Annotated in this window: 51 protein-coding genes (1 of these 51 running past the window's edge); 35 read left to right on the top strand and 16 right to left on the bottom strand. The window is 44.7% G+C overall.

Annotation, left to right across the window (positions count from 1 at the left end; genetic code table 11):
* A protein-coding gene (locus MHN02_RS07860) for a CusA/CzcA family heavy metal efflux RND transporter (protein WP_032096159.1) crosses the window boundary here: on the top strand, window positions 1–1340 show its 3' portion. It extends 1768 nt beyond the left edge of the window; the window shows 1340 of its 3108 coding nt (coding positions 1769–3108); its start codon lies off the left edge, out of view; the stop codon is at window positions 1338–1340.
* 495 nt (window positions 1341–1835) lie between these two features.
* Here the strand turns inward: MHN02_RS07860 and MHN02_RS07855 are convergent, their stop codons facing one another.
* From MHN02_RS07855 to MHN02_RS07840, 4 genes are all read right to left on the bottom strand, one after another.
* Entirely contained in the window at window positions 1836–2459 is a 624-nt protein-coding gene (locus MHN02_RS07855; protein WP_049587711.1) for a phosphatase PAP2 family protein, read from the bottom strand.
* 134 nt (window positions 2460–2593) lie between these two features.
* A complete protein-coding gene (locus MHN02_RS07850) occupies window positions 2594–3289 on the bottom strand; it encodes a calcium-binding protein (protein WP_187446644.1) in 696 nt (231 codons plus the stop codon).
* A 320-nt stretch (window positions 3290–3609) separates the two neighbouring features.
* Window positions 3610–4008, bottom strand: a complete 399-nt coding sequence (locus MHN02_RS07845) for a GFA family protein (protein ID WP_239245411.1) — start codon at window positions 4006–4008, stop codon at window positions 3610–3612.
* 47 nt (window positions 4009–4055) lie between these two features.
* Window positions 4056–5111 (bottom strand): SRPBCC family protein, encoded by a 1056-nt coding sequence (locus MHN02_RS07840; protein ID WP_239245409.1) that lies wholly within the window; start codon window positions 5109–5111, stop codon window positions 4056–4058.
* Between the two features lie 161 nt (window positions 5112–5272).
* Between MHN02_RS07840 and MHN02_RS07835 the strand changes: the two genes are divergently transcribed.
* Together MHN02_RS07835 and MHN02_RS07830 are read left to right on the top strand one after the other, a co-directional pair.
* Window positions 5273–6193: a cation diffusion facilitator family transporter gene (locus MHN02_RS07835; protein ID WP_014950013.1), complete on the top strand. Its 921-nt coding sequence runs from the start codon at window positions 5273–5275 to the stop codon at window positions 6191–6193.
* Between the two features lie 102 nt (window positions 6194–6295).
* The gene (locus MHN02_RS07830; RefSeq protein WP_131136647.1) at window positions 6296–6628 is read left to right on the top strand and encodes a hypothetical protein; all 333 of its coding nucleotides are present in this window, start codon (window positions 6296–6298) and stop codon (window positions 6626–6628) included.
* A gap of 157 nt (window positions 6629–6785) precedes the next feature.
* Here the strand turns inward: MHN02_RS07830 and MHN02_RS07825 are convergent, their stop codons facing one another.
* Window positions 6786–7025 carry a hypothetical protein gene (locus tag MHN02_RS07825; RefSeq protein WP_039236345.1) on the bottom strand — a complete coding sequence of 80 codons (240 nt, stop codon included), beginning with the start codon at window positions 7023–7025 and terminating at the stop codon, window positions 6786–6788.
* A gap of 252 nt (window positions 7026–7277) precedes the next feature.
* On the opposite strand from MHN02_RS07825, the gene MHN02_RS07820 reads away from it, so the two are divergent.
* The 11 genes from MHN02_RS07820 (at window position 7278) to MHN02_RS07770 (ending at window position 18007) form a co-directional block, all read left to right on the top strand.
* A complete protein-coding gene (locus MHN02_RS07820) occupies window positions 7278–9197 on the top strand; it encodes an ATP-dependent DNA helicase (RefSeq protein ID WP_239245407.1) in 1920 nt (639 codons plus the stop codon).
* A 78-nt stretch (window positions 9198–9275) separates the two neighbouring features.
* Window positions 9276–9992 (top strand): tRNA (adenosine(37)-N6)-threonylcarbamoyltransferase complex dimerization subunit type 1 TsaB, encoded by a 717-nt coding sequence (gene tsaB / locus MHN02_RS07815; RefSeq protein WP_239245404.1) that lies wholly within the window; start codon window positions 9276–9278, stop codon window positions 9990–9992.
* Between the two features lie 128 nt (window positions 9993–10120).
* Window positions 10121–10414 (top strand): hypothetical protein, encoded by a 294-nt coding sequence (locus tag MHN02_RS07810; RefSeq protein WP_239245401.1) that lies wholly within the window; start codon window positions 10121–10123, stop codon window positions 10412–10414.
* Window positions 10415–10755: 341 nt separating this feature from the next.
* Window positions 10756–11409 (top strand): Slp family lipoprotein, encoded by a 654-nt coding sequence (locus MHN02_RS07805; protein WP_014950007.1) that lies wholly within the window; start codon window positions 10756–10758, stop codon window positions 11407–11409.
* A 99-nt stretch (window positions 11410–11508) separates the two neighbouring features.
* Window positions 11509–12348: an alpha/beta hydrolase gene (locus MHN02_RS07800; protein WP_014976929.1), complete on the top strand. Its 840-nt coding sequence runs from the start codon at window positions 11509–11511 to the stop codon at window positions 12346–12348.
* Window positions 12349–12469: 121 nt separating this feature from the next.
* Entirely contained in the window at window positions 12470–14122 is a 1653-nt protein-coding gene (fadD, locus tag MHN02_RS07795; protein WP_014950005.1) for a long-chain-fatty-acid--CoA ligase FadD, read from the top strand.
* A gap of 62 nt (window positions 14123–14184) precedes the next feature.
* Complete coding sequence (rnd, locus tag MHN02_RS07790) at window positions 14185–15342, top strand: ribonuclease D (RefSeq protein ID WP_239245399.1); 1158 nt, start codon at window positions 14185–14187, stop codon at window positions 15340–15342.
* A gap of 120 nt (window positions 15343–15462) precedes the next feature.
* Window positions 15463–15759: a YcgL domain-containing protein gene (locus MHN02_RS07785; protein ID WP_014950003.1), complete on the top strand. Its 297-nt coding sequence runs from the start codon at window positions 15463–15465 to the stop codon at window positions 15757–15759.
* Window positions 15760–15765: 6 nt separating this feature from the next.
* A complete protein-coding gene (locus MHN02_RS07780; RefSeq protein WP_239245397.1) occupies window positions 15766–16848 on the top strand; it encodes a lytic murein transglycosylase in 1083 nt (360 codons plus the stop codon).
* Entirely contained in the window at window positions 16848–17516 is a 669-nt protein-coding gene (locus MHN02_RS07775) for a fumarylacetoacetate hydrolase family protein (RefSeq protein WP_014976926.1), read from the top strand. The genes MHN02_RS07780 and MHN02_RS07775 overlap by 1 nt, the downstream gene beginning before the upstream one ends.
* Window positions 17513–18007, top strand: a complete 495-nt coding sequence (locus tag MHN02_RS07770; protein ID WP_014950000.1) for a YcgN family cysteine cluster protein — start codon at window positions 17513–17515, stop codon at window positions 18005–18007. The genes MHN02_RS07775 and MHN02_RS07770 overlap by 4 nt, the downstream gene beginning before the upstream one ends.
* A 15-nt stretch (window positions 18008–18022) precedes the next feature.
* On the opposite strand, the gene MHN02_RS07765 is transcribed toward MHN02_RS07770, so the two are convergent.
* The 3 genes from MHN02_RS07765 to nhaB are packed head-to-tail and all read right to left on the bottom strand — an operon-like array spanning window position 18023 to window position 20679.
* On the bottom strand, window positions 18023–18577 hold the full coding sequence (locus tag MHN02_RS07765; protein WP_075177519.1) for a GNAT family N-acetyltransferase: 555 nt from the start codon (window positions 18575–18577) through the stop codon (window positions 18023–18025).
* Window positions 18574–19101, bottom strand: coding sequence for a disulfide bond formation protein DsbB (dsbB, locus tag MHN02_RS07760; RefSeq protein ID WP_014976923.1), 528 nt, complete (start codon window positions 19099–19101; stop codon window positions 18574–18576). The genes MHN02_RS07765 and dsbB overlap by 4 nt, the downstream gene beginning before the upstream one ends.
* A gap of 3 nt (window positions 19102–19104) precedes the next feature.
* Window positions 19105–20679 (bottom strand): sodium/proton antiporter NhaB, encoded by a 1575-nt coding sequence (gene nhaB, locus MHN02_RS07755; protein ID WP_014949997.1) that lies wholly within the window; start codon window positions 20677–20679, stop codon window positions 19105–19107.
* A gap of 430 nt (window positions 20680–21109) precedes the next feature.
* On the opposite strand from nhaB, the gene fadR reads away from it, so the two are divergent.
* The 4 genes from fadR (at window position 21110) to MHN02_RS07735 (ending at window position 25820) form a co-directional block, all read left to right on the top strand.
* The gene (fadR, locus tag MHN02_RS07750; RefSeq protein ID WP_014949996.1) at window positions 21110–21820 is read left to right on the top strand and encodes a fatty acid metabolism transcriptional regulator FadR; all 711 of its coding nucleotides are present in this window, start codon (window positions 21110–21112) and stop codon (window positions 21818–21820) included.
* A gap of 354 nt (window positions 21821–22174) precedes the next feature.
* Entirely contained in the window at window positions 22175–24352 is a 2178-nt protein-coding gene (locus tag MHN02_RS07745) for a S9 family peptidase (RefSeq protein WP_239245394.1), read from the top strand.
* 175 nt (window positions 24353–24527) lie between these two features.
* On the top strand, window positions 24528–24887 hold the full coding sequence (locus MHN02_RS07740) for a phasin family protein (RefSeq protein WP_014949994.1): 360 nt from the start codon (window positions 24528–24530) through the stop codon (window positions 24885–24887).
* Between the two features lie 183 nt (window positions 24888–25070).
* Entirely contained in the window at window positions 25071–25820 is a 750-nt protein-coding gene (locus MHN02_RS07735; RefSeq protein ID WP_239245391.1) for a hypothetical protein, read from the top strand.
* Between the two features lie 228 nt (window positions 25821–26048).
* On the opposite strand, the gene MHN02_RS07730 is transcribed toward MHN02_RS07735, so the two are convergent.
* Entirely contained in the window at window positions 26049–27482 is a 1434-nt protein-coding gene (locus MHN02_RS07730) for a hypothetical protein (protein WP_171337696.1), read from the bottom strand.
* A gap of 78 nt (window positions 27483–27560) precedes the next feature.
* Entirely contained in the window at window positions 27561–29021 is a 1461-nt protein-coding gene (locus tag MHN02_RS07725; protein WP_239245388.1) for a DUF3336 domain-containing protein, read from the bottom strand.
* Between the two features lie 414 nt (window positions 29022–29435).
* On the opposite strand from MHN02_RS07725, the gene MHN02_RS07720 reads away from it, so the two are divergent.
* Genes MHN02_RS07720 through MHN02_RS07710 form a run of 3 tightly spaced genes read left to right on the top strand, consistent with a single transcriptional unit; the run spans window position 29436 to window position 32817 of the window.
* Window positions 29436–30644: a DUF445 family protein gene (locus MHN02_RS07720; protein WP_014976916.1), complete on the top strand. Its 1209-nt coding sequence runs from the start codon at window positions 29436–29438 to the stop codon at window positions 30642–30644.
* Between the two features lie 57 nt (window positions 30645–30701).
* Window positions 30702–31367 (top strand): TetR/AcrR family transcriptional regulator, encoded by a 666-nt coding sequence (locus MHN02_RS07715; RefSeq protein ID WP_239245385.1) that lies wholly within the window; start codon window positions 30702–30704, stop codon window positions 31365–31367.
* 10 nt (window positions 31368–31377) lie between these two features.
* A complete protein-coding gene (locus MHN02_RS07710; protein ID WP_039225237.1) occupies window positions 31378–32817 on the top strand; it encodes a wax ester/triacylglycerol synthase domain-containing protein in 1440 nt (479 codons plus the stop codon).
* Between the two features lie 28 nt (window positions 32818–32845).
* On the opposite strand, the gene MHN02_RS07705 is transcribed toward MHN02_RS07710, so the two are convergent.
* On the bottom strand, window positions 32846–33571 hold the full coding sequence (locus tag MHN02_RS07705) for a DUF1439 domain-containing protein (protein WP_239245382.1): 726 nt from the start codon (window positions 33569–33571) through the stop codon (window positions 32846–32848).
* A gap of 214 nt (window positions 33572–33785) precedes the next feature.
* Here MHN02_RS07705 and MHN02_RS07700 point away from each other — a divergent pair, with 214 nt between their 5' ends.
* On the top strand, window positions 33786–35438 hold the full coding sequence (locus tag MHN02_RS07700) for a choline dehydrogenase (protein WP_239245380.1): 1653 nt from the start codon (window positions 33786–33788) through the stop codon (window positions 35436–35438).
* A gap of 43 nt (window positions 35439–35481) precedes the next feature.
* Here the strand turns inward: MHN02_RS07700 and MHN02_RS07695 are convergent, their stop codons facing one another.
* Window positions 35482–36102, bottom strand: coding sequence for a TetR/AcrR family transcriptional regulator (locus tag MHN02_RS07695; protein WP_014949985.1), 621 nt, complete (start codon window positions 36100–36102; stop codon window positions 35482–35484).
* Between the two features lie 138 nt (window positions 36103–36240).
* Here MHN02_RS07695 and MHN02_RS07690 point away from each other — a divergent pair, with 138 nt between their 5' ends.
* From MHN02_RS07690 to MHN02_RS07680, 3 genes are all read left to right on the top strand, one after another.
* Window positions 36241–37080 carry a crotonase/enoyl-CoA hydratase family protein gene (locus tag MHN02_RS07690; RefSeq protein WP_239245377.1) on the top strand — a complete coding sequence of 280 codons (840 nt, stop codon included), beginning with the start codon at window positions 36241–36243 and terminating at the stop codon, window positions 37078–37080.
* Window positions 37081–37198: 118 nt separating this feature from the next.
* A complete protein-coding gene (locus tag MHN02_RS07685; RefSeq protein ID WP_049587748.1) occupies window positions 37199–39241 on the top strand; it encodes an NADPH-dependent 2,4-dienoyl-CoA reductase in 2043 nt (680 codons plus the stop codon).
* 142 nt (window positions 39242–39383) lie between these two features.
* The gene (locus tag MHN02_RS07680) at window positions 39384–39743 is read left to right on the top strand and encodes a HopJ type III effector protein (protein ID WP_239245374.1); all 360 of its coding nucleotides are present in this window, start codon (window positions 39384–39386) and stop codon (window positions 39741–39743) included.
* A 63-nt stretch (window positions 39744–39806) separates the two neighbouring features.
* Here MHN02_RS07680 and MHN02_RS07675 read toward each other — a convergent pair whose 3' ends face one another.
* The 3 genes from MHN02_RS07675 to MHN02_RS07665 form a co-directional block, all read right to left on the bottom strand.
* Window positions 39807–41042, bottom strand: a complete 1236-nt coding sequence (locus tag MHN02_RS07675; RefSeq protein ID WP_239245371.1) for a retropepsin-like aspartic protease — start codon at window positions 41040–41042, stop codon at window positions 39807–39809.
* Window positions 41039–41488 carry a thioesterase family protein gene (locus MHN02_RS07670; protein ID WP_014976907.1) on the bottom strand — a complete coding sequence of 150 codons (450 nt, stop codon included), beginning with the start codon at window positions 41486–41488 and terminating at the stop codon, window positions 41039–41041. Before MHN02_RS07670 ends, MHN02_RS07675 begins: the two co-directional genes overlap by 4 nt.
* A gap of 64 nt (window positions 41489–41552) precedes the next feature.
* Complete coding sequence (locus tag MHN02_RS07665) at window positions 41553–42263, bottom strand: hypothetical protein (RefSeq protein ID WP_101565118.1); 711 nt, start codon at window positions 42261–42263, stop codon at window positions 41553–41555.
* 154 nt (window positions 42264–42417) lie between these two features.
* Between MHN02_RS07665 and MHN02_RS07660 the strand changes: the two genes are divergently transcribed.
* The 7 genes from MHN02_RS07660 (at window position 42418) to MHN02_RS07630 (ending at window position 54071) form a co-directional block, all read left to right on the top strand.
* A complete protein-coding gene (locus MHN02_RS07660; RefSeq protein ID WP_272492346.1) occupies window positions 42418–43140 on the top strand; it encodes an elongation factor P hydroxylase in 723 nt (240 codons plus the stop codon).
* Between the two features lie 13 nt (window positions 43141–43153).
* Window positions 43154–44317, top strand: coding sequence for an ATP-NAD kinase family protein (locus MHN02_RS07655; RefSeq protein ID WP_014949977.1), 1164 nt, complete (start codon window positions 43154–43156; stop codon window positions 44315–44317).
* Between the two features lie 96 nt (window positions 44318–44413).
* Window positions 44414–44707: a YfcL family protein gene (locus tag MHN02_RS07650; protein WP_014949976.1), complete on the top strand. Its 294-nt coding sequence runs from the start codon at window positions 44414–44416 to the stop codon at window positions 44705–44707.
* Window positions 44708–44911: 204 nt separating this feature from the next.
* Window positions 44912–47665 carry a pitrilysin family protein gene (locus MHN02_RS07645; protein ID WP_239245368.1) on the top strand — a complete coding sequence of 918 codons (2754 nt, stop codon included), beginning with the start codon at window positions 44912–44914 and terminating at the stop codon, window positions 47663–47665.
* 266 nt (window positions 47666–47931) lie between these two features.
* Window positions 47932–52053, top strand: a complete 4122-nt coding sequence (locus MHN02_RS07640; protein WP_239245366.1) for a hybrid sensor histidine kinase/response regulator — start codon at window positions 47932–47934, stop codon at window positions 52051–52053.
* 67 nt (window positions 52054–52120) lie between these two features.
* Complete coding sequence (locus tag MHN02_RS07635) at window positions 52121–53428, top strand: short-chain fatty acid transporter (RefSeq protein ID WP_239245364.1); 1308 nt, start codon at window positions 52121–52123, stop codon at window positions 53426–53428.
* Window positions 53429–53510: 82 nt separating this feature from the next.
* On the top strand, window positions 53511–54071 hold the full coding sequence (locus MHN02_RS07630) for an isochorismatase family protein (protein ID WP_239245362.1): 561 nt from the start codon (window positions 53511–53513) through the stop codon (window positions 54069–54071).
* Between the two features lie 32 nt (window positions 54072–54103).
* On the opposite strand, the gene MHN02_RS07625 is transcribed toward MHN02_RS07630, so the two are convergent.
* Window positions 54104–54628: a cysteine hydrolase family protein gene (locus tag MHN02_RS07625; protein ID WP_061486098.1), complete on the bottom strand. Its 525-nt coding sequence runs from the start codon at window positions 54626–54628 to the stop codon at window positions 54104–54106.
* Window positions 54629–54753: 125 nt separating this feature from the next.
* On the opposite strand from MHN02_RS07625, the gene MHN02_RS07620 reads away from it, so the two are divergent.
* The 3 genes from MHN02_RS07620 (at window position 54754) to MHN02_RS07610 (ending at window position 57592) form a co-directional block, all read left to right on the top strand.
* The gene (locus MHN02_RS07620) at window positions 54754–55710 is read left to right on the top strand and encodes a helix-turn-helix domain-containing protein (RefSeq protein WP_239245360.1); all 957 of its coding nucleotides are present in this window, start codon (window positions 54754–54756) and stop codon (window positions 55708–55710) included.
* An 81-nt stretch (window positions 55711–55791) separates the two neighbouring features.
* Window positions 55792–56994: a zinc metallochaperone GTPase ZigA gene (zigA, locus tag MHN02_RS07615; RefSeq protein WP_171337665.1), complete on the top strand. Its 1203-nt coding sequence runs from the start codon at window positions 55792–55794 to the stop codon at window positions 56992–56994.
* A 1-nt stretch (window position 56995) separates the two neighbouring features.
* Complete coding sequence (locus tag MHN02_RS07610) at window positions 56996–57592, top strand: DUF1826 domain-containing protein (RefSeq protein ID WP_239245358.1); 597 nt, start codon at window positions 56996–56998, stop codon at window positions 57590–57592.
* Window positions 57593–57671: the final 79 nt, after the last annotated feature.

The following is a 57671-nucleotide window of genomic DNA, read 5'->3' as shown; positions in this document are numbered from 1 at the left end:
AAAAACGGCTTGAACAGGTCATTATGCAATACCCACAGGTAAACACCGTATTTGCTAAAACGGGTACTGCTGAGGTGGCTACTGATGCTATGCCACCCAACGTCACTGACACTTTTGTAATGCTAAAACCAATTGATGAATGGCCAAACCCTGCATTATCGAAAACGGAATTTGTCGAGCAATTGGAGAGGGATCTTCAAAATGTACCCGGCAATAACTATGAGTTTACGCAACCTATACAGATGCGCTTTAACGAATTAATTAGTGGCGTTAGGGCAGATTTAGGGATCAAGATATATGGTGATGATCTGGATAAGCTGCGGGATTCAGCTGGTGATGTTTTATCCGTATTACAAGATATTCCGGGCGCTGCTGATGCACGAGTAGAACAAGTAGATGAGATCCCCATCTTCACGGTGAACCCGAAGCCTTATGCGCTGGCGCGTTACAACTTAGACGTAACTGACTTGCAAACGTGGTTAAGTGCATCAGTTGGCGGCAAAGAAGCTGGTTTGGTATTTGAAGGCGACAGACGCTTTGAGATTGTTGTTCGTTATCCTGAAGAGATTCGCAATGATTTAGAAGCGCTGGGAAATATACCCATCATGACCAATGATGGTGAGTATGTGCCAATCGCCGAGGTGGCTGAGCTTGAATATACCAATATACCCAGTCAAATAAGTCGAGAAAACGCAAAACGCCGTATCGTCGTCACAGCAAATGTGAGAGATCGTGATTTAGGCTCTTTTGTCAATGATGCTAAAGAGCAAATCGCAGCCAATGTGGCACTGCCGAGTGGTTATTGGATAAGTTATGGTGGAACGTTTGAGCAATTGGAAAGTGCAAGTCAACGACTGAGCTTGGTTGTGCCCGCAACGCTTTTCCTGATCCTTGCATTACTTGTGATTGCATTTGGCTCAGTCAAAGACGCCTTGATAATTTTCACAGGCGTCCCTTTGGCATTAACTGGCGGCATCTTTGCTCTTTGGATCAGAGATATGCCTCTTTCAATATCGGCAGGGATTGGTTTTATCGCGCTCTCTGGTATTGCTGTATTGAATGGTCTGGTAATGCTGTCTTTTATCAGGCAGAGGATGGAAGAGACTGGCGAGTTGGTAAACTCGATTATTGATGGTGCAATGACTCGCTTGCGGCCAGTGCTGATGACAGCGTTAGTGGCGAGTCTTGGTTTCGTGCCCATGGCGCTTAACGTAGGTACTGGCGCAGAGGTGCAGCGACCTCTGGCAACGGTGGTCATTGGTGGGATCATATCCTCTACCTTGTTAACTCTGGTTGTACTACCTGTACTCTATAGACTCGTTCACTATAAGGTGAATTAGCAGCACTGGGGCATTTGGGTTTATAAATCAATGCCCCGGATTTACTTACCCCCATGACGATCATTCGACTTCTTTTGACAAAATGGGGAGGTGGCTCGTAAATCGCTTTGTAATAAAAATTTGGAGTTGTAGGGTTGGTTATCAATTGTAATATTCAACATTCGGCTTTTGGAGGCGCATCCTGTGGACTATTGTGGTCTGAATAACTGCTTTATGCCACTGAAGAGTCAGTCAGAATAAAGCATATTAACTTCCGCTTATGGTAAATATCGGAATCAAGAGCAGAGAGCCCTGAACGTCTGCTGTTTGTCTGAAGCGGACCAGCGCATTTGCTGTGGTCAAGGTCCGCTTTACGCTCATAGCTGCCTGTTAGATTGAGTCTAAACCTATCCACCGAAACTGTGAGATCAGATATGAGCACTACATCTAATATAGGTGTGTCACTTCCCAAAAAAGAAAGGGGACACACCGTAGCTCGTATTTCCGTGATTAGCGTTATTTAAATCGATTCGGCAGATGAGAGCTTTGCTTAAGACCTTCAACTTCATCTTCAACAGGCTTTTCGAGCTTTGACACCGCGTAGGCCACGCCAAAGCCCAAACAACTTCCCACCAAAACATCTGATAAGTGATGCGCGTCGCGCTTAGTCCTCGACTTTCCTATGACTGCTGTAGCAGCTAGGCCTGCCGCCGACGCTAACAATAAAGGTCCAGAACTACGAGGTATTGAACCAGCCACTGCGGCTACTGCTGATGCATGTCCTGATGGCATAGAGTTAAATTTGTCTTTCAATGCGGGGCCTTTTATCTCAGGGCTGCTCTCTGCTCTTGGGCGCTTTCGTCCAATCAAACGTTTAAGCCCTGCGTTAAATAATCCCGCCACTGAAGCTGATAACGTCGACTTTAAAAGAAAGCGCTGCACCTTTGGTGCATGCGTCATCTTAGATAGCGCGTAAGCAGAACCCGTAATGGCGACGACAGATGGAGGTGTTGTCGCCTTGCTCAAAGTGCTTGATGTTATAAAGTTCTCTTTATTTTGCGTTGTATTAGCGCTGGGCTTGTTCATTTTTCGCAGTGCTCGATACGCAAGTAGGCCTTTAATTCCTGTGGAAGCTAACATAAAAATCCCTCTTAGATAAAGTGATGGACTATTGAGGAAAGTTCTTGCCGTGTACAACATTGAAGCCACGTGGCCAAAACATGCTGTAAACGTAGAAAAAGAGCCGCACGTGCGGCCCTAACATCACTTAGTCATTACTCTTCAGAACTATCACTTGAGTTACTTTCAAACTTACTCTGATAACGCTTAAATTCCGTACGCGTAATTAATTCATCGTCATTTGCGTCAATATTATCAAAATCACGTGTTACACCACTTCGCGAGGCTTCAGCTTTAGTAAGCTTACCGTCGCTGTTAGCGTCCATCATCTCAAATTTACTGCGCGCAATGACCGCTTCATCTGCGATAACCGTATTATCGTGAACAACAGTATCTTCAGCGACTTTGTCAACGTTTGTCTTTTCTAAGTTTCCGTTAGCCTTCAACTCAGTCTTAGCTCGTAGTTCGTGAGTCAGCCTTTTGTCTTTCGTCGCGGCAACCACTTCATCGACATCAGTATCAACTTTAACTTCCGTTTCCATTGTACCTTCTGTACCCATACTCTCTTTCATCGATTTTACCGTTGCAAGCACGTCGTCATCGAAATGTTGAGGGTGCTTCGTTACATGAGCATTGAACTCTTTAATTGAAAGCTGCATGTCTGAATTGGTATCAATTTTGGAAAAGTGCGCATAAATCTCATCGTCGTCAGCTTCTTCTCGTGAAATATAGCCGTTGTCATCGTTATCCAAATCGGCAAATGTGGTGTCTATTTTTTCGATACCATTGCCGGCAAACGCGGCAGTAGAAAGTGCGGCGCTGATTAGTGTAGCAATTGTTAATTTTTTCATATCTAACTCCTTGGTTTTTCGGCCTCCATACTGCTTAAAAACGGAGGAGAGTATTCACATGGAGTTATTCACAGCATATGCCATTTCAATAAAGTATCTTTAGATCATTGGTTTATGTTTTTTGAAAGGTTGGGTGACGACAGGCGGAATTGTGAGATCTATAGAATTTTCTGAAAAAGTTACTCGCTATTTTTGACAAAAACGGAACACGTTAAGCGGAGAATGTTTTAAATGCGAGCAACAATCGACCTGCCGTTATTCAAGCAGCGAACTTTGTTTAGTATAAAGCCATTAGGTTTCGAATGAGTATTCAATGTTTGTTACGGTAAACGTTCAAATTTTGTGATGGTTTCTAAGCTTTCTTCCCACGCAGTTTTGCTTACGCCGAAGATATGTGCAGTAGGTTTAATCAGTAGTTTTGTATCCAGACATCCAGCGGGTACGGCTAGAATGTCACCGAGTTGAGTACAAGGAAGGGCTGAACCGCAAATTTTACAGAAACTTTTGCTATGACGCGTGTTCTCTAGCGTGAAGTTGACTACAGCGTCAACACCCGATGCCCAAGTTAACATAGCCGAACTTGAAAACAGGTTGGCTGCGAAGGCCGAACCTGTATCCTTTTGACAGTGTTTACAGTGGCACAGATAAAAACTGTCAAAATCACCCTCAATTTTAAAAGTTACCGACCCGCACAAACAAGACCCTTTGTAATTGTTCATCAAAACTCCTTTTTTGTGAAATACCACTATTTAGAGCACTAAGACTGCTACTGTTTAGCAAGCCAATCGTAAAAGTGCGCCACGCCCGCTTCTAAAAACGGTTCTATAGGACCGTGTTCTTCTTCGCCTGATAAATAAAGTGCACGTCGACCTTTTTCTAGCAATAGGCAGGCTTCTTCATCTTCTACCGCTGTTTCCATATAGGCCGCTTTTTCCGCTGTAAAGTAGTCTGGCATATCTTTATAAAGTGCTTCGGGATAATAAAATTCAACGTGGTTTACACATGCGCCGGCGCCCTTGGGGTAAATCGTGCTGACGACAATAATATCTGGGTACCACTCAATCATAATATTAGGGTACAAAAAGCACCATATTGCGCCAAAGCGAGGAAGTGTTTGCCCAAATCGTGCCAATAATGCGTCTTGGAACTCTCTGTAACGCGGTGTTGTGCGCTTGGTAAGCTGGTCGCCTAGCCCAACTTTTTGAACTGAAAAATCATCGCCAAACGACCATTCTAAATCATCGGGTTTAACAAACTGGCGAAGCCCAGGGTGCATGGAGTACACGTGATAGTTCTCTAGATAGATTTCGATAAATGTCTTCCAGTTAAATTGATATTCCGACGTTTCAGAACCGGCGTAAAAGTAATCGGTAAAGTCGAGATAGTCCTCAAGCCCAAGGGCAGATAAGCCCATATTAGGAGAGCGCCCTCGAAATAGAAGACCGTTCCACACTGACAGTGATTCCTTTTTCAACTGACCGCTAGGGGCATCCTTAAAGTGGGGCGCACCTTTAAGCTGGCCTGTATTGTCATAGCCCCAGCAGTGGAGTTTACAAACTATGCTGCGTGCCCGGCCTTGCCCTTCAAGAAGTTGAGCTTGTCGATGTAAGCAAACATTGGATATAAGTTCATAATTCTCACCTTGATTAAACAACGCATAACGGTCGTTAAAGTGAGGCAGTACTTGATAGCTAAACTTCTCTGGCACCATTAGGGAATGGCCCGCATAAGCAAGCCCTCGAGAGAATGCCTGCTCGACTTCCTGCCGGCTTTCATCAGCATCAAAGTAACTTTTTATAGAAGGATGGGTAACGATTTTCATAGTTTAAAACGGGTGCTAAAAACGCAGTGCGTTGAGTCGAAATAATATAGGCGCTATGTATCACTGAATTGCTTAAAAAAATAGCAATATTTTATTTAAAGCACTATTTTTTTTAAAATATAGGAGTAGAATCCGCGCACCTTAATTTCGAAGTGATTTTCATGGACATTGGCTTCCATCACCTTGAAGAGAAGCGTCTATTAACGCTTTCTTTTTATATTGCCGGCGCATTTGTCATTATTGCGCTTGGTTTTGCCATTTTAACGAGCTCAGGCGCTATTTTATTTGATGCCGCGTACTCGTTAATCGCTTTTGTTATGTCAATGCTAACGCTTAAAGTGGCCAATTTGGTTCAACGTCCTGACGATGACCGGTTTCACTTTGGTTACACGGCAATTGAACCTACGCTAAACATGTTTAAGTCGCTTATTATTATTGCCACGTGTGTGTATGCCGTCGCGAGCTCTGTTCAGAGTTTATTAGCAGGTGGGCACGCAGCTGAGTATGGTATTGGTATGGTCTACGGTGTTGTGGCAACGGTTGGCTGTTTTAGTATCTCTCTGTACATGCGAGTAAAAGGTAAGCATTTACTGTCCGACTTAGTAAAAGTGGATTCTCACACTTGGATGATAGACGGCGTGCTAAGTGCATCCATCTTGTTCGCTTTTATTTTGGCCTACGCGTTAGAGTTGACGGAATATAGAACACTGTCGCCGTACGTTGATCCTGTTTTATTGATTATTCTTGGTTCGGCAATGTTGCCGGTGCCTTTTAAGATTTTGCGTGAAAGCCTTAATGAAGTAATTAACAAAGCGCCGCCTGAAGCTATCTCGGCGGTAATCGAGAAAAAATTCAAAAAAACGTTGGCTGACGTCCCATACGAACATGTGGAAGTGCGAATTAGTAAGCGGGGTAGGGATGTCTATCTGTTAGTCCACATTATCGTGGATGACGCATTCTCGATTGCAACGATCAGTGAGTTAGACGAAATTCGACTGAAATGCGAAGCAGAAATGCGCGAGTGGGATCCTGCAATCATCATGGATATCTTGTTCATAAAAGATCCTGAACTTGCAGAGTAATGATACGGGGGAGTGTGAAATTTCTCGCATTCTCCCCTTACTTGGCTGGCAAAATCCTCCAAACTTTCCGATAATCAACTCTTTAAGCTAATTGAAGATGTGATGGAAACGCGACTTCCGCTATATAAAAAGCTGTTGGTAATGTACCGCATAGAACCGGGATGTCTTGGGCCGCAAGGTGCTGACTACGTTGAGGAGTTTTGTGTATTTGCCAAAAAAAGGCTAAAAGACAACCATGGTCATTGTTTGCGATGGACCATTAAGCCCCGCTACGACAAGACACTGCCCGAGCTTGAATTCCAGATAAAAAATGTCGTACTTTCCCGTGACAATGCGGCTAAATATATGGATAGCTTTGGTATTGATATCGATGCTTTCGAAGAAGAGCTAGAGGAGTCGCTCGCCGATTTGGTTGATGCATTTTTTGAACGCTGATGCGTTTAACTAAAGCCACCGTTGCATGCATTGCTATATACAATGCTAGGGAACTCGAAAAGGCACTTCAAAAGCAGAGCACAAAAAAGCCCCGCCAATACTGGCGAGGCTTTATCATTCATTCAGTTAAAGTGAATCAGTAACTCACCTTAATAGATCAGTTTAAAGATTTCAGTTTCTGGTAACCTTCAGCTTCTAGCTCATCATTTACGCACTCTAATACAAATACGTCTTCCGACTTGCCTTTTGTACCTTCTTCTTCAGCGATTTCTTTACAGAACTGGGTTAATTCCGCTACCAGCTCTGCAGGTGCTTCTTCTGACGCAGCTGCAATTACAGAGAACGCCATTGCGCTTAAACCTACTAAGCCTAAACCTATAAAGCGTAAACCTTTCATAATTACCTCGTTGAATAGTTGAGTATAAACATTTACGAGCTGGATATTGCGCCTAAGTGTTAAGATTAAAAAGCTAATTTTTTTGTTCTAGAAGACAAATTCTTTTCATCAAAAATTTAACAATTGTTTTGACTCTAAAAGGCGTCAGGTAGCAAATGCTGACGCTAAAATGCAAACCTTTAATGGGCATTCCATAGGCTTTTTGGCATAATGCGCGGCCTAAAGTAGAAAAGTAATGACAGCGCTTAAACCATGCCCACAATAAATAACGTATTCTCTTCAGATGGCCTCCTTGCAGGTGCTATCAAGGGGTTTGTACCTCGCGAAGCTCAAACTGAAATGGCAAAGGCGGTTAAGCGCGCTATTGATACTACAGGTAGTTTAATAGTAGAGGCAGGTACGGGAACGGGAAAGACTTTCGCTTATCTCGCTCCGGCATTGTTGAGCGACGGAAAAGCCATTGTTTCTACAGGGACTAAAAACTTACAAGAGCAGCTATTTCACCGCGACTTACCGCTGGTAAAAAAGGCCTTAGGCAGCAAGCGAAAAACTGCACTGTTAAAAGGCCGTTCAAACTATCTTTGTCTACACCGTGTAGCGCAGCACAGCGGCAACTCTACGCTGGTTGAAAAAGAGGTATTGGGTCAGCTTTCAGAAGTGAAACGTTGGTCTAGTATTACGAAAACAGGTGATATGGGGGAGCTTAAAACTCTTCCCGAAGATGCCCGTGTTTTACCGCTGGTTACCTCTACAGTGGATAACTGCTTGGGCCGCGATTGCCCAGATTATGAAGATTGCTACTTGGTAAAAGCGCGCAGAAAGGCGCTGGATGCTGATATTATTGTGGTAAACCACCACCTTTTCTTTGCTGATATGGCACTGAAAGACACAGGGTTTGGCGAACTTATCCCAGAAGCTGATGCGATTATTTTTGATGAGGCTCATCAAATTCCCGATATTGCCAGCGATTACTTTGGCGAGTCACTTTCGACAAGACAAATTCACGATATTGCGAAAGATATCACGCTGTTGTTTAGAACAGTGCTAAAAGATGCTGGGCAGCTAGATAAAGCGGCTGACAAATGCAGGATGATTGCCTCTGACTTACGGTTATTATTCCCAGATACGGCTGAACGCGGCAACTGGGCTGAGGCGTTAGACCGTGACGACGTGCGCATGCAGGTGGGCAAGCTGTCCGAAGCGCTGGGTGTACTGCATGAAGTGTGTAAGCTACATATTGGCCGCGATAAAGATTTAGACAACATGTACGAACGTGTTGTGGCTGCAAGAGAGCAGTTAGATGCGTTAAGCGACAATAAGCAAGAAAATGTAAGTTTGTGGTATGAAACTACTCAGCGCCACCTCATTATGCATTTAACGCCCTTATCAATTGCCGCTAAATTCAGACGTTTCGTATCATCGCCACCGCGCGGGTGGATTTTTACCTCGGCAACCTTAATGGTAAACGGCGGTTTTGATCACTTTCAGCGCCGCATGGGCTTAGAAGACGCAGAAACGTTAGGATTAGATAGCCCGTTTAATTATCCTGAACAGGCTATGCTGTGCGTGCCCCGCTATTTACCAGAACCAAACAGCTACGCTATGCGCGAAACTTTGCTAGAAACAGCCAAACGGCTAATCAAAGCAAGTCGCGGGAGATGTTTCTTGTTGTTTACTAGTCACGCTATGCTTCGAGAAATTGCGCAGAAGCTAGAAGATGAGATAGATAATCCGCTACTGGTGCAAGGGACTACCACCAAGCAAGCATTGCTGGATGCGTACCTTGCAGATGAAAAAGCGGTATTAATGGGCACAGGCGCGTTTTGGGAAGGAGTAGACGTACGCGGCAACGACTTGGTTTGCGTGATGATTGATAAGCTGCCCTTTGCGTCACCTGATGACCCGCTGCTTCAAGCGCGTATGGAAGATGTAAAAAAACGTGGAGCAAACCCGTTTGGTGTTATTCAAATTCCCCAAGCTGTTATTACGTTAAAGCAGGGCGCGGGAAGACTCATCCGAGATCCTTCAGATAAAGGCGTGCTGGTTATATGTGACAATCGATTAGTGACGAAGCCTTACGCCAAAACCTTCGTCGGAAGCTTGCCAGATATGAAAAGAACAAGAAGCTTGGACGAAGTGGAAAAATTTTTAGCCGGCATTGATGAAGCCTAAGTTAAAGCACTGAAAAAGCGGTTAACGTGTATTACGCCATTAGCCCCGTTTTCAGCTTATATGAAATAAGAGATAAACATGAACATTTTAGCTATAGACACCGCAACCGAAGCTTGTTCGGTTGCGCTTCAATTCAAAGACACCGTCATAACGCGTTTCGAGATATGCCCTCAGCAGCATAGTCAGCGACTTCTTCCCATGGTCGATGAGGTGTTAAAAGAAGCAAAGGTTTCGCTGGGCGACCTAGATTTACTGGCTTTTGGTCGAGGCCCAGGCAGCTTTACCGGTGTTCGCATAGCGACGGGAATGATTCAAGGTTTAGCGTTAGGGACAGGCTTAAAAGTAGCGGGCGTGAGTACGCTTGAAGCTATGGCGTTTGAAGTAGCGTCTAAAACTCAGCATAAAGATGCATTGATTGCCGTCGCGTCTGATGCGCGTATGGGTGAAGTGTACTTCGCGGTTTACTCTCAGTCGCAAAATGGGCTTGTACTTTGCACTGAAGAGCAAGTTTGTCCGCCCGAATTGGCTATTGAACAGCTAAAATTACTTAGAAAAGAAAACGGCGCGACTGTAATTGCAGCTGGCACCGGCTGGTCTGCCTACGAGGAGCTTGATAACTGGAAGTCTGAAGTATGTGGTGAGGTAGCGTCTGACATCACACTTCCAAACGCGCAATACATGCTTAAACTTGCAATAGATGCACATAGTAAAGGCGAAGTATCTGACGCTGTGAATGTAGAACCTGTATATCTGCGCGATAAAGTTACGTGGAAAAAATTACCTGGCAGAGAGTAACGACACGCCGCCAAATATTGGGCGCCCATTACTAACAATAAATAAATCGAGCAACGGGAAAAGAGGAGCGAGTCTTAAGGTTAAAGCTCGCTTCCCAATGGTACGATTCTTGCCTCAGTTAACTTTGTATGATTATCAATAATAATTTCGCCGTACCGTCTTCCGAACCTTCGCAAGGCCGTGTCGCTAAAATTAACAAAGACCCTGAACAGCAAAGTAAAGGGCAAAGCGAATCGTCTGCTAGGGCGATTGTTGTTGCGCCCGACGAACAGGGAACGGATAACGCCAAAGCGTACCAACAATTTATTCGTGAAGATGGCAACACGTATTCTCAAAATGCCATAGCGTCATACACAAGCTTTGAAAAGCAGCAGCAACGCGAGTCTATTCAATCTATGTTCGGCGTGGACATCAACGCGTAGTTCAATTCCAAGCACCATAATTCACACCGTAGATAAATTTAACAAATTGTTAAAACCCGCTGTGTATTTTGAACAAAAGCCTACCGTATATACTCTACAAATTGTTGGTTGGGATGATCTATCTCATTTAAGCGACATAGTGTTTGAACGGCAGTGGTTGTCCATTCGTATAAATGTTAATGTTTGGTTGTTGGTATTCGGTTTTTCTTTTTCTCATAAAGAGATACATGAAAGTAGAGGCGGGTTGTAATCGAAATTTCACTTTTTTTTAAACAACCCAGTGCTTGTAGACTGACTTTTATTCAAACGCAGCATTTTCTAGGATTTATAGGAGCTCGTCGATGTCTCGGTATTTAGTTTTACTTACAGTCTTTTTATTTGCGGGCTGCACAATAGTCCCAGATAGCATAGAAGTGCCTGAAGGAACGCAGCTAGTTAGCTATTCGAAAGCGGTCACGTCGGGGGCGAACGCGCAAGGCCAAAAGGCCAGATGGGGAGGAATGATTGTTGGTGTTGAAAATAAGCCCAACAAAACGTTCATTGAACTCGCTCATTTTCCGCTAAATCATTATGGCAAGCCTTCAACAAATGGAGAGACGTCGGGTCGATTCAAAGTACAAATTGATGGCTTCGTCGACCCAATTGTTTTTGAAGAAGGGCGTGCGGCAACGTTTCTAGGTACAGTTACCGCTCCAACTGCGGGCATGGTGGGTGAGCAGCCCTACATTTATCCGACGATCATTGCCGATGACTACCACATGTGGAGGAAGCAAGAGGTTTATGATGTAAATACTTACTTCTTCAATTACCACACAGGTTGGTATTCACCTTTTTATCGCTTCAATGGCCCTTGGATGTATCCGCATTTTAATCGAACGCGCGTAATTCGTTACGAAAATGCGCCGAGCAAGGCCACGCTTCCTTCTAAATCTAAGTCTACACGAAGCAAGACAAAGGCAACGATACAGCCCGCAAGGCAGGATAAAGCGAAGTAAAAATCTCATCATGGAGGCGGCATAATATTGCCGCCTTTTTTTTATTTTTAGGACGGTCATGGAAAGCGCGCGGCGATTTATTGCCGCAAAGGATGAAAGATGATTGAAACAGAATTTAACATTGGGGCATTACATTTAGCTGCGTTAGATAATCAAGGTGCCGGCAAAGTCGTACTTGGTTTACACGGCTACTTGGATAACGCAGAGAGCTTACGGCTGTTAGCACCCTACCTACAAACTCACCGTTTTATTGCGCTAGACCTAGCTGGTCATGGTCGTTCTGGTCACCGTGCACTAGGCGCACATTACAATCAAGCTGATTACCTGCAAGACCTTTATGCGCTTATAGAATCTCAAGAGTGGGAAGAAGTCATTTTATTAGGACACTCTCTCGGCGGAATACTAGCGAGCCTTTTCGCCGCACTTTTTCCGGAAAAAGTCACTGCTGTAATAAGTATTGATGCTTGTGGGCCGCTTACCGAAACTGAAGAAACAACCGCAGCACAAATGCGTGACGCAATAATGAGTCGTCACGCGAAGTCGCGAAATAAACTGCGAATCGTTGATTTAGACGACGCAGTTAAAGCCAGGTGCAAGGTATCAGATATTCCTGCCGAACACGCGCGTTCTATTTTATCGAGAAATTTGACCCAAGATGCAGGGGGACATTGCTTCTGGTCGAGCGACCCGAAGCTTCGTACAAAATCTACACTAAGACTCACAGAAAAGCAGGCAGAATCGCTAATGCGTGCTATTGTATGCCCAATTCTTTTTATTGGTGCATCTAACAGTTTTAAAAACCTTGAGACTGTTTTCCCCAATCGCAAGGGGTGGTTTTTAAATGCGCAATACGAACAATTAGTAGGCGGCCACCATATTCACATGGAAAATACTGACGATGTAGGGGTATTAATTCGTCATTTTGTTGAGCAATTGTAAATTGTGCCGTTTATTTTTTTTTACACATCCTATACTATTCGCAAGTTATCAGACCAGTTATATAAGTGCAGCTCCCCATGCGCTTATAAAATAGTATAAGAATAAAGTAGAGGAGGTTTTGGTGGAAAAAACCTGGCTTAAGCATTACGACCCTCGCGTTTCCGCAGAAATTGATGCCGATCGTTACGCATCTGTAGTAGACATTTTCGAGCAGTCGGTAAAGAAGTTTAAAAACAAAGAAGCCTTCATTAATATGGGGCATTCAATCACGTTTGAAGAGTTAGATACTTTATCAGCTCAGTTTGCCGCTTATTTGCAAGCAAGCGGACTAAAACGCGGTGATGCTGTGGCAATTATGATGCCCAACCTTCTTCAATACCCTGTTGCCATGTTTGGTATTCTGCGCGCAGGGATGGTTGTGGTTAATGTAAATCCTCTCTATACAGCTCGTGAGTTAAAGCACCAACTAAATGATGCTAATGCAAAAGCCATCGTTATCGTTGAAAACTTCGCGTGTACTTTAGAAGAAGTCATTGCAGATACTAACCTGCAAGAAGTCTTTTTGACGGCTTTAGGCGATATGCTTCCGGCACCTAAGCGCTGGATCGTGAACGCAGTAGTGAAGTACGTTAAAAAGATGGTGCCTTCGTTTAATCTACCTGAAACGACATCGTTTATGTCTGCGGTTAAAAAAGGGCAATCCCTTGAATATAAACGCCCAGATATTGATAGCGGTGATTTAGCGTTTCTTCAATACACAGGTGGCACAACGGGTGTTTCTAAAGGTGCCATGCTTACTCATCGCAATATGGTAGCGAATTTAGAGCAAGTGTCAGGTATCTTAGAAACAGTGATTGAAGAAGGCGAAGACTTTGTTGTTACCGCGCTTCCGCTTTACCATATCTTTGCGCTACTGGCGAACTGCTTGATGTTCGTTAAATACGGGTGCCGTAACTTGCTTATTACCAACCCACGTGACATGCCGGCTTTTGTAAACGAACTTAGCAAATATCCGTTTACCATTTTACCTGGCGTAAATACATTGTTTAATGGCCTGTTAAATACGCCTGGATTCAGTGAACTTGATTTCAGCAAATTTAAGTTTGGTTTAGGTGGCGGTATGGCTGTTCAGCGCCCTGTTGCAGAAAAGTGGGAAAAGGTCACCGGTACTGTGCTTCTTGAAGGTTATGGGCTAACAGAGTGTTCGCCTGTGGTAGCGGTTAACCCGCCACAGATTGAAGCTTATAAAGGTGCAATCGGTATGCCGGTCCCTTCTACAGACATCAAGCTCCTTGACGACGACGGTAACCCTGTCGAAAAGGGCGAGCCTGGTGAAATGTGGGTGAAAGGCCCTCAGGTAATGAAAGGATATTTGAACCGACCAGAAGCAACAGAAGAAATTCTAAAAGACGGTTGGTTAGCCACAGGTGACATCGCAACGGTAGATGATGAAGGTTACTTCTATATTGTTGACCGTAAAAAGGATATGATCCTAGTTTCAGGCTTTAACGTGTTTCCTAACGAGATTGAAGAAGTGGCTGCAATGCATGAAAACATTGTTGAAGCAGCTGCGGTTGGGGTTCCTCATGAAGTCAGTGGTGAAGTTGTGAAATTATTCGTAGTTCGAAACAGCGACTCACTTACTGAAAAAGACGTTATCGCGCATTGCCGTAATCACTTAACGGGTTACAAAGTGCCTAAGCAAGTTGTTTTCAAAGACGACTTACCAAAAACCAATGTAGGTAAAATACTGCGTCGGGAGCTTCGAGACTAATTTCGTTGAAATAGTTTTGTGAAAGCCGGCGTAAGCCGGCTTTTTTATTACTGTGCAAAAATATGCAATATCAATTAATTACAACATCTGAACAACTCGAAAAAGTGTGCACTGCCGCACAGCGTCAAGAGGCGGTAGCCTTAGACACCGAATTCGTAAGAACGAAAACCCTCACTCCTCATTTAGGCCTTATCCAGCTCTATGATGGCCATCAGCTGGTACTCATTGATCCGCTCGCCATAGACAATATGCAGCCATTTATCGATCTCATGGAGAATACCGAAGTCGTAAAAGTACTGCACTCGTGTTCTGAAGACATTGAGGCGTTCCTTACCGCTTTTGATACCGTACCAACGCCTGTGTTCGACACGCAGCTTGCGGGAAGTATTTTGGACATGGGGCCGTCACTTGGCTATGCAAAGCTTGTAGAGTTGCTGTGTGATATCAGTTTGGACAAAGGGGAGTCGCGAACCGATTGGTTAGCCAGACCACTACGTGAAGCGCAGCTGAGCTACGCAGCGAATGATGTGCTGTATTTACTGCCTTGCTACCAACAGTTAGCCAGTAAAGTACAAGAGGCGGGGAAAGTGCACTGGATTTACCAAGAGATCGCTTTGCTAGTTGATAAAAAGCGCGCTCAAATGCCTGAAGATTTTGCGTACTTAAGCATTAAGAATAACTGGCGATTGAACAGCGAGCAGCTCACCGTATTACAGGCACTAGCGGCATGGCGCTTGAATACCGCACGAAAAAAAGATCTGGCCCTAAACTTTGTGTTCAAAGAAGGGCATTTGTTTGAAGCGGCGCAGCGGCTTATCGATAGTAAATCTGGCCTTTCGCGTGTTAACGGCGTGAATCATCAGTCGGTACGCCGCTACGGCGACACCATCATCACGCTAATTGAAGAGGCAAGAGCAAAGTACGCGCAAACGCCAGAAAAGCTCAGACTTCCGGTTGTGCTGCGGTTAATTGATATCGCCAAGTACAAAAAAACGTTGGCCGAGCTTAAAGTTATCAGCGACCAGATAGCGAAAGACAATGCTGTAAATAGTGACGTTATTGCCTCTAAAAAACAGCTGAATCAACTGTTAAAATGGTACTGGTTTTCGGTTGATGAGACTCGCGTGCAGGGACTAATGCCCGATGTACTGTCGACGTGGAGAGAGCCATTGTTTCGCTCTCACGTAACCCGCTTACTTGGCGACGCTCCGGCCCAATAGTGCTTTAAAAGCAAAATGGGTGAGCAGTATTGGCGAGAGGTGTATGTTCTCTGGCCAATTAAATCTGCATAGTGACCCCAAAAGAACTAAACAAACGAATTAAGAAAGAGTAAAAATTCTATGTTATGCGCAGTTTATAAAACGCGAAAGAAAGACGGCATGTATTTGTACGTGCCAAAGAAAGACCATTTTGAAGACGTGCCGGAGCCGCTTATGGCGAAGTTTGGTCGCCCAGAGCTAGTGACTATCATCGCCCTAGAAAAGCGTGAGAAACTTGGCCTGGTTGACAAGCAAAAGCTTATCGACGAGCTTAATGAAAAAGGCTTTTACCTTCAAATGCCGCCAAAAGAAGATAATTTGCTAGAGCAACACCGTGAATCTCTTGGGCTTTCAAAAACGCCCGATAAGAAGTTTTAAATATCCATGTTATTAAAGACTCTAAACCGCTTATTTAGCCGAATTGCCTTTATAGCTAAGCGCAAAAATCGTAGCTTATTTCCTCAACCGCGCAATATTGCCCTAGTTTTATCGAGTATAACCTTAAGCTTTTCACTGGCGGTTAATGCCGAAAATCAACCAAGTAATGACAGTGAGCTTAGCGAGACGGGCTTCAAAAGCTACGTTGCTCAACTGAAAAAAGAAGCGGCCGAAAAGGGCATAGATAAGACTAAGTTAGATTTGGCGTTTGCTGACATTACTTTTAGGCCCACGGTCGTCAAGTCTGACAAAAGCCAGCCAGAGAAAAAAATAACGTTAGATGACTATCTAGCAACGCGAGTACCCGACTGGAAAGTGAAGCAGGCGGTTGAGCAGTACACTGAACACAAAGTACTGCTTGACGAAATTGCTCAAAAATACGGGGTTCAGGCACGCTTTATTGTTGCGCTGTGGGGTAACGAGTCTAACTTTGGTAAAATTCAGGGTAACTTTAGTGTGCTGTCTGCACTGGCATCTTTGGCGTATGAAGGGCGACGAGAAAAGCTGTTTAAAGACAACTTTTTTGCGGCACTTCAGATTCTAGATGAAGGGCATATCTCTGTAGAGGCGCTTAAAGGCTCTTGGGCCGGTGCGATGGGACAAACACAGTTTATGCCCATATCCTTTCTAAATTACGCAGTGGACTACGACGGCGACGGCAGAAAGGATATTTGGGGGACCAAGGCAGACGTATTTGCGTCAATCGCCAACTATCTATCATCTGAAGGTTGGGATAGTGAAGGGACGTGGGGACGCCAAGTAATACTAACCAAACCAGTACCTTTTTCAGGGTTAGCGAAATCTAACATGAAGCCGTTGGCCTTTTGGCAGCAGAATGGCGTCAAACGCTACAACGGAAATGAACTCCCCAATGCAGAAATCAGTGCATCGCTTATTATGCCAGATGGTGAGCAAGGCCGAATTTACTTGGTGTATAACAATTTTCACACACTGATGAAGTGGAATCGCTCGTCTTACTTTGGCGTTTCGGTTGGGTATTTATCAGAGCGGATAAAACGAGGTTACTAATGGCTTATCGTCACATCGATTCTCAAGGCAATGAAATATCACTACCCGTTAGTAAAGTAGTGTGTATAGGTAGAAATTACCTCGACCACATTCAAGAAATGAATTCTACCGTATCTGAAGCACCCTTGCTGTTTATGAAGCCAAAGGCTGCCTTATGTTATATGCAGAAGCCTATTGCCATTCCTACCGACAAAGGCGAGTGTCACAACGAGCTTGAAGTCGCTGTGCTGCTAAAATCATCATTGAAGAATGCGAGTGTAGATGACGTAAAAGCCGCGATATGGGGTATTGGACTTGGTCTCGATTTAACCCTTCGCGAGGTTCAAGCCGAGCTTAAGAAGCAAGGCCAGCCTTGGGAAAGAGCGAAGTCTTTTGACAACAGTGCACCGCTGTCAGGCTTTGTGCCGTTAAGTGAAATAGAAAACTTGGAAGACCTGCGTTTTACCTTAACCATAAACGGGGTGGTTAGACAGCAGGGACATACCGAGCTGATGCTGCACAAAATCATCCCACTTATCGCCCATATGTCATCTATATTTACGTTAGACAGTGGTGACGTGATTCTTACAGGCACGCCCAAAGGGGTAGGTAAGCTTTGTTCGCAAGATACGATTGTTGCAACGCTAGACAATCATTTAACCGTGGAAACTGAGGTAATAGCAGAATGACGGCAGCGTTTTGGGAAACCAAATCTTTAGAGGAGATGACCCAAAAGGAATGGGAATCACTTTGTGATGGATGTGGTAAATGTTGTCTGCAAAAATTTATCGATGATGACGCGGTAGAAGAATACGAAGTGACCGACCACATTAACGATAATGAGAAGATTCACTATACCAATATTGTGTGTACGTATTTGAACACAAAAAAATGTGAATGTACCCAATATGAAAGGCGCACAGAGCTGGTGCCTGATTGCGTGAAGCTGACAAAAGAGAATCTGAAGGATATCTTTTTTATGCCAAATAGCTGCACCTATCGTCGCCTTTATGAGGGAAGGGGCATACCGTCGTGGCACCCATTGTTAAACAAGGGGAAGAAACACGTGATGCACGCAAAGGGCATGTCGGTACGCAACAAGACTGTTTTTGAAACCGATGTGGATTTAAATAACTTTGAAGACTATATAGCCATTTGGCCTTTAGAAGACTTAGATTAACGCGCAGAACGCGCGTTAATTGCCATTAACAATCGCATAAAGCAACGCATCGCGCCCGAATACGCGTTTGCGACAAAGCCCTTCTTTTGTACCACCAATTCGCTCTGCTACACGTATACTTGCCTTGTTGTTAGGCTCTATAAAGCATTCCAATCTATGCAAATTCATTTGAGAGAACGCAAGCTTCTTCAAGGCTTCACAAATCGCGGTAGCTAAACCTTTTCCGCACGCATCTGGTCTGAGCCAGTAGCCAAGATTAGCGGTAAGGTGCGTGTGGTGAATATGATTGATAATGCCCATACCTAAGCACTTTTCGTCGTGCATTAGCAAGTAGGTAAGTCCATAGCCTGTATCTCGTGCTTTTTCCATGTTGGCGATGCACTGCTTGGAGAGTGCAGGCGTAACAGGGCAAACCGCTGAACCAAACCAAGGTTTTACGTGATGGATAGACTGTTGCCCAGCCTCACAAAGCGCATAGCAGTGTTTCTCCGCAATGCGCTGAATGGAAATGGGGCCTTGCTCAGTATGTATTGGAGGTAGGCGTGACGGTAGAATGGATAAGTCGATCAAAAGGGTTTCTTATCCAATAATCGACATGCAAACACAATAGCGAATACAGCAAAGTAGGCAGCAAAAATAATCTGCATCCACTCAGCCATTCCCATAGACAAAAACTGCCATGAATCTTCTAAACAGTCACCTTCAGCAGCAAATACAGCGGGTAGCCACTCGTGAAGTTGTAACCACGAAGGGAAGTTTGGCACAATTTCGCAGCTGGCAAAAAATGGGTTCGCAGCATTGAGAATGCCAACGTGTTCTTTGGCAATTAAGAAGCCCCATCCTGCAGATACAGCCCAACCAGCGAAACCAAGCATGCGTGTAAAGCCATTGTTTTTAATAACGACAATAAGTGCTGACAACACAATACCGTACATGGCGGTTCGTTGATAAATGCACATAATGCACGGCTTTAAACCCATGCCATACTGAAAGTAAAGCGCAGCAATTTCTAATGCCAATGACGTGGCGAAAAGCACAAGCCATGAAGACTTGTGCTCTGCCCATTGGCTAATGCTGTGAATGATTCCGCGCATAGACTAGTGACCTACCGCTTGAGCACCCGCTTCAGCAGCGGTGTGGTGTTCAATGAGGTGCATGTCGTAAAGCACCTGAGTAGCATCAGCAAGTCCAATGTAAGTTGCTAACAAACCAACGATGGTCAGCACGATGGTATATGGCAATGCCATCATAACCATACGGCCGTACGACAAACGAAGCAGTGGCGCGATGGCTGAGGTCAGCAAGAATAGGAAAGCAGCTTGACCGTTTGGTGTTGCCACGCTTGGTAAGTTGGTTCCCGTATTGATTGCTACAGCAAGCATATCGTACTGGTCACGTGTGATTTGACCGGCCTGTAGAGCAGCTGTTACTTCAGTGATATAAACAGAGCCCACAAACACGTTGTCACTCACCATCGAAAGCACACCGTTAGCAAGATAGAACATAACCATTTGCGTTTCGCCTTCAAACGACAGTACCCAATGGATTACCGGCTGGAAAAGGCCTTGGTCAATGATAACGGCTACTACACCAAAGAATACGCAAAGTAATGCGGTAAATGGCAGTGCTTCCTCGAATGCTTTTCCAAGTGCGTGTTCTTCGATAACACCGCTCATAGAAGTAGCAAGTACAATAACTGACAGACCAATAAGACCCACTGACGCCATGTGCGTAGCAAGACCAATGATTAACCAAACACCTATTAGTGCTTGTACTACCAGCTTAGCGGTTTCACGCTTACTGCGGCCCTTGTCCATATGGTCGTTATAGTCGACCAAAATCTGTCTTACCGCAGCAGGTAATTTTGCGCCGTATGAAAACATACCGGTTTTTTCCAGAATTACGGTGGTAAGTAGTCCAAATACGAATACTGGGATAGTAACAGGTGCCATACGGATGAAAAATTCAACGAAGTCCCAGCCAGCCTTGTCTGCAATAATCAGGTTCTGTGGTTCGCCTACCATGGTCATAACACCACCAAGGGCAGTACCTACGGCTGAGTGCATCATAAGGTTGCGTAGGAAAGCTCTGAAGTCTTCTAAGTCGTGGCTTCCCAGCTCGTCGTCGCTTGTGTGGTCGTGATCAGAATGAAACTCCTTGCCCGACGCCACTTTGTGATAGATAGAGTAAAAGCCTAGACCGACGCTGATAATTACAGCAACTACCGTTAATGCATCGAGAAACGCCGATAGAAATGCAGATGCAAAAATAAACGATAGGGATAAAATTAACTTGTTGCGAACCTTAATCACTAATTTGGTGAACAAGTACATAAGCAGGTCTTTCATGAAGTAAATGCCCGCTACCATGAATACCAGTAGCAATAGCACTTCTAAGTTAACTTCAATCTCATGCATCATATGGCCAGGCGATGTCATGCCTATAAACATCGCTTCGATGAGCAACAGGCCGCCTGGTTGAAGCGGGTAACATTTCAATGCCATCGCTAAGGTAAAGATGAATTGGATTACAAGCGTCCAGCCAGCTACATATGGGTCCACCATAAAGATGAAGGGATTAACAATGAGAAAGGCAATAATGGTTTTTTTATACCAGTCGGGCGCATGTCCCAGGAAATTCTTATAGATCGCCGCGATCATTGAGGTTTGCATGAGTTCCTGTTCCTTTTACAACAAAGCACGCATTTTTGCGCATCTTTATACTGTGTAGTTCCGGTTATTGCATACATAAACTGCTGGCGAGATGCGATTTATTTCGCCTTACCGCGGTTTTGCTGCTGTCATTATAGTCGGAAATTAAGCGTACATGATATTAACGTCTTGAGAAAGCAATTCACAGACCCCACCATGTGAAAGTCACTGAATATTTATCACTTTTTTTATGATAGTTATCATTGAATTTGAAAATACGTAATATTTCGAACATAAAATGTACAAGCAGTGTTTAATGGTGTTTGAAATAACACTTTAATTTTAACAAGTTGTTAAAAGCTTTAGTGGACGAGGCATAATTCATTGTGATAATAAAACAGCATCTGGTACAATCAGTTGCAAAATAACAATAACGTGCAGGCGATTAGTTATGATTTATAAGGCACAGAGTCCAGCTGGATTCGCCGAAGAATATATTGTTGAATCTATTTGGAGTGGAAGATTTCCACCTGGCACCATTTTGCCTGCAGAAAGAGAGCTTTCTGAGTTAATTGGTGTAACACGTACTACACTGCGTGAAGTACTTCAGCGTCTAGCTCGTGATGGTTGGTTAACAATTCAACACGGCAAGCCGACCAAGGTTAACAATTTCTGGGAAACGTGTGGGTTAAACATTTTAGAAACTCTCGCTCGTTTAGACCAAGAAGGGATCCCTGAACTGGTTGATAATTTATTAGCAGCGCGCACTAATTTAAGTGCGGTTTTCATTCGAGGCGCAATTCGAAACAATCCTCAAGAGTCTGCTGAAATTATTGCCCGTTATAAAAATGTGGAGCAAGAAGGTTTAGCTTTTGCCCAGTTCGACTATCAAATGTCACATGACTTGGCGTTAGCGTCTAACAATAACGTATTTGTTTTGATGATGAACGGTTTTCGTGGTTTGTACTCGCGTATTGGTGGCTATTTCTTCTCGCACCAACAAGCACGCGACGTGGCAAACAAGTATTACGCAGACTTGCTTGATGTTGCTGAGAAAGGCGAATACGACCGTGTCCCTGTAGTAGTTAGAAAGTACGGTATAGAAAGTGGAAAGGTGTGGCTTGCTATTCGTGATGACATGCCTAAGGATTTGGTCGACTAAACACTAGGCTGCCAAAGGCTGTTGGTTTCCATACGACGGCTTTTACAATAAACAACAAAAGCGCCGCATTATTTCTGAATATGCGGCGTTTTTTTATCGCTTTCTACTAACGCTCGTTTGTGAATTTACAGCGATGAAACACAGTTTCACATATCTTGTAACATTTTAACCCTTACTTAGTCTCATTCGCGTTAAGTAACGCTAGACCCTAAATCGTATTTATATATACTCACTTTACTTATAAACTTCGCTTAGTTTAGCTGCTTTCTTAAATCTTCAATGATCAAAAGTCGATTGTCTTCAATCGCTTGGCGGTAAACAAAGCGCCAATAAAAGTGCACAACAGGAATAATAATGAAATATCTATGGATAGCACTTGCCGCAGGTGGCTTGGTAGCAGGCTGTGGCGTCGAAAATAAAACTGAAAATCCTCAACAAGTAGCTGAAAGTGCAGCGCCATCCGTTATGCTAAATACTCAAGTAAGTGCGCCTGTGGCGAAAAAAGTGCCGCATGAAATGACCGCGCATGGTGTCACCCGTAATGACAATTACTATTGGATGCGTGATGACTCCCGCACCGACGAAGAGATATTGTCCCATTTAGAACAAGAAAACAGTTATGTTGAGACTGTTTTGGCTCCTCTTAAGAAAAACCGAGAAGCGCTTTATGAGGAGCTCGTGTCTCGGATTGAGAAGGACGACTCAACCGTTCCCGTTCTCGACAATGGTTACTGGTACTACACCAGCTACTCAGGTGAAAACGAGTATCCTATTTATTTAAGAAAACCTTCACTTGACGCTGAACCGCAAGTATTGCTTGATGCAAACCGAATGTCTGAAGGGCATGATTATTTCAGTATTGGCAGTTATGCGGTGAGCAGCAACAACAAGTTGCTTGCGTATTCTGAAGATACGCTTAGCCGACGCATCTACACTGTGTATGTCAAAAGCCTAGAGAGTGAAGAAAAGCTTGATGACGTATTAGAAGGTACATCTGGAAGTGTAGTTTGGGCGAACGACAATACCCACCTCTTTTACGTGAAGAAAGACCCGCAGACTCTTTTAGGATACCAAGTCTATCGCCATAAATTGGGCACGTCTCAAAGCGAAGATGTTTTAGTTTATGAAGAGAGCGACCCTACCTTTTATACCTATATCAGTAAAAGTAAAGACGATAGTCTCATATACATTCACCATGACAACACCGAAAAAACAGGCGTGACTCTGATTGATGCGAATAACCCAACGTCTCAAACAAAAGTATTCTTGCCCATTGAAGACGGACAAGAATACAGTGTAGCAAAAGCGAGTGACGGTTATTTCGTATTGACCAATATTGGCGCGAAGAATTTTAGAGTGATGAAAGCACCATTAGACGCCACTAACGATGTGTCGAAATGGCAAGAAGTGATTGCACATCGTCCAGACGTTTTCCTTCAAAGTATTGAAGTAATGAACAACCACTTAGTGGTTAAAGAAAAAGAAAACGGGATGCTGCGCTTGGTCGTTCACAATCTGACGACAAACGAAGAGAAAGTTATTCCAACTCAAGATCCAATTTACGGTGCGTATTTTAATGCAAACCCTGAAATGGATACCAATAAGCTTAGAATTTATTACAGCTCGTTGACCACGCCTGGTTCTATCATTGATATAAACTTAGATACCCTTGAAAGCGAGGTGATGAAACAAACCCGTGTATCTGACACTTTTGACTCCTCTCTCTATGCCTCTGAGCGCGTGATGATTGAAGCGAGAGACGGTACGTCGGTTCCCGTTTCGTTAGTTTATCGCAAAGATAAGTTTAAGAAAGATGGTACCAATCCATTATATCAATACGCCTATGGCTCATATGGTTCGACTGTAGACCCAACGTTTAGAAGCAGCTGGTTGTCTTTGATAGACAGAGGTTTTGTTGTCGCGATCGCACACATTCGCGGAGGTCAAATGTTGGGTCGCGAGTGGTATGAAGACGGCAAAATGCATCAGAAAATAAATACCTTTACTGACTTTATTGACGTTTCAAAAGGACTTGTGGCAAAGCAGTACGTAGACAAAGACCGCGTCTTTGCTATGGGCGGCAGCGCGGGTGGCTTATTAATGGGCGCAATCGTAAATATGGCACCTGAACTCTATCAAGGTGTGAGCGCGCACGTTCCATTTGTTGATGTAGTGACCACGATGAGCGATGCGTCTATTCCGCTGACTACCGGCGAATATACCGAGTGGGGTAACCCAGCCAACAAAGCTGAGTTCGACTATATGCTTTCCTACTCGCCTTACGATCAGATTGAAGCAAAAGACTATCCACATATGTTGGTTACAACCGGACTACACGACTCACAAGTGCAGTACTTTGAGCCAATGAAGTGGGTGGCGAAGCTAAGAGAATACAAAACAGACGATAATTTACTGCTTTTCAAAACCGACATGGAAGCGGGTCACGGTGGAGCTTCAGGACGTTTCAAACGATTCGAGTCTACCGCGCTTGAATATGCGTTCGTATTGCATCTCGCAGGTGTTCCACTCTAACTCTACACCCACCTTTTTAAAACCAGTCTCCTCTGGTATTTCGCCCGAACAAGTTAGCGCTTTTTCGGGCATTTTTATTTTTTTGTGTTTTTAGTATGCGGATTCTAATTGTTAATCGTAAAGTAAAGCCATGGTGTTGAAATACACTCTCATTTAGCATTCATAGGAGCTGAACATGACTACTACTGACACAATTAAAGGTAAAATCAACGAAGCCGAAGAAATGGCACGTAAAATTTGGTTAGCAGGCTTAGGCGCTTATGGCAAGAGCGTTGAAGAAGCGCAGGGGCGTTACGAGAAGCTAAGCGAAGAAGCGAACAAAATGTTTGACGAGCTAGTGACAAAGGGCGAAACGCTAGAAGAAGACGCAAAAAGTAAGTTCAAATCTACGACTAACGATGTTGAAAATCGCGTTGCAGACGTGCGCAAGAAGCTTGGCCTTGATTCAGAGCCAGCTGATCAGCGCATCGAAGAGCTTTCAGCAAAAATCGATGCCTTGACTGAAGCGGTTGCAAAGCTAGCTGCCAGCAAGTAAAACGGTTTTCCTTCCGGGCACCATTTTGTGGTGCCCTCCATGCAGTTTTCATAAGCTTTTCAGTGCTGAAAGCGCGTTTTAAAAGCTGCAATTGAGTGACAGCGAAGCATTTTTACAAAGTTCAATGACTGTAGAAACCGTTTTATGCTGTCATGCTTAGTAAATCTCCGTATTGGAGGCGTTATGAGCAACAAAAAAATTCCATCTACAGAATCTGTGTCGACAGTCGATCAAGATTCATCAGTACTTAACGGTACTGCTACTTCACCTCTTAAATCGTCACCTCTATTTGGTTGGCTTTACGCTGGCTCAGATTTGTTATCGGCGAAATTAGACCACGCTGCAGGCGTTGTTAGTCAGAAAATTGATGACACGCAAGAAACCATAAATTCGATGCAGGCGAAAGGGCTTGAAGTTGAAAGCGAGTTAAGACGAACACTTAATCCCTTTGCCTTGGTTGATGCTGCTCAGAAATTAGTGGCGTCAACGCCGCTTTTTTCTGCATTCTCAGGCGGGCAGAAGCGCCAGCAAAAAGAGCAGCAGCTTGAACTATTAAGCGCAAAAGTTGACTTGCTTGTAGAGCAGGTAGCCCTTTTAGCAGCAAAAGAGGCTGCTAAAAAAGCCGAGGCTAAAAGCGCTGCTAGCAAGACTGCAGCGCCCAAGAATACCTCACCAAAGTCTACGCAAGCAACGAGGAGTACATCGACAAAGTCGTCTTCGACTGCTTCTTCAACTTCTCGTGCTCGCAAAGCCAGTACAACCAAATCGGCAGCTGCATCATCAAGTACGACTAAAAAAGCTTCTGCGGGAACAACTAATAAGCGTACTGCGGCCAAATCGACAACTACTAAGAGTGCGGCACAAAAGAAAGCGGCTAGTGCAGAAGCAACGTCGACTAAGAGCGCGACTGATACAACCAAGAACGACGAATAAAAGCACTTCCTAAAGATAAACCTCGCTTTTGGCATGAGCGCCAATTAACTACATACGTGGTTAATTGGCGCAGCTTCGTCCAGAAACGCTTTAAATAGACATAGTGATAGCTGTAGCTAAGTTTAGTTTTACATTTTCTTGAGAGGTGTTTTGTAGAAGTTGTACTATGAGCTTTTATTGAAGTGAAACTTCAATTTTTCTATCACAAACTTCACGTAACTAAGCCCACTATTTATTTTTCGCCCACAAATTCTGATGCTTTTTAAAACCGAAGAAGTCATAGGGTTCCCAGAAACTCGGTACTAAATCGTCAAGTGCGTCCGGAGTGAAGTTGCTCGACAATTGACTCATAATTTCACTTAGTCTGTCTTTCCCTACGCGCATGAGTTTCTTGCGGTTGGCTGGGAAATAAAGGTTTCTTCCTTTGGGAATGATTTCTTGCGTACCGCTGGTAATGTACTTCTGATTTCTTGTTACCACTTTACATAAAGGCTCAGCTGGATTTGCAGGGTTGAGGCCAATCACTATTGCACATTCGTACTGGTCCTTTTCATGACCTTTCTCATTCATCGGTATGTAGGTAATGCCGAACCCTTGTGGGAAATACCCCACAAGCTCAACAAAATCCTGCGCTAACTGCTTATTTAAGCCGCCTTTTTTCGCTAATTGTTCAATGAGCATGTAGCCTTTAGGCAAGCTCATTCGTGAGTAGTCAGACTTAGTTGAAAGCACAATCGAAACATAAATTTGAGGGATCTTTACAATTTCTCCCAGCCCCGTTTTCGACACAAATGCATCTTTTACCAGCTGCTGCAAAAATTCATTGGCTTCTTTGTGAGTTTGAACAAAGCGATCCCTTTCTTCTTTGATGTTTCCTACATACTTAGGTAGGCCTAACCCCTCAGATAAGTACTTTAAAGTGAAGTGATAGTTTAGCTTCAGAAGATCCTTTCGCTGCGACTCTTCCAGCAAACGAAATTCGTCTAGATCGGCATTTTCCCCTTTCAATATGGTGAGTGCGGCAGGGCTTTGCAGGCCAATATCTTGAAGTAAGGCTGCGGTAATTAGCGGTCGTCCAAGCTCAGTTTTCCATTTATCGCGCCAATAGCGGTTCCCACGAAACCGGGATGCAGCTTCGCGATACTTCGAGAGATATTTGTGAGCAATCGTGTCGTGCTCTAAAAGTCTATCGACTAAGCGCAGTGTAAGCACCGCTTTGTAGAGCGGTTTGAAGCGCATGTGCACACGTGCAAAGTTGCCCTCTGGTCCTCGTGTGAGCAGCATAAGTGTACCAAGTAACTTAGCGCTGAGCTGTTGTGTTTCTTGCCAGTTATCGCCCTCACAAAGCTCAATAATTTTGGTGCTTACAGCGTCAAGCCGCTCTATCCTTGCCAGGCGCTCTTCTTCAAGCTTTTCGGTGCTGTTTGTTATTTGCTTGGTCAGTTGCTCAGCAAGCACCTCTTTGTTTTTATTTCCCTCAATTTTCTTTAGCTGAGCTTTCAAGTCTTCAATGTGCTGCTCAAGAGAGGGGGTAAGCGAAAAATAGTGACTCGCATCCTCGAACACCGAACCGTAGCCCGTTTCTTGAGGATAAATCATATTGATTAGTTGTTTTACTTGCTGCGTGTAAATGCTGTCGGGGTTCTGGCTTTGTGCGCTCACCGTTTTCCTTTCAAAAGATGCTGCGAATTGCCATTACTTTGCCATTGGCAATTCAAGACAGGTCAAGCGACGCACACGCTATCTTACTTCGTGCCCAAGCTCTACTGCCTCACGTTTTTTCAATTGGCCTAAATGATACCGTAAATTTTCGCTAATTTTGGTATTTCTTTTAATAACATGAAGTTGCGGCCATGATGCCCGTTCGCCACTGACAATCAACTGATCGATGCTTTCGCGCGTTGGATTAGACAACACCTGCGATAAATTTCTCATTTGGCGCTTGGGTAAAATATTGATGTTACCTACGTATTGCTGATCAATGATAGAACGAACTTTATGAATAGCCAATTTGGCACTTTTATTACCAGTTAACCTTTCAATGATATCAATGGCGAAAATACTGTTAGTTTTCGCTAGTTGGCCAAGATGGCGCGCAGACATGTCCCACAGCGAGTTGGGGTCAATGCGGTTTGCGGAAATGAATGGCACTGCCAACGGGTTTGTTTGGCTCACGATACTGTGATTTACGCCATATAGCCTCGCTAAGCGCTCGAAGGGAAGGTCGGCCATTAATGAGCCATCGGCAAAACGACGGTTGGGAATATAAGGCACAATATCGCCCGAAGGCGTTTTCGCTCTTAACTGTACAGGGCTAAAAATGATGGGAACTGCACAGGATGCACGTACCGCTTGAGTAATAATTGCATTCGGTGAGGTTTTAGCATTTAACAAGCGCGAATGTTGATGGAGGTCGGCAGGGGATACCGTCACAGTAATGTGTCGACCTGTTTTCTTAAAAGCTTCCTCAAAAGTGGTGAGGTCGAAAAGTTCAATCAGCGCATTTTCGAGCACGGAACTATCAAATAGCCCTTTCTTTCCAAGACCGGCAAAGCTTCGCCAGTGTTTAAAAGTCTCGTAAATAAAGTCGGCGCTGAGTGCTTCTAATAATTGGTCGTGAGTTCGTGTACCCAACATGGCTGCGATGATAGAACCAGCACTAGAGCCAGACACTACGGTAGGTAACAAATTCTTTTCGTTTAATGACTTAACCACGCCAGCATGGAAAAAGCCTAAGCCTGCGCCACCTGAAAGCATAAGGCAGCTGCGCCCGAAGGCGTGTGCAGTTTCTTCAAAAAATGACAGTTTCTCGTAAAAGTCTACATCTTGCTCATCGGCGTGATAAATTTGCTCTAGCGCCAATATCACTTCGTCAATAAACTGTTCAATAAGATATTTAGTGCCTATTTTACACTGGGTAAGTAATACGGGGTTGGCAATATTGCCTAAATTGCCGTGTAGCCCCTCGTGCAGAATCGACATAAGCGCATGTAAATCGCCTTTGCCTCTGGCAAGCTGTAGGCGCTGAACCCGTTTGCGAATTAGTTTGTAGTCGTAATCATCGCTAGCGTCTTCGGCTTTCCATTCCTCTGCACCAGACAATGCATCGTGCGCTAAGCACGCGGCCTCATATTCATCATAATTGCCTGCATGCTCGATTTCATGTTCAAGCTTTTTTAACCGCAAGTCGAATACTGCCATGACGAGTACCTATTTTTGATTGATGAGGGCTGTACCTTCTACTCATTGGAAAAAGTACACTGACCCAAAAAACACCAGCAAAACGATAGTTTTCATTTAGAACGCAGTTCTCAAAAATTGCAGGTCTTTAAATGTCCATATAGCGAAGACTCAAAGCACGGGCTTGAGAACAGCGGTTCATACACTATTTTGAGTGTATGGCGTAAATTTAGAATTCACTACCTAATCGTTTGTTGTTGAGAAAACTGATGCACATTAGGTGAATCACACAAGGTCAAACGTTCTAACTTTTAGACTTTCATTTAGCTGTTTTCAATCAACAATTAGCAGTAATTTCACTTTTTACATTGACCATTTCATAAGCACTCAGTAGCCTGAGAGAGAAAATAACAAATTGGACCACATGTTCGTAGTATGGAATGGAACTTTGAAACGCTAAGTCTGCTATCAATTCCTTTAATTAGCGCTATTGTTGGATGGCTAACCAACTATCTGGCGGTAAAAATGATGTTTTACCCCATTGAGTTTGTTGGTATTAAGCCTTTCTTAGGGTGGCAGGGACTCATTCCTGCGAAGCGCCGCCAAATGGCCGAGATTGAGGTTGAGCTAGTGCTAGGCAAACTGCTTAGTGTTGAAGAGTTAGCACAGCGTTTAGATGCAGACGAGCTCACTAAAGCAATTGAGCGGCGTTTAAGTCAAGTTATTCGCAAAGTCGTTAACGATGTAATGGCAGAATCTGCGCCTCAACTTTGGGCTGCGTTGCCTGTACAGGGCAAAAATTTAGTCTATCAACGTATCGAAAACGACATTCCTAATGTTGTTCATAAAATGGTGGACGACTTTCAACACAATGTCTCAGAAATTTTAGATATTAAAGAGCTGGTGGTAGAGCAGCTGGTGAATGCGCCCGAGCTCGTTAATGAAATTTTCTTAACGGCAGGCAGCAAAGAGTTTCCGTTTATTGTGCGTTCCGGCTTCTATTTTGGCTTTTTGTTTGGTTTGCCCACCATGCTACTTTGGTATTTCTACCAAGCATGGTGGATTCTGCCGTTAGGTGGGCTGCTTGTGGGTTATGCCACTAATTGGATTGCTATCAAAATCATATTCGAACCCAAACGCCCAAGAAAACTGGGGCCGATTACTATTCAAGGTATGTTTTTAAAGCGCCAAAAAGAAGTGTCCGAAGTCTATTCAAACATTATTGAAGAAAAGCTTATAACGCCTAAAAACATCACCCATGTAATCTTGCATGGTTCAGGCTCAGCCCAGCTTTTAGAACTCATTGAGCTTCATGTCAACGACGCTATTGAACGCTATGTTGCTATAGCGCAACCGTATTTTGCGTTGGGTGTGGGGTCAGAAAATTACCATAAAATGAAGGCACTAGCGGTGCGTCAGATATTTGATAATTCTGATAAGTATCTGCTTTATGCGTTTGATTACGCTAATAATGCTATGCAGATTGGGCACGATTTAAGTGAGCGCATGCAGGCGTTAAGTGTTGAAGAATTTGAAGGCGTTTTGCGCCCAGCTTATCAACAGGATGAGTGGAAGCTCATCGTAACTGGCGCTATTCTAGGTATGGTAGCTGGTATTGCTCAACTCTATCTGGTGTTTATGTAGCGTGTTTCACGAATAAAAAAATTAACGCACTGGGTTGGCAAAGGATTGAACTAAATTATGAAAACTACGCAGAAAATACTTCTCACCGCGCTAACCTTATTTAACGAGCACGGCGAAAACACTGTTACCAGTGTTGATATCGCCATTGAGCTGGATATTAGTCCGGGGAATCTCTACTACCACTTTAAAGGCAAGGACAGCCTGGTTAACGCGTTGATGAAAATGCATGAAGAGCAGATGCAGAAGATACTAAGCCGAGAAAAGCTTGATACACTTCATCCTGAAGAAATTATGTATTACCTGTATTTGCTTATAGACAGTATCCATGTATTTCGCTTTTTCTACCGTAGCCCGGCTGACTTAGCAGAGAAATATCCCAGTATCGTGCGCCCTAGACAGCACATATTGTCTAGCTTGAATAAACAATTAGCGTTTCTTTTTGAGTCACTATCGAAACGAGACATTCTTATTGCCTCAAAGGCCGACAGGGCACTTATGGTGGATTTAATGTCCTTAATCATCACACAGTCTTGTCAATTTGATGAATTAAACAGCCATATGGATAGTACGATGCAGCGCTATCATGCTTTGTCGCTAATGATGGTAAGCGTATTGCCAAGGTTGGCACTGTCCGATGAACAAAAACAGCAGTTAGAACAGATGCTCGACTCTCATGACTTTATGAGAGATGCCTCAACCCCGTCACCCCTCGACTTCGCGTAAAGGAATAGTAATGGCAAAAACGCTCAGTTTCTTAGATAAGTCATTTTGGATAACCGAATCAGACGAGAATCCAAAACACGTAGCTTGCTTGCAGCTACTTGCCATACCTAAAGGGGCAAAAGGTACCGAATATGTCCCTCAATTATTCCAAGAAATAAGAAGCTTTGCCCGTGCTACTTCTCCCTTCAACTGTGCGGTAAAAACGGTATTGGGGTACCCGGTGAGGTTTGCGCCGGTAAAAAAGCTCAACATGGATTATCACGTTCAAATTCATCGTGTGGCTGATGTTACAAACCGCGAAGCACTCGATGCGTTTGTAGCAAGATTACATGCTTCGCGGTTAGATCCCGACAAGCCCCTTTGGCAATACCATTTCATCTTTGATGACAACAGCGAGACGTTTGCTATTTATGCGCGGGTTCATCATATGTATGGCGATGGGGCAACATTAGTGCGCTGGTTCCAAGCGGGATATGTATCAAACTCTCACGAGACTAAGTTCACACCAGTATGGGCAGTAAAACGACTGCGCCATAAGCGCAGAGAGCCTGTGAGCTTTTACAAGCGCTTAGTGGGAGTGGGTTACGCGCTTAAAACCGCGCTTGATTTGCTAATTATCTTTATTCGTATATTCATGAAAGTGCTGCGAGTGAACCCACACTATATGCCTATTCCTTTCACTGGTACGAAAACAGTGCTGACTGGACAAGTGAAAGCGGGAAGGGCTGTGGCTACCATGGACTTAGACTTTAAGCGTGTGAAAGCCCTGGCAAGGCGAACGCGCTCTACGGCAAACGAGGTATTACTATGTGCCTTCGATATTGGCGTACATAAACTGCTGCAAGACCACGGGCAAGTATTTAAAAAAGCCTTGTTCACCAATATGCCAATCAACTTGCGTAAACCCGGCGAGAAAACCACGGGTAATAAGATAGCTATTGTGCCGGTGCAGCTTGCTCACGGCGAAACTGATCCTTATTTACGTTTGCGCCAAATCGTAGTGAATCACCGCATTGTAAAACATGCAGCGCAGCACGCGCGGCCCGCAGCATTTAGCGGCTATACCATTGTGATTCAATCGCTTGCACTGGTCTTTGAGTGGTTAAGGCTATCTAGCGTAGTCAAACCCATTGCCAACATCTTAATCTCCAATGTACCTGGGCCAAAAGATACGCGGTATCTAAAAGATGCAGAGCTTCTGGCTTGTTACCCCATTTCTACCATGACGCCTGGTGGCGGGGTAAATATTACGCTTATGACATATGCAGGCACGGCAAATGTGGGATTAGTGTGCTGCAATAAGAATATTGAATCGCTACAGCCGTTAGCGCGCTACGTCAAAGAGGCGTTCGATATGCTAGAAGCAAGTGTGGACGATCCCAGGTTAAACATCGACGATATTGGTGAACAGGTGGATACCGTCCCTGTTTCTATTGTGTCAGATCACTAGCGTGCATTGTTCCAAACAGTAAGCGTAGTCATTCAATGAGATAGAAGCGCAGTACGTCATCTTCTACACGCACGTTTTGTCCAGCTTTTGAGAACAAAACCTCGCGCCAATGGTCGTTGCGCATGGTATGGCTTAAGTCTTCCTGCTTAATTTGCTTTTTAATGGCGTTGTTAATGAGAGGGATGTGGTAGTCCAACACTGCTTGTTTCGAGCCAGATAAATAGACCTTTAGATAGTCTACAGCCATATCGGATGTGCCGGCGCTAAACAGTGATAACGCTGATTTTAAAGAGCCACCAAGCAAAGAACTAACGCTTTTGGGGAAGAGTCGCGACATCAGAAATTGCGTGTCTTTAATCAACGCGTAATCATCGTTAACTAAGGTGACGCTGTCAGTGGCGACGCCTGTCAAATAGAGTGTACTCATATTTTTGTCGTAATAGGGTGAAGCTGACACGGTAAATACAACATGAGCGCGATAAATAGTCGTGGTGGCAACCACAATATTAAGCGCAGCGAGGCACTGCAGACCAATACGGTTGCTTTCACTATCTAGCGTGATGTTTCCTTCAAGCACGGTAACAGTGCCAGTTCCCATGGGGATATCGAAAGTGAATGAGTAAGGAAAGCTGCCTTTTACGAGGTCATGAAGCTCTGATTTCGTGAAGTCGTCGTGCGTCAGCTTGCCCCATTTCACAAGCCATTGTGCAAGGTAGACTTTACATTTGTCTTTAAACGATAGGTTTTTGGTCAACGTTCATTCTTAGCCTAAATCTACTAGGCGGTGGCTTGTTGTTAGTTTTTTCAGAGTAGGGGCTACTTCGATATAGCACTTAAGTTATCAGGATTATTAGATTTTTTAAATCTTACAATTTAAGTCTTTTCTTGGCGAAGTGTTGTTTGGTAATCTGGTCGTACCACAACGTTTTTTTAACATTTAATAGTCTTGCCCTCAAGGAGTTGGCGAAATGAGCGAAGTACTGAGCAAATACGATTACATTATTGTAGGCGGCGGTTCTGCGGGCGCGGTGCTTGCCACCCGTTTATCAGAAAACCCCGCGTTAGATGTTTTGCTATTAGAGGCTGGCTCAAAGGACACTAATCCGCTTATTCATATCCCGTTTGGGTTGTCTTTACTCAGTAGATTTGAGGGGATTGGCTGGGGTTATCACACAGCACCCCAAAAAGAGATGTATGACAGAGAACTGTTCTGGCCCCGCGGTAAAACCTTGGGCGGCAGCAGTTCGGTTAATGCGATGTGTTATATTCGCGGGCAAAAAGAAGACTACGACCGCTGGGCTAACGAAGAAGGGGCTGAAGGTTGGTCGTTTGATGATGTACTGCCTTATTTCAAACGCTCTGAGAACTTTGAAGAAGGTGCTGATGAATACCACGGCACAGGCGGCCCACTCAATGTTAGCAAGCTTAGGCATACCAGCGTGCTGTCAGACGCATTTGTCAACTCAGCGTCGATTGCAGGCTATCAACAGCTGGACGACTTTAACCGAGACGATAGGGAAGGGTTAGGGTATTACCATGTTACACAGGCCAACGGGCAACGCTGTTCAACGGCGAAGGGGTATTTAACGCAGGCCAAGCATCGCAACAATTTAACTGTACTTACTAGAGTCGCAGCCGAAAAAGTGCTGTTAAAAGAGGGGCGTGCAATTGGCGTTCAGGTACGTGAAAAAGGCGTAGTAAATCGCTATTTTGCTAAAAGCGAAGTTATCCTGTGTGGCGGCGCGATTAATTCACCACAACTTCTGATGCTTTCAGGTATAGGACCCAGAGCAGAGCTAGAAGAAAAGGGGATTTTTGTTCAGCAAGATTTGCCTGGTGTGGGCCAAAACTTACAAGACCATCTTGATGCAATTGTACAATATACTTGTAAAGCGAGAGAGGGCTATGCCGTGGCATTAGGGGCCTTGCCTTCCTACGTAAAAGCCACCGCAGACTATGCGTTTAGGCGCAAAGGTATTTTCTCGTCCAACATAGCCGAAGCAGGTGGCTTTGTTAGCTCAAGCTTAGCGACACAAGGCCCAGACATTCAGTTTCACTTTCTACCGGCAATTTTAAACGACCATGGAAGACAGTTAGCTTTTGGTTACGGTTATGGCCTTCACGTATGCTGTCTATACCCCAAAAGCCGCGGCACTATTTCGCTTCAAAGCAACCATCCTGCTGATCAAGCCCTTATTGACCCCAATTATTTGACTGCAGAGGAAGATCAGCAAGTCATGATTGAAGGTGTGCGCATTGCTCGTAAGCTGCTATCTGCACCAGACTTCGACAAGTTCCAAGGCAGTGAACTATATCCTGGGGTAGAAGCACAAACAGATGAAGAAATATTAGAGTTTTTACGTGAGCGTGCTGAAACTATCTATCACCCAATTGGTACCTGTAAAATGGGCAGTGATGACGATGAGATGGCAGTGGTTGATACCCAATTGCGGGTAAGAGGTATAGCAGGTCTTAGAGTGGTAGATGCTTCTGTGATGCCCAGCCTAATTGGCGGCAATACCAATGCGCCCACCGTCATGATTGCTGAACGTGCTGCTGAGTTTATTAAAGCGACGCACGAAGGCCAGCCAGTATCTATGGCTAAAGCGGAATCGGCGTAACTAAAAAAGTGCTACGAGCGAGTCTTCGTCTCGCTCTGGCAATTCATCCGTTATAAGCATCCATTTGCTTTTGCATAAACAAATCTGCTGCACAATCACACATTTCCTCGATATGACTGCTGTCAGCGTAGATACCATCAATGAGCAATCGTGCGATCCCGTGCAACGTGCCCCAAGTAACCTGTGCGAGTCTCAGCGCATCCTGATTATTCGGGAGAAGCCCTTTATCTTGCCAATAGCGCGTCATCGTCACCTGAAACTGAAAGCAGGGAAATGCAACCTCTTTCAGATCGTTGGTCGCCGCTTGGTTTTGCCAAATTGTGCGACCAAACATCAATTCGTACATCTCTGGGTTGTCGGCAGCGTAGCCAATGTATTCGTGCACAAATTCGCGGAAACGTGCCTGCGGTGTTTTGTCTTCTTGTTCGAAGATTCGTTTAGCTGCGGTATGCCAATCGCTAAAGCCTTTGGCTGCAATGGCGCTTAAAAGCGCACTCTTGTCTTTGAAATGGTGATAGGGCGCAGTACGTGACACTCCGGCATCTTCTGCCAGCTTTCTGAGAGATAAACTATCAACGCCGTATTCAGACAGACGCGCCGTTGCCGCCTCTATCAGTGCGCTGCGCAAGTCGCCGTGATGGTAGCTTTGTACTGCATTAGCCATAAACCCGATGTTTCCATTTTCAAAATTGAGACGAATAGATAACGTTTTATCTTGACACTGTCAACATAGCCTTTTATCTTGACGCTGTCTAGTTTGCAAACTTGTTAACAGGAACAGCCCAAGGAGACAGCGCAAACCATGAAGTACTCTACATTAGAAGTAAAACAAGAGGGTCATATTGCCCACGTAGTACTAAACCGCCCCGACGCAATGAACAGCATGATCCCAGAGTTCTGGACCGAATTGCCAGCGGCTATTCGTGAAATAGACGATGAAGGTAACGCCCGTGTCATTGTTATTTCATCAACGGGTAAGCATTTCTCTGCCGGTATGGACTTATCGGTGTTCCTGAACATGAAAGAAGACTTTAAGGGCGACCCGTCGCGCAGAGCAGAGCGTATGCGCCGTATGGTGATGTTGCTTCAAGATACCTTTACCGCCATAGAGCAGGCACGTATGCCGGTTATTGGTGCCGTGCAGGGCGGGGCAATTGGTGGTGCAGTAGATTTGCTTAGTGCATGCGACATGCGCTATTGCACCCAAGACGCCTTTTTCACCATAAAAGAAACCCAGTTAGGTATGACGGCGGACGTAGGCACACTTCAGCGACTTCCAAAACTCTTTCCCATTGGCATAGTTAAAGAACTGGCTTATACCGGGCGCAACTTTGGTGCCGCAGAAGCGCAGCAACTTGGCTTTGTAAATCAGGTATTTGACGACCAAGAATCATTGCTAGACGCAGTGATGAAAATAGCGCAGCAGATTGCAATGAATTCGCCGTTAGCAGTTTCAGGCACTAAGACTATGATTAACTACGCGGCAGAACACACGGTGGCAGAGAGCTTGACCTATATGGCCACATGGCAAGCGGGCATGTTCCAAATGGAAGATGTGTTTAAAGCCATGGAAGCACAGAAAACCAAAACGCTGCCTGAATATCCGCCATTGCACCCAGCCATTAAGAAAATGAATTCGTAAGTGAATGTAATTCGTTGAATTACATAGCGCCTTCAGAGAAAGAGCGCATTAGATAAGAATATTTAAACAGGCTTTTTAACGGCTTTTACGAAGCCAAAACGACTTTCAGGAATGTATCATGAATCAGACCGTTACCGATCATCCCGTTTACCCTCATTTATTTCGTCCTTTAGACTTAGGCTTTACTACCCTTAAAAACCGCGTGCTAATGGGCTCTATGCATACAGGCTTAGAAGAATTACCCGACGGCCATAAACGTATGGCGGCATTTTATGGTGAACGTGCCAGAGGTGGCGTAGGGCTTATCGTTACAGGTGGTATAGGACCAAACGAAGAGGGCGCTACCCATCCGTCAACGTTTCGTTTAGATACAGACGAAGCGGTTAAAAACCACAAAGAAGTGACTGATGCGGTGCACATTGCTGGCGGTAAAATCTGTATGCAAATTCTGCACACGGGGCGCTATGCGTATAGCCCTAAGCTTGTTGCACCTTCTGCGGTTCAAGCGCCTATTAATCCGTTTAAGCCTAAGGCACTCGAAGCTGACGAAATTGAAAAGCAAGTTAAAGATTTCATTACTGCCGCAACTCAGGCTCAGCGCGCGGGTTATGATGGTGTTGAGATCATGGGGTCTGAAGGCTATTTCCTTAATCAGTTTATTGCAAAGCGCACAAACCACCGTGACGATCAGTGGGGGGGCGAATACGAGAACCGTATCCGTCTGCCTATTGAAGTGGTGCGCCGCGTGCGCGAGGCGGTTGGTAAGAACTTCATCATTATTTATCGCTTATCGATGCTAGACCTAGTGGAAGGTGGCTCTACTTATGATGAAGTTGTGCAGCTTGGCAAAGAAATTGAAAAAGCCGGTGCAACTATCATTAACACCGGCATTGGTTGGCACGAAGCGCGTATTCCAACCATTGCCACTAAAGTACCGCGAGCGGCATTTACGTGGGTTACCGCAAAATTCCGAGAAGCGCTATCAATTCCTGTTATTACATCGAACCGTATCAACACGCCTGAGGTGGCTGAAGAAGTGTTGTCTCGCGGCGATGCTGACATGGTGTCTATGGCACGTCCGTTCTTGGCAGACCCTGATTTTGTGCGCAAAGCCCAGCAAAATAAAGCCGACGAAATTAATACCTGTATTGGCTGTAACCAAGCCTGCCTTGACCATGTTTTCAACGGCAAAATGACTAGCTGTTTGGTAAACCCTCGTGCGTGTCATGAGCTTGAAATTAATATCAAGCCTGCAGAAACCAAAAAGCGTGTTGCAGTGGTAGGTGCGGGCCCAGCTGGATTAGCAGCGGCAGTGACTTCTGCCAAGCGCGGCCACGATGTTGTGATTTACGATGCGTCTAGTGAAATTGGTGGTCAATTTAATATCGCCAAACAAATTCCAGGCAAAGAGGAGTTCTACGAAACGCTGCGTTATTTCAAGCGCCAAATTGAGCTTCATAAAAATATTACCCTTAAACTCAATACTTATGTTGATGCGGCTGCGCTAAACGACGAAGGTTTCGATGAAGTGATGATTGCGACGGGCATTAAGCCGCGCACGCCAGCGATTGAAGGCATTGAGCACGAGAAAGTGCTGACCTATATCGAAGTATTGAAAGAAAAGAAACCCGTTGGCAATAAAGTGGCCATTATCGGAGCTGGTGGTATTGGTTTTGATACCGCTGAGTACTTGTCTCATGGCAAAGAAACGCCAAGCCAAGATATTCCAGCGTTTATGAAAGAGTGGGGCATTGATATGACCTTCTCTGCTCGCGCAGGAATTGAAGGCGTTAAGCCGCAGCCTGAGCCATCGCCAAGAGAGATTTTCCTGTTGCAGCGCAAGACAACCAAAGTTGGCGCGGGTCTAGGCAAAACAACGGGGTGGGCACACCGAGTGGGTCTACTAGCCAAAGGCGTGACCATGATCCCAGGTGTAAGCTACGATAAAATTGATGACGAAGGGCTACATATTACGGTTGATGGTAACAGCCAAGTATTGCCGGTAGACAACATTATCATCTGTGCAGGCCAAGAGCCGATGCGTGATATCGTTGAAGGCTTAAACATGCCTTATCACTTAATTGGTGGTGCTGATGAAGCGTTAGAGCTAGACGCAAAACGGGCCATCGACCAAGGTACGCGCGTGTGCGCTGCGGTTTAACGAGCTAGTAAACCCAACCTTGTTAGCATTATAAGCGCCTCATGAAGAGGCGCTTTTTTCTGTTTATATCAAAAGTGAACCTGTTGTGGTCTTTTGTAAAGACATAGACCTGTTATTATCGTTTTCTTTTTTTGAGATAAACATGGCTTACAGCAGCACCCAAGACTTAGTTCAAGCAGTCACTAATTCCCCATATACTATCGAATTTAACAACGTTATCGCGCTCGTTGATAGCGCGTTTGTTTTCACGCCCACCGCTTTCACTAATGGTGACGTGAAAAACGAAGCCAATCAGAACAATGGCTCTTGCAAACTGCTCGCACTCGGTCAGCACTTAAACCTCAATCAAGCGCAAACCCTAGCCTTATTTGGGCGTTTTTATCGAGAAGATGTACTTAATAACCCTAACGGCGACGACCATGCCAATATCCGCAACTTTATGGAAACGGGCCACGAAGGGGTGGTGTTTGAGACATTTCCTTTAGTTGAATTGCAAAATTAGTACATCGCGCTATAGAGGCTAAAAGGCGAGAGGTGCTAAGCTCTCGCCCTTTCGCAGACTGCATTAATCTCGCTCTGTCAAAATCAACTCACTAGACTGGGGCATTATTGCAAAGTCAAACTGACCTAGAACGTTCATTCCCAACAATCCGTCGGCATCGGGTAGAGCGTCTTCGGGCAGCACGATGGCAGAAACATCGTTGAACTCGTAGCCAGCAAAGTAAAATCGGGGTATTTGTACCAGAGGGGCTTCAATGGTTCCTGACGCGGTTCTAATGTTGAAGTTACCAATGAACGTGAGGTTTCGCATACGGCCTAAACGCGCAAAGAGTCGCGATGATATTGCGGTGGTACTGGCACCCGTATCTAAAATCATGGTGGCTTTTTGGTTAAGCGCCTTTACATCAAGGCGATATTGATCGCCAATGCGCGCTAAGGCTACACGGGTTTGATAACGTGCGGCTTCAGCGCCTGTTGGCTCTATTTCACTTTCGCTAAGCGTGTTATCTGTGTCAGCAATATCGCGCATTTCATAGGCTTTATTGCGAATGATATTCGCGTCTCTGTCGTTTGATGGAAGGGCAGCAAGCACGTCTTCCATTAACGTAAGCTTTTGCTGATAAGCGTACGCTTCAGCCAAATTAAGGGTGTAGTGCCTAGCGTCAGGTATGCGTTGATACAGTGGCTCATTTAATCTGGCAACCAGTTCCCATTGTTCGTCTTGACTTAACTGCGTCTGCGCCTGTTGATACAAAGTGGCAATTTTTGCGTCAATAAATGAGAGAGTTTCAGTTGAAAGAGGCAGTTCGGCCAAGTCGTAGTAGTGCACTATGGCCGTAGAGAGAGGCTTGGTTAACTCAATCAGTTCACCCTCTAGCAACAACAGAGATTCGTTGAGCGGGTCATATTTTAAAAGGTTTGCTAATTCAGTGGCGAGCAACGCGTATTGCTCGTTATTGAGTAGGGTAGTCAGTGACTCTAATTGCTCTTGATTAACGAGTGGTGAAGAGGTGCGTAGATCGTCAAGTGCGTTGGGTGCCGTGTTAGTGCCTGTCATAGGTGAAAAGTTGGCGGGAGAGCGTTTATTGTTGAAGGGCTCAGCTTTTTCGTTTACCTGAGTTTCATCCACCAACTGTGCTTGGGTTTCTAGCTGCTTTTCACTATCTAAACGGTGTTCATAACTGGCCTCTAGTGCATAAGCTTTATCATTGTGCTGCTTTAAACTAAGCCATAGGTAAACGTTTATGCCTAACGACACAATAAGGAAGAGCGAAAGCACTATCGCTAGCCACGTTTTCATTGTGCCACACACGCCTTGCCATAGATGTCCACGAATTGTTTAGGCATTCGCTTTGGGGCACCAGTATCAAGGCTAACACACACGAATGTGGTCATAGCATCAAATACGGTTTTGTTTCGCTTTGGGCAGATAAATTGAAACTGGCGTTTCAAAGTAAGTTTGCTGTCGCAATGCACTATCCATGTAGCGCATTCTAACGTATCTCCAAGATGTGTTGGCAGGTGGTAGTTTAGCTCGTGGCGCTTAATGACCATGCCACGGTTAAGCGATTGATAATCGGCAAACTGCAAGCCAAGCGCGTTTGAATGGGCCCATGCTAGGCTTTCTAACTGCGACAGGTACGCCACATTATTAACGTGCTGATAGTGGTCGATGTGCGTATCATCAATATGCCACTGCTGCACATAGGGGGCGTCTAACATCCAATTAAGCGTTGGGGTGCTCAAATCTTTTCCTTACTCATATTTTTGCTTTAATCTACTCTGCTTCTTCACGTTCAGGCATTGTGCCTCATACCACAGGCAGGGGATTATCTTCAGGTAACGTTAAATCATCGCTTAACAATAATTGCATTATCGCTTTTTCTCTCACCAATACGGGGTCAATAAAGCTCTGCACGTCACCTATCGCTTTAAACGCATCAAACCCTCGTTCCAAAAATTCATGCAATGCGAGTAATCCTGCTAATTTAGCCGGACGACGGGACAGTGAAATTAACATACCTATACCACGAATTTTTATAACGTCTGCGAGTTGATCGCCCAAATGGGAAATTATGTCGATTTGATGCTTTCTATCCTCAATTCTGCCCACATTACGATACGCCAAAGCGTAGTTATCTCGGTTGATAGGTTCTCCGGGAAAATGGCTTTGTAAGTACTGAGCCATCGCCATATCTAAATCGAACGATAGTGCATTTAACGACAATGCGTCGTCCATAGCGTTCATAGCTTTGTCAGGCAATACTTTTGCGAGCTTCGGAATAACTCGCACTAAATCAGCGTCCCGTTGGCTAAAATCTTTTGGCCCGTACAATTCATCTACAAAAAAAGCCATGGCTTTTTGGTAACGTTTTTGCTGTGCTAAATCGTCGTGCGTGACCAGTAAGCGTTCGCATTGCCAATGTTGCAATTGATGAATGATAGGCATTACACCCAACTGATTGGCTAAGTCACGAAGGGCATTGACCCGATGAATATGTTTAATTATCTCTTGCGCCAAATGACAAACTCCCTGTTGAGATAGTGTGGCTAATTCGTTGTTGTAAACCTAGATTGACCTAAGCAAGCGAGCCTTTCAAGTGAGAAGACAAAGTTTTACTGGTATACTCCACCGCCATTGAAATAGCTCTGTTATGTAGAATTTATTAGCCGCCATGAACATCGCAAGTCATCACGCATTGTTTGCCAAGACTGAAACTAAAAATACCGATACTAAAGGCTCAAACGTTGAAAGCCTAAAAAGTGAATATCCGGGCATGCACCGAGAAACGACTACGGGGTCGGATCACTCAGAAGCAGACGTTGATGTACCTGTGTTAATCGCGTTGTTTAATTCGACATTTGAAGATTTTAATACGCGCTTGGTTTTAGGTGATGACGAACCCATTTACATCCCAGCAGACAGCGCAACACCTTATCATCAAGTCGTGTTTGCTCATGGATTTTTTTCAAGCGCTTTGCATGAAATTGCGCACTGGTGTATTGCGGGTGAAAAGCGTCGACTATTAGAAGATTACGGTTACTGGTATTGCCCAGATGGCCGCGATGCATCACAGCAAGCTGACTTCGAAAAAGTAGAAATTAAGCCCCAGGCCATTGAGTGGGCGTTTACAGAAGCAGCAGGAAGAAAGTTTCAGGTAAGCACGGATAACTTAAACGGCGCTGAGCCCGACAGAGAAGGTTTTACGCGAAACGTAGCCGCTCAGCTTGAACGCTATAAATCTGAGGGCTTTCCGCCTCGGGCTGAACAATTTATTAATGCGCTGTCATCTACGTTTGGTAAAGGTAAGTCGTCAGGTTCATGTAGCAGCGTAATAAATAGCACGGTAACAGACACGTCAAAAAATACGCTAAAAGCAAATTGGGTGGCGGGATAGGAGTAGATGCCGAATGAATCATACTGATCTTAGCCAATCAACGTTTGATAACAAACCCAAATTCAAATTGGGTGTTGTGGTAAATCCCTTTGCCGGCATAGGCGGAGCACTCGCGCTTAAAGGCAGCGACGGTGCAGAAATTCGCGAAAAAGCACTGGCTATGGGAGCAGAGAAAAAAGCCAACGAAAAAATGGCGAAAGCGCTCAGCATTCTAGAAGCCTTATCTGGGCAATTTACCGTCGTGACAGCATCGGGCGATATGGGTGAAACAATCTGTGAATCTCTAGGTATTCCTTATGAGGTAATCTACACGGCTGATGCCGTGCAAACCGAGGGCGAAGATTCAGAGCGTGCAGCTAAAGCAATGGTGGACGCCAACGTCGACTTACTGCTTTTTGCCGGTGGCGACGGCACAGCCCGTAATATCTGTAGCGTAGTTGGCACACAGGTGCCCGTGCTAGGTGTGCCTGCAGGTTGCAAAATTCACTCTGGCGTTTACTGCGTGTCGCCGTCAGCGGCAGGGCAGGTAGTAAGTCAGATGATCGCAGGCGAGCTTGTGAGTGAAATGGACGCCGAAGTACGTGATATTGACGAAAACGCGTTTCGCGAGGGCAAAGTTATTGCCAAACACTATGGTGAAATGCGCGTACCCGCAGAGCTCACTTATGTTCAAGCAGTAAAAATGGGCGGGAAAGAGGACGAGGCCTTAGTGCTTGACGACATTGCCGCTTATGTTGGTGAAATTATTGACGATGAGCCTGACACCTATTTTGTCATGGGATCCGGCTCCACCGTAGGTGCGGTCATGGACTTTCTTGGCCTAGAAAATACCTTGTTAGGTGTGGATGTGGTTAAACAAGGTGAGCTAATCGCAAGTGACGTTACTGCGAGCGAACTGATTGCGCTGACTCATGACAAGCCCACTAAAGTCATTTTGACGGTGATCGGTGGTCAGGGCCACATATTAGGTCGCGGAAATCAGCAGCTTAGCCCTGCTTTTATCCGTCAAATTGGCAAGCAGAATATGCTCGTTGTTGCCACTAAACAAAAACTACAGGCATTAAACGGTAAGCCGCTTCGCTTAGACTCAAGCGATGCAACGCTAGACGCTGAACTCGCAGGCGCGTTCACGGTTATCACTGGGTATAAAGATAAAGTACTTTGCCAAGCTGTTTAAAGACGCAGTTTGATACAACACAGCACATGTATAGCCATAAAAAATGAGTTTATCTCGAACTAAGATTTGATATTGAAAAACAGGAAGGAGTAAGACGTGTTACCACCTGCTGCAGCACCAGAAAGTGTCGTTAACGCCATCGCAGATATTGAGGCATCGCTTGATGACGTGGTAAATCACGGTAGTGATGACGAATTGTTTATAGCCAGCTACTTGCAAGGTCACTTTGCAGTAGAGGCTCGCCAGTTAGAAATGCAAGAAGATGCTACGGTTGCGATGCTTAATGATAAAATGCTCGAAAGCCTTAATAGCGCATTCGCCAACAACGAATTAGAAAGTGAAGACGCTAAACAAGTTAAAGCGCTTTGGGCACGGCTAGTCGCAATATAATTGCGACTTTCTTCCTTACTTTTCCCCTATCAATTTTTCTTCGTTCGTCGTTTATCCTCTCTTTTACAATCCGTTACAGTTTTCTGCATCGTAACTCTTTATAAACTACCAAATTGATTTATGTTTAGTATCGGCGTAAAGCCGTTTTGTGGTGCCTGGCACATTTTGGTGTTCAGCACAGATAATAAGATTAAGGATGACGAAATGACTGTACTTAAGCATCTCACCAAGCGCTTAAAAGTAAGTGTAGGTGTGCTGGCAGTAAGTAGTACGCTGGTTGGCTCAGCGTTTGCTAAAAACGATATCAATATCGACTACGAAAAGTTCACTACCGATAATGGGTTAACGGTAATTGTTCATGAAGACCGCAAGGCCCCAGTGGTTGCCGTTGCGGTTTGGTATAAGGTGGGTTCAAAAGACGAACCAAACGGCAAATCAGGGTTTGCGCACCTATTTGAACACTTAATGTTTAACGGCACGGAGAACTATGACGATGAATGGTTTGGGCCGTTACAAGAAGCTGGGGCAACAGGATTAAACGGTACCACAAACTTTGACCGTACTAACTATTTCCAAACCGTTCCGACACCTGCACTAGATCGTATTCTCTGGATGGAATCTGATCGCATGGGGCACTTGTTAGGTGCGGTGACACAAGAGAAATTAGACGAACAGCGTGGCGTTGTACAAAATGAAAAACGTCAGGGCGAAGACCAGCCTTACGGAAGCGTATTCACGCATATTTTTGAAGGCTTATTTCCCATAGGGCATCCTTACCATCATACGGTGATTGGCTCGATGGAAGATCTTAACTCCGCATCGTTAGACGACGTTAAAGGCTGGTTTAACCAATATTACGGACCGAATAACGCAATACTGGTGCTAAGCGGCGATATTAACGCAGAAGAAGCCAAACCTCTGGTTAACAAGTACTTCGCTGATATTGAGCCGGGCCCAGCACTGTCTAAATGGGAAGCATGGGTACCCAAGCGCAATGCAAATACCCGAGAAGTGATTCAAGACAAGGTGCCACAATCGCGCATTTACCGCCTTTGGGTTTCACCTGAAAATACCTCTTCAACCGCAACCGATTTGTTCATTGCCGCGAGTGTCATGGGCGATGGTAAAAACTCACGCCTTTACAAAGAACTGGTGTACGACCAACAAATTGCTACCAATGCCTCGGTGTTTAACTACGAGCTACAAATGGCGTCTATTTTTGGTGTGACGGTTGACGTAAAAGACGGCGTTGACGTTGCGACAGTGGAAAAAGAAATAGATAAAGTCATTGGCGAGTTTTTGCGTAAAGGTCCAAGCAAAGACGAAGTTAAATTGGTGTCGACTAAGCGACGTGCTTCAATTATTCGCGGGCTTGAAGAGGTTGGGGGCTTTGGCGGTAAAGCCGATACGCTTGCTAGTGGTGAGTTCATTGCTGGCGACCCTAACTACTTCAAAACTGAATTGAGTGAGTTAGGACAGGCTACTCCTAAAGGGGTTAAAGCGGCTGCGAATAAATGGCTAAAAGAAGGGTGGCATCAAATCACGGTTGTTCCGTTTATTGAGCACACAGCATCTACCGAAGGCGTTGACCGCAGCTCTGGCTTGCCTTCAATCGATGCAGAGACTCAACTGAGCTTTCCTGAGGTGACAGAAACTACGCTTTCTAACGGTGTAAAGGTAGTATTTGCAAAACGCTCTACGGTTCCATTGGTGAATGTTGCGGTGCAATTCGACGCAGGTTACGCTGCTGATGCGGGTGGCAAGTTAGGACTTGCGAGCTTCACCACACAGATGCTTGACGAAGGCGCGGGAAAATATGACGCGCTGGAGCTTGCGGCAGAGCTTGAGCAGTTGGGTACTGATTTAAACGCCGGCTCAAACCTAGATACCACCACAGTTACCATGTCAATGTTAACAGAGAACATGGAGCCTTCTTTGGCGCTGATGGGGGATATCTTGAAATCACCAACGTTCAAAGAGGAAGAGATTGAACGTCAACGAGCGCTTATATTAAGTAATATTGCACAGCAAAAAACGCGCCCTGTAAGTATTGCACTTACGTTACTTCCGCCTCTTATTTATGGTGAAGGCCATGCGTACGGTATTCCGTTTACCGGTACCGGAACAGAACAAGACGTACAAGCGATTACGCGAGATGACCTTGTTAACTTTAAAAATACGTGGCTACGCCCAGACAATGCGACAATTTTTGTTGTTGGTGACACCACGTTAGGTGCCATTAAACCCATGCTTGAGAAAGAGTTTGGCAAATGGAAGGTAGAAGGTAGCAAAGGTGCGAAGCAAATTGCTGAAGCGTCAATGCCTGAGCAAGGCCAAGCGATTATTATCGACCGCCCTGGTGCACAACAGTCGCTTATTCTGGCTGCACATTTAGCGCCACCAACAGGGGCTGACAACAATATTGCAATTAATGCCATGAATTTAACCTTAGGTGGTGCTTTTACTGCTCGCGTTAATATGAACCTGCGTGAAGATAAAAGCTGGTCTTATGGCGCGTACACCTTCCTGCAAGATGCTAGGGGACAGCGCCCGTTTATGGTTTATGCGCCGGTGCAAACCGATAAAACAGGTCCATCACTGCTTGAGCTTAAGAAAGAGCTTAACGCTTACTTAGGTGAAAAGCCGCCAATGGCGAATGAACTTGAAAGGGCGCGGTTAGACGAAGTTCGCTCTTTGCCAGGTCAATTTGAGACGGCTAACGCGGTATTGTATAGCTTACTGTCGAGTGAAAGATTTAACAGACAATATAGCTACCCAGAGTCTTTGGTCGAGAAATACAACAGCTTGTCTTTAGACGATTTGAGTAACGCGGCGAAAGAAGTGCTGCACCCAGAGAAATTAACCTGGATAATCATCGGAGATGCCGAGAAGATTAAAGCAGAAGTTGAAGCGGCTCAGCTCGGGCCTGTTAGCGTGCAAAGCATGAATTCACTGTAGTTGGTAAATAATTAACCAAGAGAAAAAGGGCCGATATCATTTTCGGCCCTTTTTTATGTGACAAATGCGTCTTTTGTAGAATAGATTGCGTTCAATAGATGCTTTATGGTTAAGAAAGTTTAATTTAATGTCTTGATTCCACTTTGAAGAATGCCTTCTTTGCGAGCATAACAAATCCTGTACTTGCACCAGTGCGCTTGTTTGCAATAGCTCTTCTCTGCCTGTTTTATATTCCCTGTGTTTATCCATCTAATGCAGACAAGCTGATGAATGAGTATTCGGTTGAGCTTTTAACTGCCGAAGATGGCTTCGTCTCATCAGAGATTTATTCCATTATCCAAGATCGCCAAGGCTTTTTGTGGTTTGGTACTGCCGAAAACGGTGTAATGCGTTACGACGGTCGTAGAGTTACGTTGTTTGAGTCTGACAGCGATCCTAGCCAAGGGCTATCACACAACGACGCTGGCAATTTGATGTTGGATGCAGAGGGCAATATATGGATTGGAACGTGGGGAGGTGGAGTTAACAAGTACGACCCAACAACAGGTCGCTATTCTCGTTACTTGAATGATCCAGACGACCCTCGCTCCATATCTTCAAACCGAATCCAATCACTCTTCCACGATAAAACGGGCCAAATTTGGCTAGGTTCGTATGATCAAGGTTTAAATCGTTTTCTAGGAAATGGGGAATTCGAAAGGGTTCAGAAGAAAAGCAATGAGGACCACAGTCTGTCTCATAATCGCATTTGGGACATTATGGATAATAATGACAACAGCCTGTGGGTAGCCACCAGTTTTGGCTTGAACTTGCTTGACAAAAGAACTCTCACCGCCAAACACTTCTTTCCCGACCCTGATAATCGTACTGCAACAGGAGCCAATGAAATACGTAGCTTGCTGCGTACGTCGTCAAGCCAATTCTATGTGGCGACTCAGGAAGGCCCTTTTCTTTTCTTTCCAAGTTCAGGCGTGTTCCTTGCACAAACTACGCGAGACGGCAAAGCATTAGGCCAAGTGAACTCAATGATTGAAGATCACGAAGGGTGCATTTGGTTTGTGACCACCACGGGTCTTTATAGACATACAGGTGAGGGAAATTATGTAGAGAAGATGGACTTCGGCTATGACAACGGACTTCGCATAATATATGAAGACCACACTAAAACAAAATGGGTAACCAGTGAAGTTCACGGCATATTTAAACTATCTCCTCGCCGTAAAATCAAGCAGATCAACAGTGACTCATTGGTTTCACCCAGTGGCATTGAGCTAGATACCTTCAAAAATAGTGGCGATGTATTGATTGCTACAGCAAATGCTGAAATTTATACATGGAAAGTGAAAGAGCAAATACTCCAAAAGGAATTTGACTCGGTATTTAAAGAAGAAAGTGAATATTCAAATAGGGGAGTTATAGAACGACCTATTATTGTCCCCGATAAAGACGGCAATATTTGGGTGGCACAAGACAACTTTATTGCACGTGTTAACAGAAAGAATGGAAATGTAAGTCGCTTAGAATATCCCAGAGAAGACAGCAAGTATCGCCAATTCAGAGAGTTCAGAGCGTTAGCGTTAGATAACGAAGATAATGTATGGATAGGTACCTACAAGCATGGTGTTTATATATACAACGTGCAATCTGGCGTCTTTAGGCATCTTTCAACGACTGACGGTTTAGCTCACCCAGAGATTCACGCCATTGTAAATGACTCTCAAGGAAATATGTGGATTGGCACTGGAAGTGGCGTAAATTTATGGTCCATTCAGGACAATACTTTCACTCAGATTGAATATAATAAAGATCACAATGCAGGTCTGTTGGGCAGCATCGTCGAAGATATTCATGAGACCAAAAACGGCCAAATTTGGATTGCAACCCAACGGGGGTTGAACCTTTATAAGCCTGAATCGAAATCCTTCGAGTGGTTTGGGGAGCAGAAAGGGTTGCCCGCTACCTTAGTAAGAGCGATTGCAGACGGCGACGAGGGCCAGCTCTGGCTTACCACGAATAAAGGGATCTTTCTTTTTAATCCGGCTACTGAAAGTGCCATTAATTACACTAGCACTGCCGGGGCTGTAAGTCAGAATTTCTATTCAAACAGTTTACTTAGAGCCACTAACAACACGTTCTTTACCAGTAGCCAGCGAGGTATTGAATACTTTGAGTATGTGCCAGGACAGTCTGAGTTGGTCGATTCTAAAATTGTGCTAACTGGCTTCAACAAAATGGGCGAAGCAGTAAGCCTTGATAAGCCACTATCCTACGTTACGGATATTAATCTTTCCTACGAAGACTATTTCTTCTCATTAGACTTTGCTCTTCTAGACTTCTCTGATCCCAAGCGTTCGCATTTTTCCTACAAATTAGAAGGGTACGATGAACAGTGGATTGATATCGGAAATCACAACAACGTTTCATTTACTAACCTAAATGGCGGCACCTATACATTGCTGGTCAAAGCAATGAAGCCCAATGGTGAATGGGGCAATGAAGTCATGTCGGTTAATTTGCATGTAGCAGCAGCTCCTTGGAAAACATGGTGGGCATACAGCATTTACATTGCGTTTTTACTCGGCATTGTTCTGATGATCATTTATTTAAGAACCCACTTACAGCAAACAGAAATTACCAAGCAGAAGCGCTTTGTTCAGGCGCTAGAGCAACAAGTTTCAGAAAAAACAGCTTCGTTGAAAGCACAGGCCAACGATTTGAAAAAGGCGCTGGAACAAGCCGAAGAAGCAACCAAGTTGAAGTCTGAATTCCTTGCAAATATGAGCCATGAAATTAGAACGCCAATGAACGGCGTGATAGGGATGCTGGGTCTGCTTAAGAAAAGCAACCTAACTACTGAGCAATCACAGCGCGTCAACATCGCAAGCTCAAGCGCTAATTCTCTACTGGCCCTGATTAATGATATTTTGGATTTCTCTAAAATAGAAGCGGATAAGCTCGAGATTGAGTCCGTCGAATTTGATGTAAGGGAATTGATTGAGAGCATTGCTCAATCGGTCGCGCATTTAGCGCAAGAAAAAGGGCTGGATGTTGTTGTAGATTTGTCAAAGGTCAGTGAGTCGAAAATAAACTCAGATCCCAGCCGAATTCAACAAATCCTCACAAACCTTTTAAGTAACGCCGTTAAATTTACCGAGCAGGGAGAGCTCTCTGTCACGGCAGAATTGCTTCCTACTAACAATCAGAATACTGCGCTTATGCACATTGCGGTGGCAGATACGGGCATTGGTATTCCCGCGTCAAAACTACCTCACTTGTTCGATGCGTTTACACAGGTCGACGCTTCTACAACTAGACGCTATGGCGGAACAGGGCTTGGGTTGAGCATTACCAAAAAGCTATGCCAATTGTTAGGAGGAGACATAAGTGTTACCACCGAGCTTGGCAAAGGCAGCCGTTTTGATGTGACATGCGAAATTCGCTACGCCGAGCAACGCAACGCTGTGCGCCCTCAACTTGCTAAACAAGACATGTGTTGCCTGATTATTGACGACAATGCTTCAACAAGACGTGCCATGCAAAGCCAGCTGAAACTTTGGGGACTGCTTACGCTGACCGCATCTTCGATTGAGGAAGCGATTAGCTTATATTTGAAAGACAGCGAGCAAGAGGTACCGGCAATACCCATTGATGTTGTATTTCTGGAGAAAGCAGAAGAGGAGGAGTTTTCACAACACTTCGGCCAGATACTTTTAAATAACCCCAGAACAAAACATACGCGTTTGGTATTAATGACACAGCTAAGCGACATGGAGAGCTCTGTTGTCTATGGCGGAGTAGACGTTGATGAGAGTCTTCCTAAGCCACTGACCTCTTCAGATTTAATTCGAATTGTAGAGGAATCAGTAAATACATCTGACTATGAAGCTAAACCACGCTTTAAAAAACGGGAGGATGATCCGGTTCATATTATCGAAGGCAACACTCAGCACGTTCAATCACCTGAAGAAAACGCAAAGTCCACCTCTGATGATAATGCTTATCGAATCTTGTTAGTAGAAGACAATGCCATTAATCAAATAGTGGCCACCAATGTTCTAGAAAGCGAAGGGTATGTGGTTGACGTTGCCAACAACGGTGTAGAAGCGTTAGAACTGTTAAAAAGCAGCAAGCTAAAGGCGCATTACAGCGCAATTGTCATGGATTGCCAAATGCCGGAAATGGACGGGTTCGAAGCAACCAAGCTTATTCGATATGGTGCAGCCGGCGAAGTTTACAAACGTGTACCCATCATAGCGATGACGGCGAATGCTATGCAGGGCGACAAAGATATGTGCATGAAAGCCGGTATGGATGATTTCCTCACCAAACCCATAGAGCACAATAAAGTAACTTCAACATTACAGCACTGGCTCAACAAAGTTAATTAGACCCTCGCCAACGGGGAAATAAACGCGTTAATATGCAACAAGTTTTTAACATGTTGTGAGAGCGTTAATGCTAAACCGAGCATCAAAACCCTTCGTCAAACTCGTCGAACGATATCTTCCTGACCCCTACATTTTCGTTTTATTACTCACCCTAATTACGTTTGCGTTTGCAGTGGTCATTCAAAATCAGTCTCCACTTACAACTATTCAACAGTGGGGTGACGGATTTTGGGGGCTGCTCACATTTTCAATGCAAATGCTCTTAGTGCTAGTCACTGGGTTTATGCTAGCATGCACGCCATTAGTAAAAGCTTTACTTGAGAGGCTTGCGAGCTTAGCAAAAAGCCCTGGGAGCGCCATTGTGCTGGTCACGTTGGTGTCGCTTATCGCAAGCTGGATAAACTGGGGCTTTGGTCTTGTTGTGGGCGCGTTGTTTGCTAAAGCCTTAGCAAGAAAAGTGTCGGTTGATTATCGGTTATTGGTGGCAAGCGCGTACTCAGGCTTTATTGTATGGCATGGCGGTTTAGCGGGCTCTGTGCCCTTAACTATTGCAACGCCGGGTCATTTTTCAGAAGCACAAATTGGCGTAGTTGGCACTGGAGAGACTATTTTCAGTGGGTTTAATTTGCTGTTATTGGCAATCATGTTCGTGATTATTCCTCTTGTTAATCGTTTAATGTTACCGCCTGAATCTGAAAGCATTATTGTCGATAGCGCCAAGCTAAAAGACGACGCTTTGCCTTCGGCAATAAACGAGCGGCCCGCCGACAAACTTGAAAACAGCAAGGTGCTTGGGTTACTCGTAGGCTTTGCAGGGCTTGCTTATCTCACTAATTACTTTGTTTCAGGGGGCGGGCTTAATCTCAATATCGTTTATACGCTATTTCTTTTTCTCGCTATTGTCCTTCACGGTACACCCCGCAATGTACTGCACAGCCTGCAGCAAGCCGTTCAGGGCGGTAGTGGTATTGTTATACAGTTCCCATTTTATGCAGGGATCATGGCGGTTATGGTTCAATCAGGATTGGCCCAAACCATGTCAGAGTGGCTGATTAGCTTTGCATCTGCAGAGTCGCTGCCAGTATGGAGTTTTATTAGCGCAGGCATTGTTAATATCTTTGTGCCGTCGGGTGGAGGGCAGTGGGCAGTGCAAGCCCCAGTAATCTTGCCTGCTGCCGCTGAACTTGGAGCCGAAATAAATAGAGTTGCCATGGCGGTAGCGTGGGGTGATGCGTGGACCAATTTGATTCAGCCATTTTGGGCGCTACCCGTACTTGCCATAGCCGGCCTGAAAGCCAAAGACATTATGGGCTTTTGCTTAGTTCAGCTTATCGTAACCGGTGTCATTATTTCCTTGGTATTGCGGTTTGTGTGAGGATTTCGAGAGCAATTTAATGCCGTAAAACAAAGCGAAAAGAGCCGAATGTGAAGCCACAACTTAAATACAAGCGGTGTGAATGATGCATTTAGACGAAGAAAAGGTAGGGTTGTTGATCGTAGATGTTCAGGGCGCGCTGGCTCGAAAAGTCAATGATAGCCAGACAATGATCTGCAAAACGGTGAAGTTAATACAGTGTTGTAAATTGCTCAATATTCCCGTAGTTGTACTTGAGCAAAATCCTGATGGCTTGGGGAGAACGGTCCCTGAAATTGAAACTCATGTCGCAAGCGATCCTCATTTTAAGAAATTTACTTTTAACGCAGTATTGGGTACTGAGCAGTGCTCGTCCGAAATACTGGCGTACATTGGTGAAATGGAATTAAGTCGATGGCTGGTTGTGGGAATTGAAGCGCACGTATGCGTTTATCAAACGGTAACGGGTTTATTGGAAAATAATCACACTGTGGAAGTAATACAGGACTGCATTTCTTCAAGAGAGTCTTCCAATACTGTGCTCGCCATCCAAAATATGCGTGAGCAGGGCGCACGGATCAGCAGTTTTGAGATGACACTTTTTGGCCTTTTAAAATCATGCCAACATCCAAAATTCCGAGAAGTGTTAGCGCTCATCAAGTAGTCGAACAACGTGATGAGCGAAACAAGTCGGAGCTAAGCGAATGCGGTTTCTATCGATACAATGTCAATACCACGCACTTGCATAGAATCCAGCGCCAATAGATGACCAATGGCGTCACGCGTGCAGGTGCAAGGTTCAATGACTTTGGGGGAATACTTGGCAGCAGCTGGTGATAATGCTGTGTGAGTTACGCAGTTGTGCGTCATCATACCTGCAAGAAGAATTTCATCCACGCCCAATGACTGTAAGGTTTCTTCTAAATTGGTGTTCTCAAAACAATCGGCGTGTTGCTTTGTGATGATTGGCGCATCCGGGGCAGCGGCTATCACCTCTTTATGAATTTCAGCGCCATGAGATCCTTCATAGAAAAACAACCCTTCTCCGGCCTCAACAGGCACAAGGTGCTGTATGTGAATAATCGGAATGCTCTTTTCCTTTGCAATAGCCATCGCTTTAAGTGTTTCTTGCATCGCAAGCTCTGGTTTGTGTAAAGGATACTTCCCTTCAGGAAAGTAATCGTTTTGAATATCTATAACAATAAGTGCTTGTTTAACCACGGTCTTACCCTCTTTTTCCAAGAAATAGTCTCTAGCACGGTTTAAGTTGTGCTTACTCGATATTGACTATTTTGCAGATTTTCACGTGTAATAGAGAGTGACGATAATGACAAAAAGCGCGCCAAATGCGACAGCGTTCACAGAACGACAATGAAACGATGAAAGAAATAAAAATAGCAGTAATAAACTATCCAACCGCAAGCCAATCTGCGCTTTACGGCATCGTTGAGATGTTAGAGTTAGCAAATACGATGTGTGAGCAAATCAACGCTGATGTGGCATTTAGCGCGAGTATTTACAAAGCGGAACAGTTGAATTCAAATGCACTAGTTGATGTCGTCATCTTGCCGCCAAGCATGAGTGAAACATTTTTTGAGCATGACTTCACATCACTCATTAACTATATGGAAGTCATGCAGTCCCAAGGTGCATTGCTCGCATCTGCTTGCGTAGGTGCATTTATTCTAGGCAAAGGGGGCTTTTTAGATAACAAAGTGTGTACTACACACTGGCAAATTGCCGATCACTTCATGGCAGCCTTTCCCACAGCAAAACTAGATGCTAAGGCTATCGTGGTAAACGGGGAGGGCGTAATAACAGCTGGCGGGAGAATGGCGTGGATTGATCTTGTGTTTGAAATCATATCGACCTTAAGTTCACCCACCATTGCCTTGAATCTTTCTAAAGAGATGGTGGTGGATACAGGTTACAGAGAGCAAGGCTTTTATCACCAGTTTTCACCTAAAAAAGATCATGGCGATGCTCTCGTTGTTAAAGCGCAAAATTACTTGGCAAATCATTACAGTCAGCCAATTTCTCTTAGCGATTTAGCCAGCCACACTTTCGTTAGTCAGCGAACCTTACAGCGAAGATTTACGCAAGCGTTAGGTATGTCAGTCATCGACTATCTGCAGAAGCTGAGACTTCATCATGCTTGTCAGCAAATTGAAGTATCTACGCGTAGCATTGCTGATATTGCATTCAACGTGGGCTATCAAAACGTCAATGCATTTAGGAAGATATTCCGTAAAGAGTATGGGCTTAGTCCGGTGGAATACCGCAAGCGTTTTGCAATAAATTAATCATATCGTTATTTTCATTTCAATTGTTATGTTATAACATTTATTAAATTCGATATTTAAAGTGAAACTTAGCGAGTCGTTATGTCAATTCAAACTCAGCTTCCCGTTACCGTACTTTCGGGCTTTTTAGGCGCCGGTAAGACCACGGTTCTAAACCATATTCTGAATAATCGTGATGGATTAAGAGTAGCCGTCATTGTTAACGATATGAGTGAAATCAATATCGATGCTGCTACGGTGAAAAATGAAGTTAGCTTTAATCGAGCCGAAGAAAAGCTAGTTGAAATGAGCAATGGCTGTATTTGCTGCACGTTGCGAGAAGATTTGCTTGAAGAGATAGAGCGTTTAGCGCATGAAGGTAAATACGATTATCTGGTAATAGAGTCTACAGGTATTTCGGAACCTTTGCCTGTAGCTGAGACCTTTACGTTTGCCGATGAAGACGGTAAAAGCTTGTCGGAAATATCACGCCTCGATTCGATGGTTACCGTTGTCGATGCATTGAATTTTCTTAAAGACTATGACGAAGCTAAGTTTCTCAACGAAGTGGGTGAGAGCTTGGGGGAGGAAGACGAGCGAAGTGTGGCAGACTTGTTGGTCGAACAAGTGGAATTTGCTGATATATTGCTAATAAGCAAAACCGACTTAGTCTCTGAACAAGAGTTGGCGCGGCTTAAAAGTATTCTGCAAACCCTCAACACCGAGGCTATTCAAGTTCCTATCGAGCATGGAAAAGTGCCCCTCGACAAAGTGCTGAACACAGGGCGGTTTAGCTTCGAGCGTGCTCAGCAGTCGCCTGGTTGGCTGAAAGAAATGCGTGGCGAGCACGTACCAGAGACTGAAGAGTTTGGTATAAGCAGCTTTTCGTACGAAGCGCGACGTCCGTTCGATCCGCAGAAGTTTTATGATTTTATTCATAGTAAAGACATTGCAGGTAAGTTAATTCGTTCAAAAGGCTTCTTCTGGCTGGCAACACGCCCTCAATTAGCTGGCAGCTGGAGCCAAGCTGGCGGTATGGCGAGATATGGGGCCGCTGGGCTGTTTTGGAAAGCCGTACCCAAAGAGCAGTGGCCTGAAGACCCTGAATACCTTAAAGCGATTGAAGAACAATGGATGGAGCCCTTCGGTGACATGCGTCAAGAACTGGTGTTCATTGGACAAGGGCTTAATAAAAACGACATTATCGAGCGGTTAGATAGTTGCTTGTTAACAGACGAACAGCTTATTCAAGGTCATCATGTTTGGGCTGAAATGCCTGACCCATTTCCTGCTTGGGAGCACTAATATGCAGGCGTTACAAGACCACATTACTTCCTTTGAACACAGTGACTCTTGGCGTTCAAGCGCCGATGCGATGGTGTTGGGCGATATCTTTGAAAAAGGGATAAGCGTTGCGTTATGGACAAGGCCTGAAGTACCACTTGTCACGCAATATTATGTCGACGTTTTTAAATCATTAGGAATGGGGATTCGCGGTGTTTTCTCTTTAACATCACTGAAAGAGGAAATCGCAAAGCTTTTACCTGATGGAAGAAATAGTGCCGGAAAGCAGGCTGCCATTGACGATATTTATTTGCTGTCTGACATGCTCACCACGCTATTTGACTGTGACAGTGTGGGCGTAAGGTTAGTGCCCCTTTCATCAGCAATGTGCCCAAGCTTTCATGTGGACAATATTCCTGTTCGGTTGGTGAATACCTATTTGGGCGAAGGAACAGAGTGGCTACCGAAAGAAAGTGTGGTTACACGCCCAATGATTGGTCTTAACGACGCGAATACACAAGGGCTTACTAAGAATAGGTTGGGCCAGCATTATCGAGAGAGCAGCGTTAGGCAAATGAACGCGTTTGATGTGGGTTTACTTGAATTAGTCTCGACTTAATCTGACACTTCTTCTTGAAAAGATGAGAGTTACCCGTTTTGATAAAGGTGTCGAATCTTTAATCAAAACAAAATAGGTA

Source organism: Alteromonas sp. CNT1-28 (genome assembly GCF_022348345.1).
In the GTDB taxonomy this organism is placed as follows: domain Bacteria; phylum Pseudomonadota; class Gammaproteobacteria; order Enterobacterales; family Alteromonadaceae; genus Alteromonas; species Alteromonas macleodii.
Note: the sequence above shows the minus strand (reverse complement) of the source record. Positions and strands in the feature narration are given on the sequence as shown.

What these genes read in the sequence shown, in the direction of transcription:
- MHN02_RS07855 (WP_049587711.1), bottom strand. Translation starts at nt 2,459, where the DNA reads ATGTTAGCTTCCACAGGAATTAAAGGCCTACTTGCGTATCGAGCACTG.
- MHN02_RS07850 (WP_187446644.1), bottom strand. Translation starts at nt 3,289, where the DNA reads ATGAAAAAATTAACAATTGCTACACTAATCAGCGCCGCACTTTCTACT.
- MHN02_RS07845 (WP_239245411.1), bottom strand. Translation starts at nt 4,008, where the DNA reads ATGAACAATTACAAAGGGTCTTGTTTGTGCGGGTCGGTAACTTTTAAA.
- MHN02_RS07840 (WP_239245409.1), bottom strand. Translation starts at nt 5,111, where the DNA reads ATGAAAATCGTTACCCATCCTTCTATAAAAAGTTACTTTGATGCTGAT.
- MHN02_RS07835 (WP_014950013.1), top strand. Translation starts at nt 5,273, where the DNA reads ATGGACATTGGCTTCCATCACCTTGAAGAGAAGCGTCTATTAACGCTT.
- MHN02_RS07830 (WP_131136647.1), top strand. Translation starts at nt 6,296, where the DNA reads ATGGAAACGCGACTTCCGCTATATAAAAAGCTGTTGGTAATGTACCGC.
- MHN02_RS07825 (WP_039236345.1), bottom strand. Translation starts at nt 7,025, where the DNA reads ATGAAAGGTTTACGCTTTATAGGTTTAGGCTTAGTAGGTTTAAGCGCA.
- MHN02_RS07820 (WP_239245407.1), top strand. Translation starts at nt 7,278, where the DNA reads ATGCCCACAATAAATAACGTATTCTCTTCAGATGGCCTCCTTGCAGGT.
- tsaB (WP_239245404.1), top strand. Translation starts at nt 9,276, where the DNA reads ATGAACATTTTAGCTATAGACACCGCAACCGAAGCTTGTTCGGTTGCG.
- MHN02_RS07810 (WP_239245401.1), top strand. Translation starts at nt 10,121, where the DNA reads ATGATTATCAATAATAATTTCGCCGTACCGTCTTCCGAACCTTCGCAA.
- MHN02_RS07805 (WP_014950007.1), top strand. Translation starts at nt 10,756, where the DNA reads ATGTCTCGGTATTTAGTTTTACTTACAGTCTTTTTATTTGCGGGCTGC.
- MHN02_RS07800 (WP_014976929.1), top strand. Translation starts at nt 11,509, where the DNA reads ATGATTGAAACAGAATTTAACATTGGGGCATTACATTTAGCTGCGTTA.
- rnd (WP_239245399.1), top strand. Translation starts at nt 14,185, where the DNA reads ATGCAATATCAATTAATTACAACATCTGAACAACTCGAAAAAGTGTGC.
- MHN02_RS07785 (WP_014950003.1), top strand. Translation starts at nt 15,463, where the DNA reads ATGTTATGCGCAGTTTATAAAACGCGAAAGAAAGACGGCATGTATTTG.
- MHN02_RS07780 (WP_239245397.1), top strand. Translation starts at nt 15,766, where the DNA reads ATGTTATTAAAGACTCTAAACCGCTTATTTAGCCGAATTGCCTTTATA.
- MHN02_RS07775 (WP_014976926.1), top strand. Translation starts at nt 16,848, where the DNA reads ATGGCTTATCGTCACATCGATTCTCAAGGCAATGAAATATCACTACCC.
- MHN02_RS07770 (WP_014950000.1), top strand. Translation starts at nt 17,513, where the DNA reads ATGACGGCAGCGTTTTGGGAAACCAAATCTTTAGAGGAGATGACCCAA.
- dsbB (WP_014976923.1), bottom strand. Translation starts at nt 19,101, where the DNA reads ATGCGCGGAATCATTCACAGCATTAGCCAATGGGCAGAGCACAAGTCT.
- nhaB (WP_014949997.1), bottom strand. Translation starts at nt 20,679, where the DNA reads ATGCAAACCTCAATGATCGCGGCGATCTATAAGAATTTCCTGGGACAT.
- fadR (WP_014949996.1), top strand. Translation starts at nt 21,110, where the DNA reads ATGATTTATAAGGCACAGAGTCCAGCTGGATTCGCCGAAGAATATATT.
- MHN02_RS07745 (WP_239245394.1), top strand. Translation starts at nt 22,175, where the DNA reads ATGAAATATCTATGGATAGCACTTGCCGCAGGTGGCTTGGTAGCAGGC.
- MHN02_RS07740 (WP_014949994.1), top strand. Translation starts at nt 24,528, where the DNA reads ATGACTACTACTGACACAATTAAAGGTAAAATCAACGAAGCCGAAGAA.
- MHN02_RS07735 (WP_239245391.1), top strand. Translation starts at nt 25,071, where the DNA reads ATGAGCAACAAAAAAATTCCATCTACAGAATCTGTGTCGACAGTCGAT.
- MHN02_RS07725 (WP_239245388.1), bottom strand. Translation starts at nt 29,021, where the DNA reads ATGGCAGTATTCGACTTGCGGTTAAAAAAGCTTGAACATGAAATCGAG.
- MHN02_RS07720 (WP_014976916.1), top strand. Translation starts at nt 29,436, where the DNA reads ATGGAATGGAACTTTGAAACGCTAAGTCTGCTATCAATTCCTTTAATT.
- MHN02_RS07715 (WP_239245385.1), top strand. Translation starts at nt 30,702, where the DNA reads ATGAAAACTACGCAGAAAATACTTCTCACCGCGCTAACCTTATTTAAC.
- MHN02_RS07710 (WP_039225237.1), top strand. Translation starts at nt 31,378, where the DNA reads ATGGCAAAAACGCTCAGTTTCTTAGATAAGTCATTTTGGATAACCGAA.
- MHN02_RS07700 (WP_239245380.1), top strand. Translation starts at nt 33,786, where the DNA reads ATGAGCGAAGTACTGAGCAAATACGATTACATTATTGTAGGCGGCGGT.
- MHN02_RS07695 (WP_014949985.1), bottom strand. Translation starts at nt 36,102, where the DNA reads ATGGCTAATGCAGTACAAAGCTACCATCACGGCGACTTGCGCAGCGCA.
- MHN02_RS07690 (WP_239245377.1), top strand. Translation starts at nt 36,241, where the DNA reads ATGAAGTACTCTACATTAGAAGTAAAACAAGAGGGTCATATTGCCCAC.
- MHN02_RS07685 (WP_049587748.1), top strand. Translation starts at nt 37,199, where the DNA reads ATGAATCAGACCGTTACCGATCATCCCGTTTACCCTCATTTATTTCGT.
- MHN02_RS07680 (WP_239245374.1), top strand. Translation starts at nt 39,384, where the DNA reads ATGGCTTACAGCAGCACCCAAGACTTAGTTCAAGCAGTCACTAATTCC.
- MHN02_RS07675 (WP_239245371.1), bottom strand. Translation starts at nt 41,042, where the DNA reads ATGAAAACGTGGCTAGCGATAGTGCTTTCGCTCTTCCTTATTGTGTCG.
- MHN02_RS07660 (WP_272492346.1), top strand. Translation starts at nt 42,418, where the DNA reads ATGAACATCGCAAGTCATCACGCATTGTTTGCCAAGACTGAAACTAAA.
- MHN02_RS07655 (WP_014949977.1), top strand. Translation starts at nt 43,154, where the DNA reads ATGAATCATACTGATCTTAGCCAATCAACGTTTGATAACAAACCCAAA.
- MHN02_RS07645 (WP_239245368.1), top strand. Translation starts at nt 44,912, where the DNA reads ATGACTGTACTTAAGCATCTCACCAAGCGCTTAAAAGTAAGTGTAGGT.
- MHN02_RS07640 (WP_239245366.1), top strand. Translation starts at nt 47,932, where the DNA reads ATGAATGAGTATTCGGTTGAGCTTTTAACTGCCGAAGATGGCTTCGTC.
- MHN02_RS07635 (WP_239245364.1), top strand. Translation starts at nt 52,121, where the DNA reads ATGCTAAACCGAGCATCAAAACCCTTCGTCAAACTCGTCGAACGATAT.
- MHN02_RS07630 (WP_239245362.1), top strand. Translation starts at nt 53,511, where the DNA reads ATGATGCATTTAGACGAAGAAAAGGTAGGGTTGTTGATCGTAGATGTT.
- MHN02_RS07620 (WP_239245360.1), top strand. Translation starts at nt 54,754, where the DNA reads ATGCGACAGCGTTCACAGAACGACAATGAAACGATGAAAGAAATAAAA.
- zigA (WP_171337665.1), top strand. Translation starts at nt 55,792, where the DNA reads ATGTCAATTCAAACTCAGCTTCCCGTTACCGTACTTTCGGGCTTTTTA.
- MHN02_RS07610 (WP_239245358.1), top strand. Translation starts at nt 56,996, where the DNA reads ATGCAGGCGTTACAAGACCACATTACTTCCTTTGAACACAGTGACTCT.